The sequence below is a fragment of the Streptomyces coelicoflavus genome, assembly GCF_003112555.1.
Taxonomy (GTDB): domain Bacteria; phylum Actinomycetota; class Actinomycetes; order Streptomycetales; family Streptomycetaceae; genus Streptomyces; species Streptomyces coelicoflavus.
The window spans coordinates 282,455-337,162 of sequence record NZ_BEWB01000011.1; the positions used below are offsets into that span (position 1 = coordinate 282,455).

The following is a 54,708-nucleotide window of genomic DNA, read 5'->3' on the forward strand; positions in this document are numbered from 1 at the left end:
AGAAGGGCATTCGGGGATTTCTGGGACCGGGTGGACAGGGACCTGCAGGACATCAAGAAGAGAGTGCCGAGAACGGAGACACCGGTACGAGCAACGCCCGAGGACCTCTTCGGCGAACTGGTCGATCTCGTGCGCGACCAGAGCCGGAGGATCGGTGCGCTGGAGGAAAAGATGAGCGCCCTCGGTGCCGCAGCCGTACTCGTACCCGCTCCCAGGACGACTGCTGGAGACACTCCTCTGCAGGCCTCCGCCGAGGAGGACAGGACGACGGACCATACGACCGAGGAAGTCCGCGAGATCGTAGGCCGCACCCATGTGGTGCAGGAGGACGCCCACGAGGGTGGAATCGCCGTGATCTGCGACGGCGAGGGATACCGGCGGGCCAACGAGAAGGCCGAGAAACTGCGGCGGCTCGCGAGCTGGAGCAAGATCCCCATCACAATCTCCCATGACGAGGAATCTGTGACGTTCGCCCCGCAGTAGCCGCTCCGGCGCCAACTGGTACCCTCCCGCTCACGTCCAAGGAGTTCACCTGTCCACGCTGATCGCCACGATGATCACGGCCTTGGCCAGCGTTCTGATCGCCGTGCTCGCCTACGCCCTGAACCAGCGCGGAGAGATACAACGCTCCAAGCGCCAGGCTCACCTCGACCGGATCAACTCCCAGCTCAGGGACCTGTACGGCCCCCTCTTGGTCCTCGTTGAGGCAAACGAGCGGACATGGGACGCCTTTCGTGAACGGCACCTGACACCGCTCGAGGAACGTCGAGAGGCTGCTGGTCTCACCGAGGAACAGAGCCGGCTCTGGCGCCGGTGGGTCCTCACTGTGCTAATCCCGACAGCGCGACAGATGCGCGACGTCGTCCTGGCCCACGGCGACCTGTTCATCGAGGACGAGATTCCCCCGCTGGTTCTCGACTTCTGCGCCCACGTCTCGTCCTACGAGGTCACGATCGTCGAGTGGGAGGCCGGGGAGGACGGCGACGTTCTGGTCCGGCATCCAGGGGAGGGCCTCGCCAGGTACGTCCGCGACGCGTACCGGAACCTCAAGTCGGCCCAGGCCAAGGTCCTCAAGGCCCAGGCATAAGCGGCCCCCGTCCCAAACCCGCCGTCCCGGTGCTCTGTCCGTCCCCCTGGTGGGCTCGGGATCAGGACGGCTCAGTGTTGAGGGCCGCTGTCGCCCACACGGCGAGTACAGGTCTTCTCCGTGCAGGACAGTCGTCTCTGACCGCAGTCCTCATTGGCGTCGAGATCCAGGCAGGGCGACGCAAGTAGATGCTGAGCGCGCGGTCGTCATCGCGCAACCGCTGCACAAGCGGGGCCAGGAGCTCTCGCGCTTCATCCGGCTCCGCTGTTGTGAGGAGCTGGGACGCGATGTCCAGGACTGCGCCCATGGCCAGGGAGTCCTGCGGCGGCGCGGTGTAAGGCTTGGAGGTCTTCTTCTTGCCGGCGGTCTTGAGCATGGGCTGGGCCTGCGCGGTGCGGGAGGCGTGTTCCGCGTCGAGCGTGGCGGCCAGGGCGGAGTGCTGGAGTACGGGCGGGCCTCTGGCCAGGTCCGGAAGATCATGGCGACCACGGTTCGCAGGTCGGCGAAGTAATGCCAGACAGGGACGGGCGCCCCTGCGCTCATCGTGGTCTCGGGGCCTCCTACGGCGATCAAATTCGCAAGGTGCCGTTGGACGTGCAAGAGCACCTTCATGGTGGCCGGATCAGGCTCCTCGTGCAGGGGGCCCTGCTGGGTCAGATCGGCTCCGCAGGCAGCTGCAGGCTGCTCCGTCGATGCCGACCGAACCTGCGCGGAACGGCACTGCCGGGGGTTGAGTGCGTCGTCTGAAATCCGCGCAAGGGCGCTGGCCGTACGGGCGGACTGCGCACGCATGTCGCATCCGAGGCACTGGTGGGAAAGAAGTCGCCGATGCCGGACGCAGAGGAAGATCACGGGGAGGCGCCACAGCCGTTGCCAGGGTCCGCCGTGCCGGTCCTGGATGGGCGTGACGTTCCCGGCGAGGCAGGGCGGGCAGTAGCGCGTGGAGCGGGTCAGCACCCACGGATCGTCGTAGATCATCCGGGCCGGGGTGTTGCGTGGGGTGAAGACGGGGTCCAGTGGCCCATACCGCTGTCCGAGCGGGGCGAGGAGCATGTCGGTGACCTCGGTCGGCGTCAGGTAGGTGGCGCGGGCAAAGCCCGTGAGGTGGGCGTCGTCCAGGTGGTGCTGGAAACTCAGGGGGAAGCGGGTGGGCAGGCCGGGGCGCCCGCCGGGTGCCAGGCCTGTGCGGAGAGCGATCTCTGCGGGTGTCGTGCCCAGCCGGTGGGCCAGACGCAGCACGAATCCGGTGAGGGTCTCGTCGGGCAGCGGGGCAAGGCTGCAGGGCAGGGGGCGCACGGTCAGCCGTTTCGTGGACCACGGACGTAGAACTCGGGGCTCGGACTGTCCGCGGTCTCCTTCACGACGCCGAGCACCCGCTGCAACGCAACGGACGTGCCGGGGAGGCGCTCAAGATCCCGGAAGGTGTCCCGGTGCAGTACGAGCGCGGCGTCGTAGAGCGGGCGTAGGACCCTCTCTGTCCAATTCTTGTCGCGGGCTTCGAGTACGGATTCGGCGATGCCCAGTACCGCGCCCATGGTCAGGGGGACTCCATAGGGGCGAGCAGCGAGTTGATTGCGTACGGCCTCTTTGATCCTCCCCGCGTGCGGCGTCGGCTGTCACGCAGTCGCTGCTCGACCTCTCGTGCGATCGGCCGTGCCAAGGCGGATGTCGCGGTAAAGCGGCCGGCCTCCGGCCAGGAGGCGAGGAGGCGAGGTGGCCACAACTCTGAGGTCGATGAAGTACTGGGCGACCGGTACAAGTTGACCGCAGCTCATGGTGCCCTGCGACCCGTCTGTCGTCAGCAGCGCATCGAGGCGCTCTTGGAGTGCCAGCAGTGTCTTGAGCGAGTCGGCGACATCCGAAGTACGAGCAGGTCGGATGCGGGAGAGGTCGGCCCCGCAAACCACCGATCGGCCCCCACCCGGGCCCGAAGCGGATGACGATCGGCACTGGGCCGGATGTAGATCTCCCGTTCCCGGGCGAGCGATCAGACCTGCGCGGGCAAATTGACCGGGGGTGCGGCACGCGGGACAGACCCGGTGGAGGAGCTGCTGGTGCCTGACGCAGGCGAAGACCGCCGGCAACTGCCAAGACCGCCTCCAGGCGCCCCCGCTCAGGGCCTCCTGCGGGCCTCCATCGCCCGCGAGGCACGACGGGCAGTATTGAGATGTCCGTACGAAGACCCATCGGTTGGCGCGGTCCAACTGCCGTGGACTCGTCCACGGCCGGTATCGCCTGCCCACGAGGCCGTATCGACGCCCCATCGGGGCGAGCAGCAACTTGTCGGCCTCCGCCACAATCAGATGTGCCGCGCGTGCCACCCGGACAAGACGTGGTTTGTCCATGTCCACCAACAGCCAGGGCGAGACGACGCCAGGCGACTCACCCTGGGCGTCCATCAACCCCAAACGGGATGCGATGTGGTCCGGGGGCGTGCCGTTGTGGCGGGCGAGGCGGAGGATGAAGCCGACGAGGGTTTCGTCGTCGAGTGGGTCGAGGCTGCGGGGCAGGGGGCGCACTCCGTTCTCACCCCGCTTCCGCTGCTGGCATCTGTGGCGCGCTGCGGGTACTGGCCTTGCGCGGGCGCGGAGTGATGCCGAGAGTGCGGTACAGGGGCGGGGATGCGCCGAGCTCCGCCACGAGCCTCCGGCTGAGCGGCGCGCGCCCGGCTACTGCCGGTTGGTAGAGGTCGATGAGTGCGGCCCTTCCCTCCGAGTTGTCCGCGGCTTTGAGGAAGCGTTCCGCGATTCCCAGAACGGCACTGGTCGCGAGGGCCGTGTCAGGCGGCGCGAGAAAATAGTTGCCGGCCCAAGCGCCCTTGACCCGGCTGCGGAGGTCCCTGGCACTTCGCTGACGGCGCTCCCCGTCGCGCTCGGTGGCTCTGGCGAGTGCCTCCGTTGCGGCCAACGGGCGCGCCAGGGGCCAGGACGCGAAGATCAGCGCAGATCCTCGGGTTGAATCAGATTTCGGGGCCGCACGTCGATCAGCCAGGTGCCCGCCCGCGTGGGCGCGAAGAAGTCCAGCGTGTGGTTACGCCACTTCTCCGCTGTACGGAACCGGATACGCAACGGCTGCGACAGCACTTCCACCAGATCACCGGCAAAATCCAGAGCCACCAGCAACTGGTCCTCTTCAAGGCGCTCGAACCCATGAAGACGCACCGTCGACACCAGCGACCCCAGACCGGGCCTGTGCCGCTGCTCCCGCCGCCATGTGAACCCTCGCATCGGCCCGCGGCTCGCCGTCGGAACCCACCCCAGGTGCCGGACCGGCCCCGTGACCTCGTACCCCGCGTACTTCCACGTCGCCGTCCACCGGTCCAACCAACCGTCGGGACAGGTCCAGAACGTTCCGCCCACCGTCCAGCAAGACCGGGACCATCAGATCCGTCCACGTGCAGCGGTGGGACCACAAAGAGCCCCAGCTATCGCTCATGTCCCCAGGTAAGCCGCAGACTTCCCCCCGGAGGGGCGATCTTCCAAGTTGGCGACAACTTGCCTGCAAAGAGCACGGAACACGTCAAGAATAATGCGAATTCAACGACACGTGCCGTGCTCTGGACCTCAAGAAGAGCCAGGTCGAGAGGGGGTGATGACGACAACTGCCATGCTCAGTCTCAACGCTACTTGTCGAGCCCTCCCGGCACGGTACGGGTGGTTCGGGTGGGCGGGCCGGACGCACCGGGCGACTTCCGCTCCTCGCGACTGAGGGTCTGGAAGTTCCCGTGCTCAGGATCACCCACGCTGCGCCGCATCTTCGGATGCGCCTTCGAGCCGCCGAATTCCCACGGGTTGCCATCGCAGACGCTGATCGACAGCAGGTTCGCCGCCCTGTCGTCGGGATACAGGCCCCACTCGCCGGTGCCGCTGCACTCCGAAACCTTGTCGCCGTCGCGGTTGTACTCGGCGAGGTCGGTCACGACGACGGTGCCATCGGCCGCAAAGCGCAGGGTCCCGGCATCGCCCCCGGTCCAGGTGCCTGCGATGTCGGCCCGAGCCAGTTGCTGCTGCTGCCACGTACACCCCGTGGCCAGCATCAGCACCGCGACCGCCGGGACCGCCCCGCGCAGCCCCACCGCAACGACTCGCCCTCGTTCACGCATGACTCCCCCTGCGTACGTCACACCCTGGCCGACTCGCGCACCAGACCGGCAAGCGCTCACGGTGCCATGCAATTTGAACATGTTCAACTCTACTCGGTGTGCGCTGGCCGCCCTCGCTCCTCAGAACGGCAGTGCCCGTGCGTGGATCACGTCCAGGCGGGACACAGCGCGGGTGAGGACCACGTACAGGCGGTGCAGGCCGCGGCCCTCCGGGGCCTCCGCCGCTGCGATCGCCGCCGGTTCGACGGCGACGACGTGGTCGTACTCGAGGCCCTTGACCACGCTCGCCGGGACCACGGCGAGCCGGGCGCCCGGTGTCTCGGGGCCCGCCGCCGGGATGCCGGCCGCGTCGAGGGCCGCCCGCAGCCGGGGTACGTCCGGGTCGGCGGCGACGACGCCCACCGAGCCCTGACGGGCGAGCGCGTGCCGTACGGCGTCCACGACCGTCTCCGGCACGGCGCCCGGCGCGCACGCGCGCAGCGTCAGCTCGCCGTCGCCGCGCAGGGAACGGGCCGGCGGCACGTCCACGCCGAGCCGTGCCAGGAGCCGGTTGGTGAGGCCCACGACCTCCTTCGGCACCCGGAACCCCGTGGTCAGCGGCGTCACGGCCGCGTCCGGGCGGCCCAGGTGGGCCAGGGCGGTGCGCCAGGAGCGCGCGGCCCACGGCGTGGTCCCCTGGGCGAGGTCGCCGAGGACGGTGAGCGAACCGAAGGCGGAGCGGCGGGCGATGGCCCGGCACTCCATCGGGGAGAGGTCCTGGGCCTCGTCGACGACGACGTGGCCGTAGCCCTCGGGGTGTTCGAGGAGTCCGGCGACCTCGTCGAGGAGGACCAGGTCGGCGGCGGACCAGCGTGCCGACTTCCACGACCGCGGCGCCCTCCCGGTCCACAGCAGGGCCTTCTGCTCGTCGGCGTCCAGGACGCCGTCGGCCGCCCGCGCCAGCACGGACGGGTCGCCGAGGAGCGGGGCCAGCACCTCCTCCGGGCGCACCCGGGGCCATACGGCGTCCAGGGCCGCGCCGACGGGCCGGGAGCGTTCGACGCGGCGCAGCCAGGCGTGGGGGCGCGGCCCGGCGCGCCGTTCGGCGCGCTCCTGGACGTACCCCACGATCCGGGCCCGGACCCGGTCCCGCCCGACGGTGTACGGCGGCTGCTCGTCGCGCACGTCCGCGACGACGCGGGCCAGCGTCTCGGCCGGGACGCGCCAGCGGTAGGAACCGTCCGGGACGGTGAGGTCGCCCGCGGCGTCGGGGGCCACGCGCGCGTACAGGGCACGGCGCAGCACCTCGGCCGTACGGGCGTCGTGCTTGAGGGCGGCGGCGGGCGCGTCGTCGGTACGGGTGACCGGGTGCCGGGCGATCTCCTCGGCCAGGGTCGACTGCCGTACGCCGCTCTCGCCGAGGGCGGGGAGCACTTCCGCGATGTAGGAGAGGAAGGTCGGGTTGGGGCCGAGGACGAGCAGGCCGCCGCGCCGGATGCGCTGCGGGTGGGTGTAGAGCAGGTACGCGGCCCGGTGCAGGCCGACGGCGGTCTTGCCGGTGCCCGGGGCGCCCTGGACGCAGACGGTGTCGCCGAGGCCGGCGCGGACCAGGTCGTCCTGCTCGGGCTGGATGGTGGCGGCGATGTCCCGCATGGGTCCGACGCGGGGGCGTTCGATCTCCCGGGCGACGATGGCGCTGGCCCGGGACTCGCCCCGGCCGAGGTGCTCGTCCTCCATGCCGGTGAGGTCGGCGCTCTCGCCCCGGCTGCCGGGCGCCCATCCGAAGCGGCGGCGGACGGCGACGCCCCGGGGGTCACCGGCGGTGGCCTGGTAGAAGGCGCGGGAGACGGGGGCGCGCCAGTCGACGACGAGGGGCGGGGCGGCCGGGTGCTCGGTGATCCGCAGCCGCCCGATGTGCAGCGCCCGCCCGCCTTCCCCTTCCGCGTCCCTGTCCCCTTCCGTCTCCGCTTCCGCTTCCGTCTCCGTGAAGTCCAGCCGGCCGAAGAACAGCGGCCCCGGTGGCAGTTCGCGCATCTCCTTGGCCCGGCTGCGCAGGCGGTAGCCGAGGGCCTCGGCGTCGGCACCGGAGGCGGAGACGTCCTCGCCGGTGACGACGTGCTCCTGGGCACCCTCGACCATCTCGGCGAGGACGGAACGGCAGTGGTCGTGGTGGGCGCGTTCCCGGTCGAGGGCGCGCTGGAGGACGGGTTCGGTCGACGTCATTCCGGCAAGCATAGAGGAAAGACGTTACCGAGTTACATTATTTACTTCGTCATACGTTCGGGCAGCCCCGCCGCCAGCCCCGCGAACGCCCGCTCCGCCGCCGCCACCGCGTCCCCCCGCACGTCCTCCACCCGCTCCCCGCCGGCGATCCGCCGCCAGTTGTCGAGCGCGAGGACACGCTGGACGGCGATGATCTGACCGGCGGCCAGCCTGGCCTCCAGGTCGCCGCCGAGCACCCCGGCGAGCGCGGCCTCGGACCGCTCCAGCTGGGTGTGCATGCGGGCGACCAGGGCGGGGGTGCCGTAGAGCAGCCGGTGGAAGGCGAGTACGGCGGGGTGGTCGTTGAGCCCGGTCACCGGGTCGCACCTCTCCAGCCCCGCCAGGAAGTGGCGGCGCAGCGCGTCGAGCGGCGCCCGGCCCCGGCCCGCCACCCGGGCCGCCTCCTCCTCGTGGTCGGCGATCCGGTACAGGACGAGGTCCTCCTTCGCCGGGAAGTACCGGAAGAGCGTCGGCTTGGAGACCTCGGCCGCGGCGGCCACCTCCGCGACGGACACCGCGTCGAAGCCCCGCTCCAGGAAGAGTTCGACGGCGGTGTCCGACAGCGTCCGGAACATCCGCTGCTTCTTGCGCTCGCGCAGACCGGGGGCGGGGCTGGGGACGGGGGCGTTCATGGGGCCGAGCCTATGGCCTGCCCGGCGGGGGCCCCTCGTCCCGCGGTTGCGCGCGGCCCCAGCGCACCAGGGCGGTGCCGATCTCGGCGGGCCCCGGTACCGACTCGAGTCCGAGGGGCGGGGCCGCGGCGGACAGGACGCCGTGCAGGCGGGCTGCCGCGAGCGCGACCTCGGGGCCGGGGGACCGCGCGGCCCGGCCCAGGGAGACGGCCTCCCGGACGACGTCGGTGAAGACCGACTGGGCCCGCTTGTACCCGAGCAGCAGGTCCAGGTCCTGCCGCCAGCCGTACGTCCCGCCGGGACGGGCTGCCTCGACCGCGTGCCGCCAGCCCGCCACCACCTGGCGGAGTTGCCGGGACGGGTAGCGCATCAGGTGCAGATGGGTGGCCAGTTCGTACAGCGGGTCGCCGACCATCGCCAGTTCCCAGTCGATGGTCCACAGCCGCCGGTCCGCGTCGACGATGAGGTTCTCGCGGTGCAGGTCGGCGTGGAGCAGGCAGAACGGCCGCTCCCGGAGTCCCGCGACATGCTTGCGCAGCCTGGTGAACCCGTCGTCGTCCAGGCCTAGACCGGCGAAGAGGGACCCGAACCGCGGCAGGTTGTCCTCGTAGACGCGCCGCTCGGTGAAGCAGACGAGCCGTTCCATGAAGCCGTCGCTGTCGCCGTCCGCGGGCCGGTCGTCGGGGTGGCACAGCCGCTCCACGGGGAGCGTCTGCCACGTCACGGCCGCCGTCTCCCCGAAGAGCCGCACGAGCTGCCGCACCAGCTCAGGGGGCACCGCCCGGCCGGCGCCGTGCAGCGTGCCCAGGGTCCGGCCCTCGATGAAGCGCTGCAAGTGCAGCCCGTCGAACTCGAAGACGTCCGGTACGTGGGTGATCCGGCTGTGCAGGGCGGACAGCAGCCGCTCCTCCGACACGAAGCACCGGCGGTCGAACCACAGCAGGCCGCTCCGCGGCTCCCGGCACTTCCAGCGCGCCGAGCCCGCGGCGCCCGCCTCGCCCGCGGCGGCGGGCAGCGGTACCACGTACGTCTCGTGGTGGTAGCCGCGCAGCGGACCCTCGACCGTACGTGCGTCACCGCTCACCTCGACGGCACGGAGCCGGGCGGGGGAGGCCGTTTCAGGCGACATCTACCGTTTTTCTCTCGCCTTGGACCCATGCGCAGATGCAGGAGTGGGAGAACGGTACTCCCGTTGCCCCCGCGATGTGCGACGCCACGGGGCCGGGTCGGGCGCGTCAGGCGCCGTCCGCGACCGGTCCGGCGCGCTCCCACAGCAGCCGCAGTACCGGCTCCAGGGAGTTCACGACCGTCTCGGCGCCCGCCTCTTCGAGGATCTTCGCCTTCCGCCCGTTGTGGCCGTAGCCGAGGAAGGGCACGCCGGCCCGGCGGGCGGCGGTCAGGTCGGAGGTGGTGTCGCCGACCATCAGGGCCTCGGCCGGCGCGACCCCCATCGCGCTGAGCGCGCGGTTGAGGCAGTACGGGTCCGGCTTGAGCAGGTGCAGCGCCTCGGTGCGCCCGTAGATGTGCGGCGCGAAGCAGTCCAGCAGACCCCGCATCTCCAGGTACTCGCTCACCGCGCGGGGCGAGTTGTTGGTCGTGATCGCGAGGCCGACGCCGAGCGCGGACCAGGTGCGGATCAGGGGGTAGGCGTACTCGGTCGGCCAGGCGGTGGGCACGGCGCGCAGCTCCTCGCGGGTCAGCCGTTCCTCGAAGTCGGCGACCAGGTCGCTCCGGTGGCGCCTGCGGTTGACCGCGCCGAGCAGGACCTGCGGGTCCGGGTGGACCTGCTCCTCCTGGGTCAGCAGCTCCTTGAGCCCCAGCGTCTCCAGCCAGTCGACCAGTTCGCCCGCCACCCGGTCGGCCGCGTGGCCCGCGAACAGTCTGCAGACGGGGCCGTCGAAGTCCCACAGGACGACACGGGCGCCCTCGACCAGCTCGCGCAGTCCCCCGGGCTCTTCGAACGGCTCGCCGTGCCCGCCCGCCGGTTCCGTCTGATCCGTATCGGAAGTCACTAGGAGAGTGTCATGTCCGTGGTGATGGTTTCCCAGAGGGCGTCGAACCACTTCTGCGATTCCTCCACGAAGACCGCGTCCCGGTGACCGGTCCGCTTCAGGAACGAGAACAGCAGCGTCCGGGAGCCGAGCACGTCGTACATCTGAAGGGTCCGGCTCTCGTACTCCTCCTCGCGCCGGGTCACCGTGTAGTAGCCGACGAGGGCCTCCTCGCCGTTGAGCAGGTAGAGCTTCATCGGCGGGGTGAACGGCAGGGCACGGAAGGCGATGCGCACGTCGACGCGGTGGGTGGAGCGCACGGCCTGAAGGTTGTGCTGGAGGACGCGGGCCTGGGCGTTGCGCATCTGGAGCCAGCGCTGGTGGACCGGGTCGTCCTCCTCCTGCTCGATCAGGACGGGGAAGGCGAGCGCTATGTCGCGCGACGGCATCAGCACGCGGAAGTCGATCGCCTCGGGGCGGACCCGGCCCTCGTGGATCAGGCGGAGCGGCTCGCTCAGGGCCAGCATCAGCGTCTCCGAGGTGTGGCACACGACGTCGATCCGCACCCGCGGCGCTTCGAACGCCTCCGCCAGGCGCGGCCCGAGGGTGACCATCGTCGACTGCGGCTCGACCCGGGGCACGGCGGGCTCGGCGATGCGGGGCGGGCTGCCCTTGCTGACGTTGGTGAGCAGGCCGTCCTCCTGGAGCGCCCGCAGGGCCTGGCGGACGGTGCCGCGCTCCACGCCGAACTCGTCGGCCAGCTCCGCCTGGGTGGGCAGGCGGTCGCCCGCCCTGAGGTCTCCCCCGCGGATCCGCTCCCGCAGGACCTCGGCGATCTCCTGCGACGAGAGCCTTCTGCTGCCGTTCACGGACACGTTCTCCTGAGTCACGACCAAACGCTACAACTTCGACCTACCTACATGGAGTTGTTTGAAACTTGTTTATAGGTAGCAGCCAAGTGGGGACAACTACAGCAGAGTTGGCAGCCAACTTCGCCAGGTTGGCGAAAGTTGACCTTCCCAGCTTCCGGAACGTCCCGAAGGGGGGAACGACCCATGCCCGTCCTCGCCCTGGTCTCCGCGGTCTTCGTGGTCGCCTTCGAGCAGATCGTCCAGTGGAAGTACGGCGCCACCGGAATCGTCGGCCTGCTCCTGCTCACCGTCGGCGTCAAGGCCAAGAGTCCTTCCGTCAGCTCCGCCGGAGCGGTGCTGCTGGCCCTCCTGGTCGCGGGGCCCGCGCTCTGAACGGGGCGGTCAGTTCGTGAGCAGCAGCTCCGAGCTGATCGTCCCCCACAGCGCGTCGAACCACAGCCGGGACTGCTTCACGAACACGCCGTCACGCAGGCCGTCGCCCTGTTCGAAGGCGAACAGCGTCGAGCGGATGCCCTCCGCGTCGTACGTCTCCAGCTGCTCGTGGCCGATCTCCCGCTCCCGCCGGCCGAGGGTGTAGTAGGCGAAGAGGGCCTCGGCGCCGTTGAGCACGTACAGCTTCACCGGCGGCGTGAAGGGCAGCGCGCGGAAGGAGACGTGCACGTCGATGCCGTGCGTGGCGCGCAGACTCAGCAGGTTGTGCCGGAGCACCTGCCCCTGGGCGTTGCGCATCGCCAGCCACCGCTCGTGCACCGGGCCGCCCGCCGCGCCGCCCGTCACCGCCACCGGGAAGGCGAGGTCGATGTCGCTGCTCGGCAGCAGGACCCGGACGTCGACCTTGGCCGGTTTCAGTCGCCCGGCGTGGATCTGGCGCAGGGCTTCGCCGAGGGCGAGGGTGAGGGAGACGGAGGTCAGGCACAGCGCGTCGATCTCGACGTGCTCGGCGGCGAAGGCGGCCGCGATCCGGGGGGCGAGGGCCGCGGTGGTCGGCATCGGCCGCGCCTCCGGACCGTCCTGGACGCCGTACGGGCCGGGCGCGACGGTCGCCGGGCTTCCCTTGGACACGTTGGTGAGCAGACGTTCCGACTGGAGAATGCGCAGGGCCCGGCGGACGGCGCCCCGCTCCACGCCGAACTCGTCGGCCAACTGGGCCTGCGTGGGCATGCGCTCGCCCGGCCGCAGCCGCCCGGACCTGATCCGGGCGCGCAGCTCGTCGGCCACCTCTCCATGTGTTGTCCGTGGCCGCTGCGGTCTCTTCCGCCCGTCGACGGCGGCGTGTTCCGGCTCCACGACCAAACACTACAACTTCGCGCCATCTTTGGGCAGTTCGCGGAAAGGTGGTTATGAGCCGCTTCCAAGCGGAGATAAGTAAAGAGAAGTTGGCAGCCAACTTGAGCAACGTGGTCGAGCCTCACGGGGGTTGGCCACCACGGCGACAGTGAACCGCCGGCCGGGCCCCCTTCCGGAGGGGAGCCGGGAGCCCGGCAGGCGGCAGGCACCACGCACAACAACCACAACCACAACCGAAGAGCACGCGCTACGGATGCGCACGTCCACCGTCACCGGCGGAAGGGAGTCACCTCAGAACATGTCCGGGCACCAAGGCCGCCTGGACGTACGCAGCAGGGCGTCGACCACACGGGCGGCGCCCGCTCGTTCTTCCCGGACCCGCCCGAGCGCGGCCAGCCGCACGGCCGACGCGTCGCCGAGCCAGAGGGCCGCCAAGTCGCCCACGTCGAGCACGAGATGGGCGCTCTCGGCGGTCGGCACGCAGGACGCACCGTCCGGCCCCGCCTCCAGTCGCCATCGCCCGCCGGTGAGCCCTCCCCGGTCCACGACCTCGAGCACCACCGCCCCCCGCCCGTCGTACGTCCGCGCCTCCAGGGCCGCCGCGACGTCCAGGATCCGCACCCACAGCCAGTCGGCCTGTGTGGTGATGCGGGCCGCGCGCGGGTCCGGCAGGAGGTGCGGGAGCAGGTCGTCGGGGGAGCGCCAGCCGCTCTTCACCGTCTGGACCCAGTCGATCGAGCACAGGTAGTGCCACAGCGCCCGCTCGGCGGCCGGGGTCACGCCGATCAGCCATTCCACGGTCGCGGTGTTCAGCGGCTGCTTGGCGTCGCCCCAGTGGTCGTCGGTCCGGTACGAGGCCAGACCCTCGACCCCGCCGTCCGCCGAGCGGTACATGACGTAGTAGGGCTCGGTCCACGGCGTGCCGTTCATGTTCACGAGGCCGGTCCGGGACTGCCACCACAGCTCGGTCCGGCTGACCGCGCCCGGCTGCTCCCGGCGCAGCCACCCGTGCAGCCCGGGTCCGAGCCCCCGCACGTCCTCGCCGTCCACGAGGTCGATCCGGCCGCCGTCCTCCGGGGCCGCCCAGCGCCGGTCGAGGCCGGCGCGGGGCACGTCGACCGCCCACTCGGTCATGGTGGTGGCGGGGCCGAAGCCGTACCGGCCGTAGATCGGGTACTCCGCCGCGATCAGCGTCGCGACGACGTCCCCGCGCTCCTTCGCCGCGGCCAGGTCCTGCGCCATCATCCGGGTGAGCAGGCCGCGGCGGCGGTGGGTCGCGGTGACGGTGACGTTGGATATCGCGTCGGCCCGGACCGTGCCGCCCCCGACGGCGGTCAGCTCCTGGTCGAAGGACCGGAAGGTCGCCACGCACCGGTCGCCGTCGAAGGCGCCGAGCGACCGGCCGGGCACGAACTGCCGGCGCCGCGCCTCCAGCTGCTCCTCGGCCACGGCGGGCGGCTGCAGGAAGCCCGTGTTCAGGGCCCGGTTCCAGTCGGGGAACTCGGCCTCGGTGATGGGACGTACGTCTGTCTCGGTGCGGCGGCTCATACGCTCACGGTAGGTCGACGCCCCCGCCCGCGTCGCGGGATTAATCCCGGTGGTCAGGGGCCCGCCGACGTCAGAAGGCCGCCCGGATCTCCCCCACCTCCCGGCCGGCGCCCAGCAGCGGCGCGCGGCCGATGCGGTCGACGACCGGGCCGTCCACGCCCAGCAGGGCCAGGGCGCGGGCCAGGACCGGGCCGAGCGCCCGGGTGGCGCCGTCCTCGACCTTGAAGGCGAGGGCGCGGCCGTCCGGCAGGGCCACCGCCTGGACGGCTTCCGCGCCCATCTTGGAGAGCGTGCCCGGCACCTCGCGCATCAGCCAGGTGTCGGCGCGGCGGCTGCCGGCCACGTACTCGGGGTGGGCGCGCATCGCGTCGGCGACCCGGCGCTCGGCCGAACCGGGCTCGGCGGCGACGAAGGAGCGGAAGGCGCGGGCCAGGCCGACCAGGCTGATCGCCATCAGCGGCGCCCCGCACCCGTCGGTACCGACGGCGGCGACCGGCTCGCCCGCGGCGTCCTCCACAACCCTGTGGATGATCCGCTGGAGCGGGTGCTCCGGGTCGAGGTACGTCTCCAGCGGCCAGCCCTGCTGCGCGCAGACCGCCAGCATCGCGGTGTGCTTGCCGGAGCAGTTCATCGTGACGCGGTCGGGCGCGGCGCCCGACGCCAGGTACGTGTCCCGCTCCTCCGCGTCCAGCGGCAGGTCGGGCGGGCACTGGAGCAGCGCCGGGTCCAGGCCGTACTCGTCCAGCATCTTGCGGACCAGGTCCCGGTGAAACGGTTCTCCGGAGTGGCTCGCGGCGGCCAGCGCCAGCCGCTCCCCCGCGAGGTCGAGACCGGCCCGCAGGACGCCGGCCGCCTGCATCGGCTTGTTGGAGGAGCGCGGGAAGACCGGCGCCGTCACCTCGCCCAGCGCCAGCTCCACCGCCCCGTCGGCGCCCAGCACCACCAGGCTGCCCCGGTGCCGCCCCTCGACGAAGCCGGACCGGACGACCTCGGCGAGGACGGGCGGCACGACGGGCGAGAGGGCGGACGTGGGCGCGGGCGCGGCCTGGTCCGCATGCGACGACTGCGGCGTCTGTGACGGCTGCGGCGTTTGTGACGGCTGCGACGGCTGGGGCGCGGGCATCGGCGGTGGCCTTCCGGAACGGGCGACCCCCCGCGGCGACGGCCCGGGATCACCGGGCCCCGGAAGGCGGCGCGGATGGCCGCCCCCCGTGTCACACGAGCAGGTCGTCGACTTGTGCTTCCCCTTCACGGTACCGGCGTGCGATCTCCGCGCTGCAGCCGTCCGCCGTGCGCTGGAGCCGCTGCCGGCTCCGGGAGACCTGCTGCTCGTAGCGCACGAGCCGCCCCATGCCGGCGGTCAGCTCGACGTCGGTGCGGGCCGTCAGGTCGGACAGCTCCACCTCGCCCATCATCTCCGCGGCCAGCCGCCTGCACTCCTCGCTGCGCGGGGTGGCCAGCGTCACGTGCCGGGCGGAGGAACGCTGCCGGGCGGGCGCGTCGGCGAGGATCTCCGACAGCCGCTCCACCACCGACCCGGTCGTCGCGGTGGTCACCACGGACGACGACGCCGGCCCGCGCCCCGCCAGCTCCGCGCGCAGGATGTCGATACGGCCCTGCAACAGCCGCCGTACGTAGCTGAGGTCGGCCTCCTCGCGCTGGGCGTCCCGGCGCAGCGTGCGCAGCTCCGGCAGGCTCAGGACGGTCAGATCCCGCTCCGGTGGGTTCGCCGGTGGGTTCGCCGGCAGCTCGGGGCTGTCCGTGCGCTGGAGGGGCGCCCGGGGCGTCTCCAGACCAACCGGGCCACCCGGACCGGTCGAACCGCCCCGTCCACTCGGACATGTCAACGCGGCAGTCCCGAACGACCGCCCCGTACTCGGTGTGCTCATGCGCCTCAACCGTCCCCTCGCCCGGCGTCTGGAAGCATCGTGCCACCCCAAGTGGCCGCTATGTGACCGAGTGCCCCTGATCGGCCCCGATCGGCCCCAGATGGGGGGTTCGCAGCGATAAAAACCCCGTACGGCCCCGCCCCTCCACACCCTAGGGGCGCACGGCATCATTGCGGGATGCGTGCAGTAGTGCAGAGGGTCGACGGCGCGAGCGTCGTCGTGGACGGCGAGACGGTGGGCGCGATCGACGGCGAGGGCCTGTGCGTCCTGGTGGGCGTCACCCACGACGACACCAAGGAGAAGGCGGCGCAGCTGGCCCGCAAGCTCTGGTCGGTGCGGATCCTGCACGACGAGAAGTCGTGCAGCGACCTCGACGCCCCGCTGCTGGTGATCAGCCAGTTCACTCTTTATGGCGACGCCCGCAAGGGCCGCCGCCCCACCTGGAACGCCGCCGCCCCCGGCGACGTCGCCGAACCGCTGGTCGACGAGGTCGTCGCGCACCTGCGCGCGCTGGGCGCGACCGTGGCGACGGGCCGCTTCGGCGCGCAGATGCGGGTGTCCCTGACGAACGACGGCCCGTTCACGGTCCTCGTGGAGGTCTGAGCCCAGCCCCTCAGGGCTCGACGACGGTCTCCTGGGCGGCCGCGGTCTCCTCGGCCAGCAGCCGGGCGTCCACCGGCACGTTGCGCTTCACCAGGGCGAGGGCGACCGGGCCCAGCTCGTGGTGGCGCACGGACGTGGTGACGAAGCCGATCTTCCGGCCGTCGGGCCCGTCGTCCGCGAGGCGGATCTCGGCCCCGTTCGGCGGCAGGTGGACCTCGCTGCCGTCCAGGTGCAGGAAGACCAGCCGGCGCGGCGGCTTGCCGAGGTTCTGCACCCGGGCGACGGTCTCCTGCCCCCGGTAGCAGCCCTTCTGGAGGTGCACGGCGGTGCCGATCCAGCCCAGCTCGTGCGGGATGGTGCGGTGGTCGGTCTCGAAACCGAGCCGGGGACGGTGCTGCTCGACCCGCAGCGCCTCGTGGGCGAGGATCCCGGCCGCGGGCCCGGACTCGGCGGCGAACGCCTCCAGCTCCTCCCGCGGCAGGAAGAGGTCACGCCCGTACGGCGTCTCGCGGACGACGGCCGAGGCGGGGGCCTGGGCGATCGAACCGGCCGGCAGGTGCACGACCGCGGTGTCGGCGGTGCGGTCGGCGACCTCGACCCGGTAGAAGAACTTCATCGACTCCAGGTAGGCGATCAGCGCCTCCTGGCTGCCGGGCTCGACGTGGGCCCAGACGGTCGTGCCGTCGTCGACGAGGTACAGGGCGTGTTCGATGTGGCCGTTCGCGGACAGGACCAGCGCCTCGGTGGCCTGGCCGACGGGCAGGTCGCTGACGTGCTGGGTGAGCAGCAGGTGCAGCCAGCTCAGCCGGTCGTCGCCCGTGACGGTGAGGACACCGCGGTGGGAGAGGTCGACGAAGCCGGTGCCGTCGGCGAGGGCACGCTGCTCGCGGAACAGGTCGCCGTAGTGGGCGGCGACGCCTTCGTCCACACCCTCGGCGGGAACGGCGCCGGGCAGGGACAGCAGGGGGCTCTTCATACGCCCAGCCTACGACTCGCTTACGAGTCGGTAGTTGAACCCTTCAGGGAGCAGCTCTCGCACCGGCCGAAGATCGCGAAGTGCTTCATGTCCGTGTCGAAGCCGAACTGCTCGCGCAGCTTGGCCGTGAAGTCGGCGGCCACCGACAGATCGGCCTCGATCACGTTGGTGCAGTCCCGGCAGACCAGGTGGATGTGGTGGTGCCGGTCGGCCAGGTGGTAGGTGGGCGCACCGTGCCCGAGGTGGGCGTGGCTGACCAGCCCCAGCTCCTCCAGCAGCTCCAGCGTGCGGTACACGGTGGAGATGTTGATCCCGGAGGCCGTCTTGCGCACCTGGCCCAGAATGTCGTCCGGGGTCGCATGCTCCAGGGTGTCGACGGCTTCGAGCACCAGCTGCCGCTGGGGCGTCAGCCGGTAGCCACGCTGCCTGAGGTCGCTCTTCCAGTCGGTGCTCACCACACCACGAGTCTAGGACTACTTGAAGAAAGCGATCCCGTCGTCCGGCATGTCGTCCGGCAGGGCCTTGGCCCAGCGCTCGACGTCCTCCGGAGTGACGACCTTCTTCAGGTGCGCCGACATGTACGGGCGCAGCTCGACCTCGGGGGTCTGCTTCTCGCCGACCCACATCAGGTCGCTCTTGACGTAGCCGTACAGCCGCTTGCCGCCGGTGTAGGGCTGAGCAGCCGCCGTCCGGGCGACCGCGTCCGTCACCAGGTCGATCTGCGGCTTCTGGTTCGCCATCTCGCCGTACCAGATCTCGATGACGCCGTCGTCGCGCGTCATCGTCACCTCGACCTTGCGGTTGGCGTCGATGCGCCAGAAGCCGTGCTCCGACTCCAGCGGGCGGACCTTGTTGCCGTCGTTGTCCAGCACCCAGGTGTGGGACTCGTACTCCAGGAAGTCCCGGCCGTCGTGGGTGAAGGACACCTCCTGGCCGAAATTGCACTTCTCGGCGCCGGGGAAGTCGTGCACGCCCGCGCCCGCCCAGTTTCCGAGGAGGAAGGCGAGGGGGACGAGGTCCTTGTGCAGGTCGGACGGGATCTCGATCATGAGCGGACTTACTTCCTGGCGTCGGTGATCAGCGCTGGCCCTGGTACAGCTTCTTCACGGTCAGACCGGCGAAGGCGAGAACGCCGACGCAGACCAGGACCAGCAGGGCTTCGAAGAAGATCTCCACGGGGTGCTCCTTGAGCGGGGGGCATAAACAGGGCCGGCCCCAGCTTACGCGGCCCGCCCCGCCTCTTCTCGCCGGACTCCGTCCAGGAAGGCGGCCCACACGGGGGCGGCGAAGAGGAGGGCTCCGCGAGCGGGGTCCTTGCTGTCCCGGACGGGGACGAGAGAGGGGAGGTTGGGGGCGACCTCGACGCAGTTGCCGCCGTCCGGGTTGCTGTAACTGCTCTTGCGCCAGTCGGCGGCGCCGAGGAGATCGTCGGAGACCTCGACGCAGTTGCCACCGCTTGAGTTGCTGTAGCTGCTCCTGCGCCAAGACACGGCGCTCAGATCGATGGCTCGCATGGCGCTTCCTCCAACGTTCGCAGGATGAAATCGCGCGACTGGGCCGGTGACAGCGCCAAGTCACGCGTCGAATCGTACCTGCGCTGAAGCAGCTCAACCGAGGCGTTTTCTTCGACCAGTTCGCCGCGCAAATCGTTCTCGATGTATGCCACTACCCGGCCGTTCGGCAGCCGCAGAAACATCACGTCGGTGTTGGTCAGCCCGTGCCGCCCGGCACTGAACGGCAGCACGTGGAGGGTGATGTTCGCCCGCTCGGACATCTCCACCAAGTGGGTCAACTGCTCACGCCATGCACCCATGTCACGCAGCAACGTACGCAGCACCGCCTCGGACAGAATGACGCGAAACGGCGGTGGGGTGTCGCCCTCCAACAACTGCCGGCGACCAAGACGTGCCTCCACCTGCTGCTCAAGCTCGGGGACAGTCAGCCAGCCTGCGGCAAGAGCCTCGCGCGCGTACCCGGCGGTCTGAAGGAGCCCCGGTGGAGCGCTCACCGCGTAGTACCACAAGCTGATCGCCTCGGCCTCCAGGATCCTGTACCGCCGATACTGCTCGCGGAACTGCGTCGGATCGGCCACCGCCAGCTCCCACAGCGTGAGCAGCATGCCGCCCGTGCCGTAGTACTGGTCCAGCGCCTCCACGATCTCCGGGCCGCCCAGCGTGTGGCCGTGCTCCATCTTTCCGAACTGGGACGCGTCCCAGCCCACCACCTCCGCGACGCCCCGCAGGGACACGCCCCGCCCGTTGCGCAGCAGCCGCAGCTCCTCCGCGAACCGTGCCCTCGGTTCCTGACTGCGACCCGTGATCGCCCTCCGCTGCGGCACCGCACCCCTCCCGGCTGTGGAATTTGTGGAATTTGGAGCGCCCGGTGTGGCACTAGCGGCCGTTCCGGGCTTGGCGACCCCCGCCGTGGGTCATGCTCGTAACTGCCCACCACTACGCAGAGTAGTGCAACTGTCGCATTCCGTACAGACGTTGACGTAAGGGAGCGAACCCGTGAGAACAGAACCGGCCACCTACGAGCCCGGCACCGTGCTCTACGACACCGCCGCCGCGAAGGTCGGTGAGTACCGGGGCCGCAGCGGGGCGCGGGCGATACTCCGTCCGCTCGGCGGCGGGCGGGAGTGGGAGGCGGAGCCGGCCGTGCTGCGCCCGGCGACCGACCGGGAGCGCCTCGGGGCGAGCCTGCGCGCCGCGAACGACCGCACCCTGGCCACGCCCCCGGCCACCCCCGGTGGCCAGGACCGGCCGCCCCTGCCGGTCCCCGGCTGCGAGGCCTGCACCTGGCTGGCCGACCGGCGGGAGACCGCACGCGCGGCGTTCGACCACAGCGCGGTGTCGGACGCGAACGTCCTGCTGCGCCAGCACCAGCGCAAGGAGCACGAGGGATGACGTACGACGGCGGACTGCCCTACGAGGAGTGCCGGCGGGCCCAGCGGCTCGCGCCCCGACGGGACCGGGCGCCCCTCTCTCCCGGCTTCGCGATGCCCCCGTTCCATCCGGACCACCCGCCGAGGCCCGTGCCGAAGCACAAGGCCCGGTCCCGGCGGCGGGCCAGGCCGGCCGGTGCCACGGTCAGCGGCCTGCTCACCGTCCTGTGCGTGGCCACGCTGCTGGTGACGATCACCTTCGCGGTCTGACACCGCCCGCGAGGGCTACGCTTCCGGCATGGCGAAGAAGCTCGTGATCAAGGTGACGGCGGGGGCCGATGCCCCTGAGCGGTGCTCGCAGGCGTTCACCGTGGCGGCGGTGGCCGTGGCCAGTGGGGTCGACGTGTCGCTGTGGCTGACCGGGGAGTCCGCGTGGTTCGCGGTGCCGGGGCGCGCGGCCGAGTTCGAGCTGCCGCACGCCGCGCCGCTGCCCGACCTGCTGGACTCGCTCCTGGCGGGCGGCCGGGTGACGCTGTGCACGCAGTGCGCGGCCCGGCGGGACCTCACCGAGAAGGACGTCATCGAGGGCGTACGCATCGCGGGGGCGCAGGTCTTCGTGCAGGAGGCGTTGGCCGACGACACCCAGTCCCTCGTCTACTGAGGGAGCCCGCGCGCCCCCGCCGTCTGCCCCCGGGCTTGCCCCCGAGTCCCTTCCCCGCGGGCCGACGGGGATGGATGATTCTTCCTCTCTGCCCCGGCGGACACGAAGGAGAAGTGGCGTGCGCGCGCAGACACGGACCGGCGCGGTCGAGGAGACCGGGACGGCCGGGCGGCAGCGGTCCGCTACGGCGGTCGCCCGGCTGCCCGTGCGGGACCTGAGCCCTGCGGGCGTCCGGAACCTCCAAGGGACCGCGGGCAACGACGCGGTGGCCCGCACGGTCCAGCGGCACCGGGACTCGGCCGCGACGGTGCAGCGGGCCCCCACGGCCGACCCGGAGATCCAGCCGATCGTCGACGCGGTGCGGGAGATGCTCGGGACCGCCCGGTCCCTGATCGCCACGGCCCGGGGGATCGCGTTCCGGATGCGGAGCAGGGAGAACCAGCAGAAGCACTGCGACCATCTCGGCACGTCTCTGGACACCGCCGAGCACATGATCTACGGGCAGTTCCGCGCCGACGGCCCGGCCGGCCGGACGACCAACCCGCGCACCACCGCGCTGAAGGCCCTGCTCGACGAGATCCAGGAGCGGCACGTCGAGTACGTGGGCATCCTGCGCCGGTTCGGGCTGCGTCCCGTCGGCGCCGACATCGGCCCCGAGGACACCCAGGGCCTGGCGCAGCTGTCGGGCACCTGGTCACAGGTGGTCGGCGGGCGGGGCATCAAAACCTCGTCGACTCCGCGGGCCTTCGGCGAGGACCGTACGCCCGGGGCGCTGCCGGGCTTCGAGGACCAGATGCTGTCCCACCACGCCCGGCTGCTCTCCCGGGAGCGGGGCCGGAACCTGGTCGGCAGTCTCACCGCCGGGAACGCGGGCACTGGCGAGGCCATGGTGGGCGTGCAGCCCTACCACCCCGAGCAGGTCGAGGCGATGGGCGGCAACAGCGCGGTCGGCGCGGAAGCGGGCGTCAACAGGCCCGAAGAAGGGCTCGCGTCCGCCCCCGACGCCCCCGGCAGGGGCAGTACCAGCTTCGTCGCCGTGCCGCACAACATGCGGGACAGCGAGGGGGCGCAGGAGAACGAGGCCGTCTCGCCCGCCTTCCTGGTCTACGGGCACGAGCTGATCCACGCGCAGCACACCATGCACGGCATCAACGTCCGGAACATCGGCGACGAGGAGGAGGCGACGGTCACCGGCAACGACGAGGCCTCCGCCGCCCTGCACAGGCAGCGGCAGGTGCCGGTCACCACGGAGGAGATGCTGCGCGACGAACACGGCCTGCCGCGCCGCGGCGGCTACACATAGCCCACGGCCCCCGCACGCAGGGACCTAGGGGGTGTCGTTTGGATCTTGCCGGGGTCGCGGGGCCTGGCACGCACATCTGCGGCGTTGTCGTCGGTTGTCAACGCTCCGCGTTGCCGCCCTCCTCCGCCTTGCAGCTGCACGCACCAGACCCCGCTCGGGCCGGCCACAAGACACCGTCGCCCGGAGCCGACCTGATCCAAACGACACCCCCTAGTGGTGCTTCTTGCCGTCCAGCTCGTCCCACCACTCGTCGGACTCGGGGTCGCCGGAGGGGTCGTCCCACCAGCGGTCGTCCGGGCCGCGCCGGTTGGCGACCATCGCGGCGACCGGCGGGATCAGCATGGCGAACACGCACATACCGACGGCCGCGGGGACCGACCACAACCGGATGACGCCCCAGGCCAGTACGAAGAGCGCGATGCAGATGCCCATCATCACGAAGTACTGATGCCGCCGCCGCGCGTACATACCTCCAGGGTAGGTCCGCACACCCCGTCCGGACATGCCGGAGGGGCCGCACCCCAGGTGTCCAACCCGGTGGGTGCGGCCCCTCGGCCGTCACGCGCCGTGCGCGCTGCGCTGCCCTGTCGCCGCGTGCCGTCAGACGGCGATCGCGACCTCCGCCAGACCGCCCTGCTGGGCGACGACCGTGCGGTCGGCGCTGCCGCCCGGGATCAGCGCGCGTACGGTCCAGGTGCCCTCGGCCGCGTAGAAGCGGAACTGGCCCGTCGCGGAGGTCGGGACCTCCGCCGTGAACTCGCCGGTGGCGTCCAGCAGACGGACGTAGCCCGTCACCGGCTCGCCGTCACGGGTCACCTGACCCTGGATGGTGGTCTCACCGGGCTTGATCGTCGAGGCGTCGGGGCCGCCGGCCTTCGCTCCGCACATGTCGTAACTCCTGAGGTGTGTTGGGAAAGGTCGGCGGGTGCCGTACCCGTGTCGCTTACTTCGCGGCGCCGAGCTCGATCGGCACGCCGACCAGGGAGCCGTACTCGGTCCAGGAGCCGTCGTAGTTCTTGACGTTCTCCACACCCAGCAGCTCGTGCAGGACGAACCAGGTCAGGGCCGAGCGCTCGCCGATGCGGCAGTAGGCGATGGTGTCCTTCGCCAGGTCGACCTGCTCGTCGGTGTAGAGCTGCTTGAGCTCGTCGTCCGACTTGAAGGTGCCGTCGTCGTTGGCGTTCTTCGACCACGGGATGTTGCGGGCGGACGGGACGTGGCCCGGACGCTGCGACTGCTCCTGCGGGAGGTGGGCCGGGGCGAGCAGCTTGCCGGAGAACTCGTCGGGCGAGCGGACGTCGACCAGGTTCTGCGCGCCGATCGCCTTGACGACGTCGTCGCGGAACGCGCGGATCGCGGTGTTCTGCGGCTTGGCCTTGTAGTCGGTGGCGGCGCGCTGGGGCACCTCGTCGCCGGGGACCAGCTCGCGGGCGTCCAGCTCCCACTTCTTGCGGCCGCCGTCGAGGAGCTTGACCGCGTCGTGGCCGTACAGCTTGAAGTACCAGTAGGCGTAGGACGCGAACCAGTTGTTGTTGCCGCCGTAGAGGACCACGGTCTGGTCGTTGGAGATGCCCTTCTTCGACAGGAGCTTCTCGAAGCCCTCCTGGTCGACGAAGTCGCGGCGGACCGGGTCCTGGAGGTCCTGGGTCCAGTCGATCCGGATCGCGTTCTTGATGTGGTTCTTCTCGTAGGCGGACGTGTCCTCGTCCACCTCGACGATCGCGATGGTCGGGTCGTCCAGGTGGTCCTGCAACCAGTCGGCGTCGACCAGGACGTCGCTGCGGCTCATGTTTTCTCCTCCGGGGCAGTTGGCGGCGGGGCGTGCGGTGCGAGGGTGTGCGCACTCGGGCCGGGCGGCGGCGCGGCGCGCGGGTGCCCGGGGCAGGCCGGGCGGGCGGGGGATGAGGGGATACGGACGGCGTCGTCGCCGTCCGCCTCAGAAAGTGCGACAGAGCATGGCGGCGACGCGGCACAGGTCCACTGCCCGCCGCTTCGTGAGGTCCGCCTGTTGCTTCATAGGACCCGATCGTAAGGATTGAGGGCGGGCCGTGTCACCGACGTGTCGCATGATGAGACGAGAACGTCCGGGATGTGGGATCGAGAGCCCCGCCGCCCCGGTTCGACGGGCCGCCGGACGCGGCGCGGGTCGGGTCGCTTCTGCGGTACGGACAGCGCCGTCTCGCCTGTCGGACGACATGGCCTGCGCGCGGTGGGCCGCCGTTGCGCCGAGCGGCGCCGACCCTCGTCCTACCCGGCCAGCTTGACGTTCGAACCCTTCACCGTGATCTCGACGCCGTCCTTCGCCGCCTCGACCTTGTCCAGCTCGATGCCGCCGGGCAGCTCGTCGATGGTCTGCTGGAAGTCGGTGATGGCCCGGATCCGGGACTCGGCGAGCTGCCTGCCGCCGATCTCCGGCAGGCCGTCGGCGACCACCTCGACGTCGTTGTCCTTGACCTTGACCGAGCTGAGCACCTCGACCGGCTCGGGCACCTCGACGCCGAGGACCGTGGCCTGCAACGACACCTTGATCTTGCCGTTGCCGCCGTCGGAGAGGCCGATGACCTTGGCGTCGATGCCGGGCGCGATCTCCGTGGGCTCGGACTTGGTGGCCTTCATCAGCTCGTCGTAGCCGACGGTCGCGGTGCCGGTGGCGGTGGCCGCGGTGGCGGAGCTGTAGTCGCCGGAGAACTCGACGCCCTTCATGTGCGCCCGCAGCTCGGCGATGCGGATCTTCTCGCCGCCGTTGCCGGTGGACGCCTCGTAGTCGTCGATGCCGACCTCCACGTCGTCCAGCGAACCGCCGGCGACCTGGGTGAGGAAGGGGAAGCCGTTGATGGAGACGTCCGGCGTCGAGGCCAGGTTCTCGGTGCTGCGCAGCTTGTCCGCCGCCTCGTCCTCGGCGAAGTTGACGGCGACACGGTCGGCGATCACGAAGAGGCCGCCCAGGATCACGACGACGATCAACAGTATTCGCAGTGCGCGCATGCGGTGCTTCCCCAACCCTGGACGCTCGACGACGGCGGACCCGACGACCGACGACCGGCGGCCGTCCAGCGCGAGCGTAACGCGGGCTCCGGGCGCCCCCCGGGTTTTGTCGAACACCTGTGACAGTGGGCGCCGGCACCCGTGACGGGGCGCCGCCGGGGCTCAGGCCAGGGCCCGGCCCAGGACGTACACGGCCGGGGCCGCCGCCGCGAGGGGCAGGGCCACGCCCGCCGTGAAGTGGACGAAGCGGGACGGGTAGTCGTACGCCGCGACCCGCAGGCCGATCAGCGCGCACACCGCCGCGCCCGCGCCCAGCAGCGCCCCCGACGCCCCGAAGTCCGTCATCGAGCCGACCGCGATCCCCGCTCCGGCCGCCGCGAGCAGCGCGACGACCACGGACGCCGGGGTCGGCAGCGGCAGCGCGCGGGCCACGGCGGCCACGGCGACCGCGATCCCGCCGACGGCCACCGCGTCCGCGTCGGCGGCGAGGTACCCGCCCGCGACGACCGCCAGGGCCGCCGCCGCGATGGTCGCCATCAGGCCGTACATCCGCTCGTCCGGGTCGGCGTGCGAGCGCAGTTGCAGGACGAGGGACAGCAGCACCCACACCCCGAGCGTGCCGAGGATCGCCGCCGGGGAGCGGTCCGACACCAGCAGCGCCGCGTCGGCGGCGAGCGCGCCCAGGAAGCCCAGCGCGATGCCCTGCCGGGCGGGCCACATGCCGTTCAGCCGGAACCAGCCCGCCGCGGTGACCGCCTGGAGGGCGACGAGCGGGACGAGCAGGGCGTACGTGCCGAGCGCCGCCGCGCCGGACAGCAGCAGCCCGAGCAGCGCGGTGAGCCCGGCCGGCTGCATCCCCGGGTCGATGATCGGCGAACGCCCCTCGGCCCGCGCCCGCTGCGCGTCGGTGATCCGTGTGTTCCCGGCGACGGTGGCCGGTCCGTAGCCCGGATCGGCGGCGGTCGAGGGCGCGGGGGTGGAGGCGGGGGTGGGGTCGGGCGCGGGCGGCGCGTACGCCTCGGGCGAGGGCTGGGCCTGCGGCTGCGGCTGCGGCTGCGCGACGGGCTGCGGCTGCGGCTGCGCGTACGGCTGTGCCTGGGGCTGGTACTGCTGCGGCTGCGGGTGTCCGTACGGCTGTCCGTAGCCCTGCGGCGGGTACGGCTCAGGCTGCGGCTGGGCGTGCGGCGGCAGGTACGCCGTCTCCTCCGCGGAGACCGGCGGCTGCACCTGCGTCTCCCAGGTCTGCCCCTGCCACTGCTGCGTGTACTGGTCGGCGTTCGGGTCCGGCTGCTGCTCCCCGTACCCCTGGTACCCCTGGTACTGCTGGTGCGGCTGCTGCCCGGGCCACGCCTGCGCGTCGTGTCCCTCGTACGGTTGCTGCCCGTACGGCTGATGCGGCTGGTCGGTCATCGCTCACCCTCCTGCGAACGGCGGGAGCACCTCGACCGTGCCGCCCTCGGCCAGCCGTACCGTCTCATGTGCACGCTTGCCCACGGGGTCGCCGTCGACGAGGAACGAGCAGCGCAGCAGCACGCGCGTGAGTTCGCCGGGGTGCCGCTCGCGCACCGCGCCGAGCGCGTCGGCGAGCGTCGCCGCGTCGTACGGCTCCTCGGCCACCCCCGCCGCGGCCTTCGCGGCGGCCCAGTAGCGCACCGTGACCTTTGCCATCTCGTTCCTTCGTCGTCGGCGATGAACAAGCTCAGGCTAGCCCGCCCGCGCCACCGCCCAGTCGCCGATGCGGTGCAGCAGCGCCTCGTCCGAGGCGTTCTCGGCGTGGCCCATGCCGGGCTCCAGCCAGAGTTCGCCGTGGTCACCGGCCGCCTCGGCCAGCATCCGGGGGTGGTCGAGGGGGAAGTAGCCGTCCCGGTCGCCGTGCACGATCAGCAGCGGCGTCGGCGCGATCCGCCCGGCCGCCGCCACCGGCGACAGCGGCACCGGGTCCCAGTCCCGGTGGTGGATACGGGTGCGCAGGCCGTAGCGGCCCACCAGACGCCCGGCGGGGCGCATCACCAGCCAGTGCAGGCGGCGCATGGGTGCCGTGCCCCGGTAGTACCAGCGGGCGGGGGAGCTGACCGAGACGACGGCGTCCGTGCCCGCCGCGGCGTCGTCGGCGTACAGCGCGGCGTGCCGCAGGACCACCGAGCCGCCCATGGAGAACCCGACGGTCACCACGCGCGCGTGCCCGAAGCCGCGCGCCCAAGCGACCGCCGCCGCCAGGTCGAGCACCTCGCGGTCCCCGACGGTGGACCGCCCGCCGGACGCGCCGTGCCCCCGGAAGGAGAACGTGACCACGGCACCGTGCCGCGCGAACGCCGCCGCGATCCGCCGCACGTGCGGCCGGTCCGCGTCGCCCGTGAAGCCGTGCGCGACGACGAAGACCAGGTCAGAGGGGTCGCGGTCGACCGGACCCGGCTCGTACACGGCGTCGACGGGGACACCGTCGGCCGTACGGAGGAAGGTGCGCGCGGGTGTGCGGCGCGGCGCTCCCCGGGGTGTCTCGGGATGCGGACGATGTCCTGGACGACGGGTGGAACGCGCCACATGACCCGCCGGTCGGTTGCTCATGTCGGCTATTCTGCTGGGCAGAGGACTCGGGCAACGTAGCCCCCGGGTCCTTTTGTGCTTTCGGGAGCGATGCCGGGCGGTCGTCGGGCGGTCGTCGGGCATTCACCTCCCGGACGCCACACGTACGAAGCAGTGCCGCCAACTCCCCCGCTGCCTTGAGGGCGCGGGAGGTACCCCCATCGCCGGGACCCAGGAGGAACCAGACGTTATGGGCGAGCGAACCGGGCACGACCACGAACCGTCCCAGGCAGGTGGGGCGCGATGAGTTCTCTGCTGCTCCTGACCAACGCCCTCCAGCCGTCGACGGAGGTGCTCCCCGCCCTCGGCCTGCTGCTGCACAACGTACGCGTCGCCCCCGCCGAGGGTCCCGCCCTCGTCGACACCCCGGGCGCCGACGTCATCCTCGTCGACGGCCGCCGCGACCTCCCCCAGATCCGCAGCCTGTGCCAGCTGCTGCGCTCCACGGGCCTCAGCTGCCCCCTGGTGCTCATCGTCACCGAGGGCGGGCTGGCCGCCGTCACCGCCGACTGGGGCATCGACGACGTGCTGCTCGACACCGCCGGTCCGGCGGAGGTCGAGGCGCGGCTGCGGCTGGCCACGGGCCGCCAGCAGCTCGGCGGCGACGACTCCCCCATGGAGATCCGCAACGGCGACCTGTCGGTGGACGAGGCGACGTACTCCGCGAAGCTCAAGGGCCGGGTCCTGGACCTGACCTTCAAGGAGTTCGAGCTGCTGAAGTACCTCGCCCAGCACCCGGGCCGCGTGTTCACCCGCGCCCAGCTGCTCCAGGAGGTGTGGGGGTACGACTACTTCGGCGGCACCCGCACGGTCGACGTGCACGTACGGCGGCTTCGCGCCAAGCTCGGCCCCGAGCACGAGTCGCTGATCGGCACCGTCCGCAACGTCGGCTACCGCTTCGTGACACCGGAGAAGCCCGAGAAGGGCGAGAAGAACGACAAGAGCGGGAAGGCCGGAAAGGCCGGGGAGCCCGAGAAGGCGGCGGCCGAGAAGGACGGGGCGTCGGGCGCGAGGTCATCCAAGGTGTGATACGCCCTGCCCGGAGCGGGTCCATCCGCGTAGACTCCGCGCGTGGCCAAGGTGACTCGGGATGATGTGGCGCGGCTGGCGGGGACTTCCACCGCCGTCGTCAGCTACGTCATCAACAACGGACCCCGGCCGGTCGCCCCGGCCACGCGCGAGCGTGTCCTCGCCGCGATCAAGGAACTGGGGTACCGCCCGGACCGGGTCGCCCAGGCGATGGCGTCGCGGCGCACGGACCTCATAGGCCTGATCGTGCCGGACGCGCGCCAGCCGTTCTTCGCGGAGATGGCGCACGCGGTCGAGTGGGCCGCCTCCGAGCGCGGGAAAATGGTGCTCGTCGGCAACAGCGACTACGTCGGCGAGCGCGAGGTCCACTACCTGCGCGCGTTCCTCGGCATGCGGGTGTCCGGCCTGATCCTGGTCAGCCACGCGCTGAACGACAACGCCGCCGCCGAGATCGACGCCTGGGACGCCCGGGTGGTCCTGCTGCACGAGCGTCCCGAGGCCATCGACGACGTCGCCGTCGTCACCGACGACCTGGGCGGCGCCCAGCTCGCCGTACGCCACCTGCTGGAGCACGGGTACGAGTACGTCGCCTGCATGGGCGGCACCGCCGAGACCCCGTCCGTGGGCGACCCGGTCTCCGACCACGTCGAGGGCTGGAAGCGCGCGATGAAGGAGGCCGGGCTCCCCACCGAGGGCCGGCTCTTCGAGGCGCCGTACAACCGCTACGACGCGTACCGCGTGGGTCTGGAGCTGCTCTCCGGGCCGCAGCGCCCGCCCGCGATCTTCTGCTCCACCGACGACCAGGCGATCGGCCTGCTGCGCGCGGCCCGCGAGCTGCGCATCGACGTCCCCGGCGAGCTGGCGGTCGCGGGCTTCGACGACATCAAGGAGGCGGACCTCGCCGACCCGCCGCTGACGACGGTCGCCTCGGACCGGTCGGCGATGGCGCGGGCCGCGGTGGACCTGGTCCTCGACGACGGCCTGCGGGTGGCGGGCTCCCGCCGCGAGCGGCTGAAGGTGTTCCCCTCGCAGCTGGTCGTACGGCAGTCCTGCGGCTGCCTGTAGCCACCGCCTGGGCCGACGCCGCACGGTCGGGCCGCCGGGCCGCCTTTATATCGGGCATACGAGGTTCTGCCGGGCTTCTCAGGCAGCACTCAGGCCGCTCTCATCCGTGGGCGGGAAGCTCATGGACATGACCGAGAGCCTCCGCCAGAACGGCGAGTACGAGCACGCGAACCCGTACCAGGGACCCCACCAGCACGCCTCCTCTCCCGTCAACCCGGAGTGGCCGCCCCCGCCGGCGCAGCCGCCCGGGAGCCACCCCACGGAGCCCCTGCCCGAGCCGCCGCACGGCGGGCGACCGGCCCGGCGGCGCGGCCCCGCCGCCCTCCTCGTGGCCGTGGCGATCGTCGCGGCGGCCGTCGGCGGCGGCACGGCGTACGGCATCCAGGAGCTGACCGGCAGCGACACCGTCGCCGCCGGCTCCACCAGCACCAACGTGGTGGCCTCCAGCCAGAAGGGCACGGTCTCCGGCGTCGCGAAGGCGGTCAGCCCGAGCATCGTCGAGATCAACGCCACCTCGAACGCCGGCTCCTCCACCGGTTCCGGCGTGATCATCACCGACGACGGCGAGATCATCACCAACAACCACGTCGTCGCCGGTGCCTCCTCCGTCAAGGTGACGACGCACGACGGCAAGCAGTACACCGCCGAGGTCGTCGGCACCGACAGCAAGAAGGACCTCGCGCTGATCAAGCTGGAGAACGCCTCCGGCCTGAAGGCCGCCACCCTCGGCGACTCCGACGGCATCGGGGTCGGCGACCAGGTCGTCGCCATCGGCTCCCCCGAAGGCCTGACCGGCACCGTGACCAGCGGCATCGTCTCCGCCCTCGACCGCGACGTGACCGTCTCCACGGACGAGGGACAGCAGCAACAGCAGCAGCGCGGCGGTCAGTGGCCCTTCGAGTTCGGCGGGCAGCAGTTCAACGGCGACACCGGGTCGTCCACGACGACGTACAAGGCGATCCAGACCGACGCCTCCCTCAACCCGGGCAACTCCGGCGGCGCGCTGATCGACATGAACGGCAACATCATCGGCATCAACTCCGCGATGTACTCGGCGACCGAGTCCTCCGCGAGCGCGGGCAGCGTGGGCCTGGGCTTCGCCATCCCGATCAACACGGTCAAGGCCGACCTGCCCGAGCTGCGGGCGGGCGCGAGCAACTGAGCGGGCGCGAAGACGTGCGACGCTGAAAGCGTTGACACCCCGTACCCGTACCCGACCGCATCCGAGGACCCGAGCCCATGAGCCCCGCAGACGGCGACCGTGACCGCGACCGTGAGACCCAGCGCATCCTGATCGTCGACGACGAGCCGGCGGTCCGCGAGGCCCTCCAGCGCAGCCTCGCCTTCGAGGGGTACGACACCGAGGTCGCGGCCGACGGCGCCGACGCGCTGGAGAAGGCGGCTGCGTACCGCCCCGACCTCGTCGTCCTGGACATCCAGATGCCCCGCATGGACGGCCTGACCGCCGCCCGCCGCATCCGCGGCGCGGGCGACCTGACCCCGATCCTGATGCTGACGGCCCGCGACACCGTCGGCGACCGGGTGACCGGCCTGGACGCCGGTGCGGACGACTACCTGGTCAAGCCCTTCGAGCTGGACGAACTCTTCGCCCGCATCCGCGCGCTGCTGCGCCGCAGCTCCTACGCGGCCGCCGTGGAGGCCACCGCCGCCGACGACGACACCCTCGCCTTCGCCGACCTCACCATGGACCTGGCGACCCGGGAGGTCACGCGCGCCGGACGCCCGGTGGAGCTGACCCGCACGGAGTTCACCCTGCTGGAGATGTTCATGGCGCACCCGCGCCAGGTCCTCACCCGGGAGCAGATCCTGAAGGCCGTCTGGGGCTTCGACTTCGAACCGTCGTCGAACTCCCTCGACGTGTACGTCATGTACCTGCGCCGCAAGACCGAGGCGGGCGGCGAGCCGCGCCTGGTGCACACCGTCCGCGGCGTCGGCTACGTCCTGCGGCAGGGCGGCGCCGAGTGACAGGCCTGGCCCGCCGGGTCCGCGCGCTGCCCATCCGGGCGCGGCTGTCCCTGCTGGTGGCGGCGGCGGTGGCGTTCGCGGTGGCGGCGGCGGCGGTCGCGTGCTGGTTCGTGGTCAAGAGCGTGCTGGTCAGCTCACTGGACGAGGCGCTCAAGGCGAACCGCATGAGCAAGGCGCAGGTGAGCCAGTACGTCAACCTGCGCTCGGGTGCGTGCGCCCACGATCCCGTCACCCACGAGCAGAACCCCTTCGGCTCGTCCGTCCAGCTCGTGGACGGCACGGGCGGCAGCTGTCTCATCATCGGCACGCAGGAGATCCCGCTCAGCGACGCCGACCACGCCGTGGCCGAGGGCCGGTCCACCGACGCACTGCACGACGCCACGGGACCCGACGGCGCCCAGTACCGGGTCTACACCTACCAGGGGCTGCCCGAGCTGGGCGTGGCCGTCTCCGCGGCGCGACCGCTGGGCGAGGTGAACCGCTCCCTCAACGACCTCGCCCTGGTGCTGGCGATCGTCGCCGGCGTGGGGGTCGTCGGCGCCGGCGCCGCCGGGCTGTGGGTGGCGCGGACCGGCCTGCGCCCCGTCGACGAACTCACCGAGGCCGTCGAACACGTCGCCCGCACCGAGGACCTCACCGTCCGCATCCCCGTCGAGGACGACAGCGACGACGAGATCGCCCGCCTCTCCCGGTCCTTCAACAGCATGACCTCGTCCCTGGCCAGCTCCCGCGACCTGCAACAGCAACTGATCGCCGACGCCGGCCACGAACTGCGCACCCCCCTCACCTCCCTGCGCACCAACATCGAGCTGCTCACCCGCAGCGAGGAGACGGGCCGCCCGCTCCCGGAGGCCGACCGCAAGGCACTGCTCGCCTCGGTGAAGGCGCAGATGACGGAACTGGCGGCGCTCATCGGCGACCTCCAGGAACTCTCCCGCCCCGACACCGGCCAGCACGGGGGCCGCACCCGCATCCTCGCCTGGCACGACGTCGTCGAGTCGGCCCTGCGCCGGGCCCGGCTGCGCGGCCCGGAGCTGACCATCGAGGCGGACGTGCACCCCTGGTACGTACGGGCGGAACCGGCCGCGCTGGAACGCGCGGTGGTGAACATCCTGGACAACGCGGTGAAGTTCAGCCCGGACGGCGGCACGGTCGACGTCCGCCTCGCCGACGGCGTCCTCACCGTCCGCGACCACGGCCCCGGCATCCCCGCCGAGGAACTCCCCCACGTCTTCGACCGCTTCTGGCGCTCCCCGGGCGCCCGCGCCCTGCCCGGCTCGGGCCTGGGCCTGTCCATCGTGGCGCGGACGGTGCAGCAGGCGGGCGGCGAGGTGACACTGGAACCGGCCGCCGGCGCCGGCACGGTCGCCACGGTCCGTCTGCCGGGGGCGCCGGTACCGCCGCCGGAGACGGACGTCAGGCAGGCAGCCTCGAATCGATGACGAAGGCGATCTCGACGACTTGGCCGGGCAGGGTCAGCTCGGTCACGCCGAGGACCGTACTGGCCGGGCGGTGCTCGCCGAAGTAGGCCAGGTTGGCCCGCGCCACCGCGGCGGCGTGGTGCCGCAGGTCCACCACGTACAGGGTCTGCGACACGATCTGGATGCGGGTGGCTCCGTAGTGGTCCAGGACCCGGTCCATGTTGGCGTGGGTGCGCCGGAGCTGGGCGTCGAAGTCGTACCCGTCGGGGAACTCGCCCGCCGCGTCGAACGCGAGCTGCCCCGAGACATGGACCAGGTCGCCCGACCTGATCGCCTGGGAGTAGCCGAAGTCGTCCTCGGCCGGGATGTCGTAGCGGAAGACATCGTGGGTGGTCATGGTGCTCGCCCTTCCAGTCCACTCTCTTGTGGTTACTCGGGAACTGTAGGAGAGTGAAGGCTGACCTGGAAGAACGCACTTTTCGGTGACTGGGGAACCTGATGGTGACCAAGCAACTGCTCAAGGACCTGCCCGAGGACGCGGACCTGCGGCGCGCGGACTCCCTGGCGCGGGAGATCTTCTCGGACGTCGCCAACAAATGGGCGCTCCTGATCATCGAGGCGCTGGGCGAGCGCACCCTGCGCTTCAGCGAGGTGCGCGGCGAGGTCGAGGGCATCAGCCACAAGATGCTCACCCAGAACCTGCGCATGCTGGAGCGCAACGGCCTGGTCGACCGCAAGGTCCACCCGACCGTGCCGCCGAAGGTCGAGTACACGCTCACCGAACCGGGCCGCGCCCTGCGCGCCACGGTCGACGCGATCTGCGAGTGGACCCAGCACCACCTCGGTCACATCGAGGGGGCGCGGGAGCGTTTCGACGCCTGACCGGCGTCAGACGGAAAGCGCCGTGCGTACGCCCGCGCCGGCATTCCCGGTGTCCCCGTCCCGAGGACACCGGGCCCCGTCTCGGCCGGCGAACAGGCGTCTACCGCACGACCGTGATCCGGTCCGCCGCCGGGGGCGTGATCGGGGCGGTCGCCGAGGAGTTGGCCGTCAGGTACTGCGCGAAGGCCGCCAGGTCGTCCGCGCCGACCAGTTCGTTCGTGCCCTCGCCCAGCGTGGTGAAGCCGTCGCCGCCGCCCGCGAGGAAGCTGTTGGACGCGACGCGGTAGGTGGCGGCCGGGTCGACCGGGGCGCCGTTCAGACGGACGGAGTCCGTGACGACGCGGTCCGCGCCCGACTTGGTGAGGTCCAGGGTGTAGGTGAGGCCGGAGGAGACCTGGAGGATCTTCGGGGCCGCCTCGTTGGGGCCGCTCACCTGCTCCTTGAGGACCTGGATCAGCTGCGCGCCCGTGTAGTCCTTGAGGTTCACCGTGTTGGCGAAGGGCTGGACCGTGAAGCCCTCGGCGTAGGTGACCACGCCGTCGCCCTCGGCGCCGGAGGCCGTGTAGGTCAGCGGGGCGCGGATGCCGCCCGGGTTCATCAGGGCCAGGTCGGTCTCCGGGTCCTGCGCCCTGCCGTACGCGAACTGCGCGTCGGCGATCAGGTCGCCCAGCGGGGACTCGGTGCCGTCGCGGTCGATGTCGGCGGAGACGTAGCCGATGGGGCGGTTGCCGATCGGGGCGGCGAGGGTGCTCCACCGGTCGAGCAGCCGGGTCATGTCCGGCGCCTTCGGCACGTCACGGGTGACGACGTGGTTCGCCGACTTCACCGACGTACGGGCGATGTCACCCGTGGCACGGTCGTACGTCAGCGTCGTGTCCGTGTACAGGCGGCCGAAGGACGAGGCCGAGGTGACCGTGCGGGGGTTGCCCGCCGGGTCGGGGATCGTGCAGACGTACGCGTTGTGGGTGTGGCCGGTGACCAGCGCGTCGACCTGCGGCGTGATGTTCTTGGCGATGTCGACGATCGGGCCCGAGACGCCGTCGCCCGCGCCCGGGGAGTCGCAGTCGTAGTTGTAGGAGGACGAGGCCGGGAAGCCGCCCTCGTGGATGAGTGCGACGATCGATTTCACGCCCTGGCGTTGCAGCTCCTTGGCGTACTTGTTGATCGTCTCGACCTCGTCCTTGAACTCCAGGCCCTTCACGCCCTCCGCCGAGACGATGTCCGGGGTGCCCTCCAGGGTCACGCCGATGAAGCCGACCTTGACGCCCCGCTGCTTCCACACCCAGTAGGGCTTGAGGATGGGCTTCCCCGTCTTCTCGTCCAGGACGTTGGCCGCGAGGTACGGGTAGTCGGCGCCCTTGAACTCCTTGTCCGAGTAGCAGCCCTCGGTGGGGTGGCAGCCGCCGTTCTGGAGACGGGCCAGCTCCCTGGCACCCTCGTCGAACTCGTGGTTGCCGACGCTGGTCACGTCCAGGTCGAGCCGGTTCAGCGCTTCGACGGTCGGCTCGTCGTGGAAGAGGCCGGACAGGAGGGGGGAGGCGCCGACCATGTCGCCGCCGGCCGCGGTGATGGAGTAGCGGTTGCCCTTGCGGGCCTCGCGCAGGTGGGTGGCCAGGTACTCGATACCGCCCGCGTCGACCGTCTTGGTCGTGCCGTCCGGCTGGACCTCGGTGACGCGGCCGGAGGAACCGGCGGGCGGCTCCAGGTTGCCGTGCAGGTCGTTGAAGGAGAGGAGCTGGACGTCCTGGTAGCGGCCGTGGCCATGACCGTGGCCCTTGCCGTGGTCGCCGTGGCCCCGGGTGTCTCCGCCCGGGCTCGCCGACGCCGGGAGCGCCGCCGCGGCGAGCGCTCCGGCGGTGACGACGGTGGCGGCCGCGACGAGGAGGCGGCTGGTACGGCGTCTGCGACGCGGCTGGTGCGAGTGTGCTGTGGCTGGCATGCGCCCCCCTGTGGGTGTGCGTGGCGCGAGCCGCTGAGGAGACGGCTCGTCGGCGCAGCAGCCTAGAGTCAACGCGCGTAGCGCGACAGGGCTTCCGGGTTACGACCTGGTTTAACTTCATCCCCTTCTCCATCCCTTATGCATCTCCTTCTGCATCCTCTTCTCCACCCCTTCTCCCCTCTCTTCTTCCTCCTCGTCCGCTGCCGCCGCTTTGCCCCGCCCGCCCTTTACCCTCGTACGCATGACCAGCGACGACACCGTGCGGCCCGGCCGCCCCCGCTCGATCGAGACCCTCGCCGAACTCGCGCCGGAGCAGACCGACGCCGTCCTCGCCCTGCTCACCGAGGCGGCCCGGAACGACGGACAGCACGCCGTGTCCGAGCAGGGCCGGCTGCAACTGCGCGGCCCCGCGCGGGACGGCGTCGCGCACCTCCTGCTCACCCTCGACGGCGGTGAACTCGTCGGCTACGCCCAGCTGGAGGGCACCGACCCGGTCGAGCCGCCGGCCGCCGAGCTGGTCGTCCACCCCTCGTACCGGGGCCATGGGCACGGGCGGGCTCTGGGCTCCGCGCTGCTCGCCGCGTCCGGCAAGCGGCTGCGGATCTGGGCGCACGGCGGGCACTCCGCCGCCCGGCATCTCGCGCAGGTGCTCGGACTGTCGCTGTTCCGGGAACTGCGGCAGATGCGCCGCCCGTTGGCCGGTCTGGACCTGCCGGAGCCGGTGCTGCCGGAGGGCGTGAGCGTGCGCACCTTCGTGCCCGGCCGGGACGACGCGGCCTGGCTCGCCGTGAACGCGGCCGCCTTCTCCCACCACCCCGAACAGGGCTCGCTCACCCAGCGCGACCTCGACGACCGCAAGGCCGAGCCGTGGTTCGACCCGGAGGGATTCTTCCTCGCCGAGCGGGACGGCCAGCTGATCGGTTTCCACTGGACCAAGGAGCACACCGAGGAAGGGCTCGGCGAGGTGTACGTCCTCGGCATCCGCCCCGACACCCAGGGCGGCGGCCTGGGCAAGGCCCTCACCACCATCGGCCTGCGGCACCTGGAGGGGCGGGGCCTGCCCACGGCGATGCTGTACGTCGACGCCGACAACAAGGCCGCGGTCTCCGTCTACGAGCGCCTCGGCTTCACCACCCACGAGACGGACCTGATGTACCGCACGGAGACGTGAGCCGCCGGGCCGTACGGGGCGGATCACCGACCGCGTCTTCGCCCCGACGGCTCCGGTCCGCACCCCGCTCCCAGCACGGCCACCGCCGCCGCCAGCACCGCCCACCGGTCGTGCCCGACGGACCAGCGGGGGTCGTCGGCCTGCACGAACAGCGCCCAGTCCTCCGGCGCCAGCAGGGGCGCGAGAACGGCCGTGAACAGCAGGAACGCCGCGACGAACGGCCCCGGTCGTGCCTCGTCCGTCAGCCGTACCGCGAGGGCGGCGGCCGCCAGGGCGAGGGCGCCCACGGCCAGCGCCTCCAGGGTGACTCCGCCGGCCGGGGGCCGGGACGCCACGGGGGTCAGGAGCAGTACGGCCGTCCACCACAGCGCGGCGAGCGGCGCGACCAGGGCCACGCGCAGCGCCTGCCGGAGGAGCCTCGGGGTCGGCACGGGTGCGGTGAGGTGGCGGGCCGGGTCGTCCAGCAGGAAGGCCAGGCCCAGCGCCCCGACGAGGGCGGCGCCCCGCAGCAGCATGAGCGTCTGCCAGGGCGCCGGCTCGGCCCCGGTGACGAGGGGGAAGCCGGCGACCAGCAGCCCGAGGGCTCCCGCCGCGGCCAGGGCACGCCAGGGCAGGGTGCGCCACAGCGGGACGGCCAGGTCCACCGTCAGCGTCCCCCGGACCGCCGTCAGTCCTCGCACGAGTCCGCCTTCTTCGGCCCGGGCACACCGAGCAGTTCGGCGACGCGGGCGGTGGTGACACCCGGGGCGGTCAGTTCGGCCCAGTGCTCCGTGACCCGTGCTCCGGTCCCGGCGGGCGGATTCTCCAGCAGGCGGCGTACGACGTCCGTCTGGCCCTCCGTCATGGACAGCGGGTCGGTGGGTGACAGGACGATCGCGGAGCCCGTCACGCTGTCGTCGAGGCGGACCCGGCGCAGGGCGCCCATCGGGTCGTCCTGCCAGCTCAGGGAGAGCCACATGACGGTGACCATCCGCCCGTCGCACAGCTCGCTGCCGGCCGCCTCCGAGCCCGCGACGAGGACGGCGGCGACGGCACTGGAGAACTCGGGGACCCGGTTGCCGCCCCAGGCGGTGCCCACGGTCACTTGGCCGGCGCCGGTCAGCGCGGGGATCGCGGCGTCGGTCCCCGGCCCGTAGCGGGCGTCGATCCGCTGCCGCACGACGAGCGGCCGGTCGTGCGCGGAGCCGCCGGCCACGGCCTGGACGCGGTCCACGACCCCGGCCCAGGTGCCGGTGCGCGGCGCCCACTCGGGGAAGGCGCAGTACCGCGAGCCGCCGTGCTCGGCGCAGGTCAGCTCGGGGTGCACCGAGGCGCGTTCGCGGGCTGCGGTCAGCTCCTTCGACGGCGTCGCGCCCCCGGCCTGGAGGATGCCGCCGGTCACCGTCGCCGCGAGGCTCAGGACGAGTCCCGCCCGGACGGCCGCGGTGCGCCCGCCGGCGACGGCCACCGCCAGGAGGGCGAGGCTCAGGGCCGCGCCCGCCAGGTACAGGGCGTGCCAGGCGGCGGGGCGCCCCAGCAGGTCGGAGGGCAGGGGGTCGGGGCCGGTGGTGGCGACGACCGGTGCCAGCCAGGACAGGCCGCTCGCCCCGCTCGGCCCGGTGCCGAGGACGAACACGAACAGCAGCACGACCACCAGCAGCGGCGCGGCGAAGGCCGCCATCGTCAGACGGCCGACCAGCACCCCGAGCGCCCCGAACGCCAGCACCGTCAGTGGCCCCACCGCCAGCTCGGCCGGCGAACCGTGCCCGACCGCGCCCGCCTTGAGCGCCTCCCAGCCGAACTGACCGGCCACGCACACGGCGGTGAGCAGGGCGGCCGGTACGACGGACAGCGCGTGGCCCGCCATGCGGTGCCAGGGCCGCAGGACCAGGACCGAGAAGTGGTGCTCGGTGCCGTGGCGTTCGGAGCGGACGACCGCGCGTGCGGCGCCCAGCAGGACGGCGAGGCCGACGAGCATCGGCATGGACTGGGTGGCACGGTCGGCGTCCTGGAGTACGGGGTGGCCGTCCCAGGAATCCCGCGTACGCCAGACGATCCACGCGACGTACGCCACGAAGGCGATGACGACGGGGACGCTCAGCAGCAGCCTGCGTGCCTCGAACCGGGCGAGGGCGAGCACGGCCCGGGCCCGGCGGTCGTGGAGCGGTGCCCGCACGGGTGCGGACTCTTCCACCAGTACGGCGCTCACGCCGCCACCTCCGTGCCGGCGTCGTCGAGGGCGAGCAGGTAGCCGTCCTCCAGGGTGGGTTCGGCCGGTTCGGCGCCCGGGGGCGGATCGCCGACGTTCCGGAAGGAGCCGGTCCCGGTGCGCCATCCGGCCTTCGCGCCGGGGTCCTTCTCCGTGCTGCTCCACACCCGCCCGGCGGCTCGCGCGGTCAGCTCGGCCGGGGTGCCGTCGAAGCACACCGTCCCGGCCGCCATGACGATCACCCGGTGGCAGAGCATCGCCACGTCCTCGGTCTGGTGGGTGGACAACAGCACGGTCCGCCCCTCCCCCGCCCCGGCGATCAGCTCCCTGAACCGCATCCGCTGCTCGGGGTCGAGACCGACGGTGGGCTCGTCGAGGACCAGGAACCCCGGGTCGCCCACCAGCGCGGCGGCCAGCGCGACCCGCTGCCGCATACCGCCGGACAGCTTCTTGATCCGGCGCCCGCGCACGTCCCCGAGGTCGACCTCCGCCAGGACCCGCCGCACCTCGCGGTGGCGTTCCCGGCGGTCCGCCAGCTCCTTCAGGATCGCCACGTAGTCGACGAACTCGAAGGCGGTGAAGTCCGGGTGGAAGCCGGGCGTCTGCGGCAGGTAACCGAGCCGCCGCCGCACCTCCTGCCGGCCCCGCGAGGTCCCGGGGTCGTGCCCGAGCACGGTGAAGGCACCCCGGTCGGCGGGCACGGCGGTGGCGAGCACCCGCAACAGCGTGGTCTTCCCGGCGCCGTTGGGCCCGAGCAGCCCGGTGACGCCCGGGGTCAGCCGCAGCGACACGTCGTCGAGGGCACGGGTGCGCCCGTAGCTCAGGCCCAGCCCGGAGGCGGAAACGGTGGGGGTCATACGGCACTCCCGTACGTGAAGGGGATCAGGAAGTAAGAAGGGTGGGGCGGGGGTGGGTGCGGTGGGGGTGGGTGCGGTGGGGGTCGGCGTGGGGTGGGGCTCACGCGGTACGGCGCGGCTCACTCGACGCCTCGTGGGTCACACGACGCCGCGCCCCGAGACGTCGAACCGGTCGCGGAGCAGGAACAGCAGCCCCGCGCCCAGCACCGCCACCAGCCCGGACACGCCCTGCCCGGCCGCGGTGAACGGCGCCAGCGGGCCGTCCGTGGACGCGCGTGCCGCGTCGGCGGCCAGCAGCACGGCGGCCCAGGCGCCCACGAGCACGGAGGGCGCGGCCACCGGCCCCAGCCGGGGCGTCAGCGCCAGCCCGGTCGTGGTGAGGGCGAGCCCGGGCAGCAGCCAGGCCAGGGCGGCCGGCCCGAACCCGGGCAGGGCGAGACTGGCCAGGCCGCCCACCCCGAGTGCCACGACGAGCACGGCGACGGTACGGATCATCAGCAGCCGGAAGCCGTGCATCGGCGAGACGACGGCCATCTCGTGCGTGGGGTCGAGCACGGGCCCGTAGGCCAGCGCCACCGAGACCAGCGGCAGCAGCGGGGCGCAGGCCAGGAACAGCGTGGGCCGGTCGGCGGCACCGGCCGCGACGGCCACGAGGAAGGTCACGAGCAGCACGGCGGTGAGCGCACCGAACCAGGACCGGCGCAGCACCGGAGTGGCCGCGAGCAGCCGGGCCGTGCCGTCGCCGGCGCCGCACCACGTCAGGAGCCGCTCGAACCGGCCCGGCCGGGGCGCGTCCAGCTCGGCGTCGAGCCGTTCCCAGCCCGCGTCCAGCGCGGCGGTGTCGCTCACCCCGGCGAGTGTGCCCCGGCACGCGGCGCAGGCGGTCAGGTGGGCGTCGGCGGACCAGAGCGCGGGCGCCGCCAACTCGCCCCGGGCGTAGGCCCGCAGGTCGTCCTCGTCCACGTGCCAGGTGGGCCCGTCCCGGCGGTCGCTGTTCTCGATCCTCATGCCAGCGCCTCCCGCAGCTGCCGGCGGGCCCGCATCGCCCGCGTCTTGACCGTGCCCGGCGGGATGCCGAGCAGGACGGCCGCCTCACGGGTGGTCAGCCCGTCGACGACGGTGGCCTGGAGCACCGCGCGCAGCTCCGGCGAGAGCCGGACGAGGGCGCCCGCGAGGTCGCCGTGCTCGACCCCGGCGAGGACGCGCTCCTCCGCCGAGATCTCGTCCCGGTGCCGCAGACGGGCCAGCGCCTGCCGCAGCCGCCCGCGCGCGCCGTCGCCGCGCAGCGCGTCGATCAGCCGCCGCGACCCGATCCGCCACAGCCACCCGGCCACGTCCCCTTCCTCCCGATAGCGGGCGCTGCCGCGCCACACGGCGAGGAAGGTCTCCTGCACGACGTCGTCGACCACGGCGTGGTCGGCGCAGCGGCCGCGCATGCGGGCGGTCAGCCAGGGCGCGTACCGGCGGTACAGCTCCTCGAAGGCGCGCCGGTCGGCATCCGCCGCGACGGCCCGCAGCAGCTCCCCGTCGCTTCTCGTTTCGCTCACATCTCCTCATCGCACGAGCCCGGCCGATCGGTTCACACGATCTCAGGGGGGTGCGCCGGGACGTTCCGGAGGCCCGCAGCTATCCCACACGTCATGTCCCCGTAACCATCGATTCAGACAGCCTTGCGAGGCTCACCGAATGAAGCCGACCGAGCCAGAGCCTTCCGGGCCGTCGGAGTTCTCGGGGTCCTCGGGTTTCTCGGGGCCCTCCGGGTTCTCCGGGTCCTCCGACGCGCCTGACTCGCGTGCGGCGCGGAAGAATGGGTTCATGAGGCAGCCGAACACCCAGGCAGAGGTCCAGCAGACGCAGCACTCCCAGCAGCCGCAGCCCTCCGTGGGCTCCCTCGCGGCGCACCGCCCGGACACCGTGGCCGCCACGGTCTCCGGCCTGGAACCGGACATCGACGCCGACCTCGACGCGTACGAGGAGTCGGAGGAGTCCCAGGACGGCGGCGACCGCCTCCCGCAGGGCCGCTTCCTGGACCGCGAGCGCAGTTGGCTCGCGTTCAACGAACGTGTGCTCGAACTCGCCGAGGATCCGAGCACGCCGCTGCTGGAGCGGGCCAACTTCCTCGCGATCTTCGCCAGCAACCTGGACGAGTTCTTCATGGTCCGCGTCGCCGGCCTCAAGCGCCGTATCGCGACCGGGGTCGCCACCCGCTCCGCCTCCGGCCTCCAGCCCCGCGAGGTGCTGGACATGATCTGGGCCCGCTCCCGCGAGCTGATGGCCCGGCACGCCGCCTGCTTCCACGAGGACGTCGCCCCGGCGCTCGCCGAGGAGGGCATCCACCTGGTCCGCTGGAACGAGCTGGCCGAGAAGGAGCAGGCCCGCCTCTTCACCCTGTTCCGGCACCGGATCTTCCCCGTCCTCACCCCCCTCGCGGTCGACCCGGCCCACCCCTTCCCGTACATCTCGGGCCTCTCCCTCAACCTCGCGGTCGTCGTCCGCAACCCCGTCACGGGCCACCGCCACTTCGCCCGCGTCAAGGTCCCGCCGCTGCTCTCCCGCTTCCTGGAGGCCTCCCCGGGCCGGTACGTCCCCATCGAGGACGTCATCGCCGCCCACCTGGAGGAGCTGTTCCCGGGCATGGAGGTCCTGGAGCACCACACCTTCCGCCTCACCCGCAACGAGGACCTGGAGGTGGAGGAGGACGACGCGGAGAACCTGCTCCAGGCCCTGGAGAAGGAGCTGATGCGGCGGCGCCTGGGCCCGCCCGTCCGCCTGGAGGTCGAGGAGTCGGTCGACCGGGAGGTCCTGGACCTCCTCGTGCGCGAGCTGAAGATCGGCGAGGCGGAGGTCTACCCGCTGCCCGGCCCCCTGGACCTCACCGGCCTCTTCCGCATCCACAGCATCGACCGGCCCGAGCTGAAGTACCCGAAGTTCGTCGCCGGCACCCACCGCGACCTGGCCGAGGTCGAGTCGGCGTCCGCGCCGGACATCTTCGCCGCCCTGCGCAGCAAGGACGTCCTGCTGCACCACCCGTACGACTCCTTCTCCACCTCCGTGCAGGCGTTCCTGGAGCAGGCCGCCACCGACCCGGACGTCCTCGCGATCAAGCAGACGCTGTACCGGACGTCCGGCGACTCCCCCATAGTCGACGCCCTCATCGAGGCGGCCGAGTCCGGCAAGCAGGTCCTGGTTCTGGTGGAGATCAAGGCCCGCTTCGACGAGTCCGCCAACATCAAGTGGGCCCGCAAGCTGGAGGAGTCCGGCTGCCACGTCGTCTACGGCCTGGTGGGCCTGAAGACCCACTGCAAGCTCTCCCTGGTCGTACGCCAGGAGGGCGAGACGCTGCGCCGCTACAGCCACGTCGGCACCGGCAACTACCACCCGAAGACGGCCCGCCTCTACGAGGACCTGGGCCTGCTCACCTCGGACCCGCAGGTCGGCGCGGACCTCTCCGACCTGTTCAACCGCCTGTCCGGCTACTCCCGGCGCGAGACCTACCGCCGCCTGCTCGTCGCACCCAAGTCACTGCGCGACGGCCTGGTCTCCCGCATCCACAAGGAGATCCAGCACCACCGCGCCGGGCGCCCCGCCCACGTCCGCATCAAGGTCAACTCGATGGTCGACGAGGCCGTGGTCGACGCCTGCTACCGCGCCTCCCAGGCCGGTGTGCCGGTCGACGTGTGGGTGCGCGGCATCTGCGCGCTGCGCCCCGGGGTGCCGGGCCTCTCGGAGAACATCCGGGTCCGCTCCGTCCTCGGCCGCTTCCTCGAGCACTCGCGGGTCTTCGCCTTCGGCAACGGCGGCGAGCCCGAGGTGTGGCTCGGCAGCGCCGACATGATGCACCGCAACCTCGACCGCCGGATAGAGGCCCTGGTCCGGGTCACCGACCCGGCCCACCGGGCGGCTCTGAACCGGCTCCTCGAGAACGGCATGTCCGACGGCACCGCCTCCTGGCACCTCGGCCCGGACGGCGAGTGGACCCGGCACGCGACCGACGCGGACGGACAGCCCCTGCGCAACATCCAGGAGATGCTCATAGACGCCCGGAGGCGCCGGCGTGGCACAGCGACACCTTGACCCGACGGACCCCACGACGACCACCGGACCGTCGGAACCCGCGAACGCGGGGACGGCGACCGGGACGGGAGCGGGCGCGGAGGCGAGAGCGAGCGCGGGCGCGAGCGCGGGCGCGGGCGCGAACGCGAGCGCGGGCGCGAACGCGGGCGCGGGCGCGAACGCAGGGCCGGACGCGAACGCGGGGCCGGGCACGCGCACGAGCGCGAACGGGAGCCCCGGCACCGATCCGGGCACCGGCGCCGCCCCGGCGGTCGTCGCCGGCGACCCGCCCCGCGACGCGGACGCCGGCGCCCTCGCCGGTTACCTGCGCGCCCAGGCCACGGAGTTCCTGCGCGCGCTGCGCCGGCACCGCGAATCCGGGGCATCCGGGGCATCCGGGGCGGGAGCGCCGGGCGGGGGAACGGGACCGGGCACGTCCGCCCCGGGCCGGGCGGCCCCGCCCGCCGACGACGTGGACGCGGTCCGCGCCCTGCGCCGTGCGGCCCGCCGCATCAGCGGCACCCTGCACACCTTCCAGCCGCTGCTGGACGCGGGCTGGGCCGACGAGATGCGCCCCGAGCTGGCCTGGCTGTCCGGCACGCTGGCCCTGGAGCACGCGTACGCGTCCCGCCTGGAACGGCTGCTCCAGGCCCTGCACCGGCTGTCCGGCTCGGCGGCGTTCCCGGCCCCGCGCCCGGTGGGCCGGGCCGCCGCCACCGTGCCCGCCGGTGTGCCCGCCCCCGCCCGCCCGGCGTCCCCGGACCGCGGCAGCCTCACCGTGGGCGCCGCCAAGGCGGGCGCGCTGCTCGACCGGCAGCTGACCCTGGCCCGTACCCGGGCACACTCCACCGCCCTCCAGGCACTGGGCAGCAGCCGCTTCCACGCCGTGGCGGACAAGGTCGCCTTACTGGCCAGCGAGGTCCCGCTGCGCGCCACCGGCCGCCCCGACCGTGGCCCCGCCCCCGCCACCTCCGCCTCCGGCCCCGGGACCGCGCCCGTCGACCTGCGCCCGCTGGCCGCCGCCGCCGAGGAGCGCCTGACCGACGCCGTGACCGCTCTGCCCCTGGTCGCCGCGGGCAGTCCGTACAACGCCCAGGCACTGGTCCACGGACTCTCGCCGGACCCGGCCCCGCACCCCCAGGACGCGCCGTGGCACCAGGTCCGCCTGCTGCTGCGGCTGCACCGCTACGCCCTCGAGGCGCTGGCCGGTGCGGACGCCGGGGACACCGGGGACGCCGGGGGCACCGAGGCCGCGGTGGACGTACGGCTCCTCGCGGCCGGTGAGGCCCTGGACCGCCACCGCGACGCCTCGGAGGCCGCCGCGGCCGCCGCCCAGGCCGCCCGTACCCCGCGCATCGCCCCCGCGACGGCGTACGCCCTCGGTGTGCTCCACGCCGACCAGCGGCATGAGGTGGAGGCGGCGAGGTACGCGTTCCAGCACAGCTGGCGCAAGGAGCCGATCAGGCTGCCGTAGCCACAGCCCGCAGGAACCCCCGTAGCAACAACCACAGCGACAACCGGCAGGAACCACCCCCGAAACCACCCCCGAAACCACCGCAGGACGACGGGAGGCGTGAGCGCGCCGTGAGCCCCGCAGACGACGGCACCACCGTCCGTGCGGCCGGCTGCGTCCTGTGGCGTCCCGCTCCGCCGGACGCGGCCCCCGGCCTGGAGCTGTGCCTCGTGCACCGCCCGAAGTACGACGACTGGTCGCACCCGAAGGGCAAGCTCGAACCGGGCGAGGACCCGCTCGCGGGCGCCCTGCGCGAGGTCGCGGAGGAGACGGGGTACGCCGCCGAGCCGGGCGTCGAGCTGCCCACCGTGCGCTATCCCGTCGACGGCCGCCCCAAGGAGGTCCGCTACTGGGCCGCGGCGGCCGGCACCGGCGTCTTCGTCCCGTCCGACGAGGTCGACCGCATCCTGTGGCTGGCCCCGGAGGCGGCCCGCGCCCGCCTCACCCGGCCCCGGGACCGGGCCCTCGTCGACGCGCTGCTCGCCGTGCGCCCACCCGGCGGGCCCGGGGCCCGCTGAGCGCGCGGTGCGCCCGGAACCGGTCCGTGTCCTTGACGTAAGCGTTCCGTGACCTCACCGCACCGTCCTCAGGGGTTCACCCCGCGTTCATTTACGCCCTTCGGCGCCTTCATCTCATCTGCCTAATTTCGGCCTTACCACTCCTCGCACGCCGCCGAATTCAGGACGGCGGCTCCTGGAAGGAACTCCCTCAAGTGAAGCTTCAGCGCATGAACCGGCGGGCCCTCGCTCTCGGTGCTCTCGCCGTCTCCGGCGCCCTGGCCCTCACGGCGTGCGGCTCCGACGACACCGGCGGCAACAGCAGCGGCGGCGACGCCAGCGCGGCCGCCAACAGCAACATCAAGTGCGAGGACGCCAAGGGCCAGCTTCAGGCCTCCGGCTCCTCCGCACAGAAGAACGCGATCGACGCCTGGGTCAAGCAGTACGTCGCGGCCTGCAAGGACGTGCAGATCAACTACAACCCGACCGGTTCGGGCGCCGGCATCACCGCCTTCACGCAGGGCCAGACCGCGTTCGCCGGTTCGGACTCCGCGCTGAAGCCGGAGGAGATCGAGGCGTCGAAGAAGGTCTGCAAGGACGGCCAGGCCATCGACCTGCCGATGGTCGGCGGTCCGATCGCGGTCGGCTTCAACGTCCCCGGCGTCGACACCCTCGTTCTGGACGCGTCGACGATGGCCAAGATCTTCGACAGCAAGATCACCAACTGGAACGACGAGGCGATCAAGAAGCTCAACCCCGACGCCAAGCTTCCGGACCTGAAGATCCAGCCCTTCCACCGCTCGGACGAGTCCGGCACCACGGACAACTTCACCAAGTACCTGAAGGCCGCCGCGCCCGACGACTGGAAGTACGAGGGCGGCAAGTCCTGGGAGGCCAAGGGCGGCCAGTCCGCGCAGGGCTCCTCCGGTCTGGCCGGCCAGGTGAAGGGGACTCCCGGCTCCATCTCGTACTTCGAGCTGTCCTACGCCAAGGACGGCATCAAGACCGTCGACGTCAAGACCGCGGCCGCCGAGCCGGTCAAGGCCACCGTCGAGAACGCCACCGCCGCCATCGGCGCGGCCAAGATCGTCGGCACCGGCAAGGACCTCGCCCTCGAGCTGGACTACACCCCGGACGCCGACGGCGCCTACCCGCTCGTCCTGGTGACGTACGAGATCGCCTGCGACAAGGGCAACAAGGCCGACACCCTGCCGGCCACCAAGTCCTTCCTGAACTACATGGCCTCGGAGGACGGCCAGGGCCTGCTGGCGGACGCCGGCTACGCCCCGATGCCCACCGAGATCATCACCAAGGTCCGCGAGACCATCTCGGGCCTGAGCTGACCCGAGTGCGGTCCGGTCCCCGCCCGGGACCGACAGCGTCCCCCGGCCGGGACCGACAGCGTCCCCCGGCCGGGACCGACGGAGTCCCCACCGGGACCGACAGCGTCCCCGTCCGGGGACCGGACCGCACCGTCCGGTGCACCGCCGCCAGGAGCCCCCGACCGGGGCTCCGCCCGAGCCGCCGACCACGGCGGCTCCGCAGACCGGAGAACCCGATGGACATAACAACGGACACCCAGAAGCCAGCCCCCTCCCCCGCGCCCCAGCCGACCGCCCCCAGGGACAAGCGCACCGCGCGCGGCGCCTCCCGCCCCGGCGACCGGATCTTCGTCGGGCTCTCCCGCGGGTCCGGCATCCTCGTGCTGGTCATCATGGCCGCCATCGCGGCCTTCCTCACCTACCGCGCCTGGCTCGCCATCAGCGAGGACGAGGCGAACTTCTTCACCAGCTTCGAATGGAACCCGACCGGCTCCCCGCCGGAGTTCGGCATCGCGGTCCTGGCCTACGGCACCATCGTGTCGTCGGTCATCGCCATGGCGATCGCCGTCCCGGTCTCGGTCGGCATCGCGCTCTTCATCACGCACTACGCACCGCGCAAGCTGGGCGGTCTGATCGGCTACGTGATCGACCTGCTCGCCGCCGTGCCCTCGATCGTCTACGGCCTGTGGGGCGCCCTCGTCCTCGTGCCGCACCTCAACGGACTCTACGGCTGGCTCGACACGTACCTCGGCTGGACCGGGATCTTCGAGTGGAACGGCGGCGCGGGACGCTCGCTGCTCACCGTGGGAATCCTGCTGGCGATCATGATCCTGCCGATCATCACCAACGTCAGCCGTGAGGTCTTCCGGCAGGTCCCGCGCATGCACGAGGAGGCCGCGCTGGCCCTCGGCGCCACGCGCTGGGAGGTCATCCGGATGTCGGTGATCCCCTTCGGCCGCTCCGGCGTCATCTCCGCCTCGATGCTCGGCCTCGGGCGCGCGCTCGGCGAGACGATGGCCGTGGCCATGGTGCTCTCCCCGACCTTCGACATCTCCGCCAGCCTGCTCGACCCGGGCGGCGGCACCTTCGCCCAGAACATCGCCAGCAAGTTCAACGAGGCCACCCAGATGGGCCGCGACGCCCTGATCGCCTCCGGTCTGGTCCTGTTCGTCATCACCCTGCTGGTCAACGGCGGCGCCCGCATGATCATCGCCCGCCGCAAGGAGTACTCGGGGGCCAACGCATGAGCAACGCAACCCTGACCCCCGCCCCCAAGAACCGCAGCTCCCTGCGCGCCGCCACCCTGCCCAAGTGGTTCCCCTGGGCGGTAGCGGCCGGCTCGGTCGTCGCCGGCCTCGGCATCAGCACGGCCGCCGGACTGAACAGCAGCATCCAGTGGGCCCTGATCGCCGCGGTCCTCTTCGTCGCCGGCTCGTACGGCATCTCCGCCCGCGTCGAGGGCGGCCGCCAGGCCAAGGACCGGATCGCGACCAGCATGGTCTGGGTCGCCTTCCTGCTGGCCCTGATCCCGCTGATCTCCCTGATCTGGGAGACCGTGAAGCAGGGCGTGAAGGTCCTCGACGGCTACTTCCTGACCCACTCGATGGGCGTGGTCGGCGACAGCGAGCCCGGCGGCGGCATCTACCACGCCATTCTCGGCACCCTGGAGCAGGTCGGCCTCGCCACCCTGTTCTCCGTGCCGATCGGCGTGCTCACCGCGATCTACCTGGTCGAGTACGGGCGCGGCAGGCTCGCCAAGTCCGTCACCTTCTTCGTGGACGTCATGACGGGCATCCCGTCGATCGTCGCGGGCCTGTTCGTGCTCAGCCTGTGGGTCCTGATCCTGGACATGGGCCCGTCCGGCGTGGCCGGCTCCTTCGCCCTGTGCATCCTGATGATCCCGGTGGTCGTCCGCTCCACCGAGGAGATGCTCAAGCTCGTCCCGAACGAGCTGCGCGAGGCGTCCCTCGCCCTGGGTGTGCCCAAGTGGCGCACGATCCTCAAGGTGGTCCTGCCGACCTCGGTGGGCGGCATCGTCACCGGCGTCATGCTGGCCGTCGCCCGCATCACCGGCGAGACGGCCCCCGTACTGCTGCTGGTCTGGGGCACCGACTTCATCAACGCGAACCCCTTCCAGGATCCGCAGGAGTCGCTGCCGATGTACATCTACCTGCAGTACGGCGCGGGCTCCGACGCGGCCTACGACCGTGCCTGGGCGGCGGCCCTGACGCTGATCGCCTTCATCATGATCCTCAACCTCGCGGCCCGCGGCATCGCCCGCTGGAAGGCCCCGAAGACGGGTCGCTGACGCGACCGACGCAGAACAGTCAGCGACTCGGACCGAAAGAAGCAGTGATACCCATGGCCAAGCGCATCGATGTCAGCGGCCTCAACGCCTACTACGGCTCCTTCCTGGCCATCGAGGACATCTCGATGACCGTCGAGCCCCGCTCCGTGACGGCCTTCATCGGCCCCTCCGGCTGCGGCAAGTCCACCTTCCTGCGCACGCTCAACCGCATGCACGAGGTCACCCCCGGCGGCCGCGTCGACGGCAAGGTGATGCTGGACGACGAGAACCTCTACGGCGCCGGCATCGACCCGGTGGCCGTGCGCCGCGAGGTCGGCATGGTCTTCCAGCGCCCGAACCCGTTCCCGACGATGTCGGTCTACGACAACGTGGCGGCGGGCCTGCGCCTGAACGGCAAGTACAAGAAGTCCGAGATGGACGGCATCGTCGAGAAGTCCCTGCGCGGTGCCAACCTCTGGAACGAGGTCAAGGACCGCCTGAACAAGCCGGGCTCCGGCCTCTCCGGCGGCCAGCAGCAGCGCCTGTGCATCGCGCGGGCCATCGCGGTCGAGCCGAACGTCCTGCTGATGGACGAGCCCTGCTCCGCCCTGGACCCGATCTCCACCCTGGCGATCGAGGACCTGATCGGCGAGCTGAAGGAGCGCTTCACGATCGTCATCGTGACGCACAACATGCAGCAGGCGGCGCGCGTCTCGGACCGTACGGCGTTCTTCAACCTGGCGGCGGTCGGCCAGCCCGGCAAGCTGATCGAGATCGACGAGACGGAGCGCATCTTCTCCAACCCGTCGGTCCAGGCCACGGAGGACTACATCTCCGGCCGCTTCGGCTAGAGACCTCTCGGTTCAAGACTCCTCGGTCCAAGACCCCTCGGTCCAAGACCTCCCGATCCCCTCGCGGTGCTGCATGGCGGTGCCACCGCGAGGAGCACAAGGGCCCGCCCCCGGAATCCGGGGGCGGGCCCATCGCCGTGAGGGGGCGCTCGCTGCCGGAACGCGCTACAGGAACGCCAGGTTCACGATCCAGAACGACACCGCGGCCACCACCGCGGCCGCGGGCATCGTGATGAACCACCCCATGATGATGTTCTTCGCGACCCCCCACCGCACGGCGTTGACCCGCTTCGTGGCCCCGACGCCCATGATCGCGGAGGTGATCACGTGCGTCGTCGAGATCGGCGCGTGGAAGATGAACGCCGACCCGAACATGATCGACGCCCCCGTCGTCTCCGCGGCGAACCCCTGCGGCGGATCCAGTTCGATGATCTTCCGTCCCAGCGTCCGCATGATCCGCCAGCCACCGGCGTACGTCCCCGCGGACAGCATCAGCGCGCAGGCGAGCTTCACCCACACCGGGATCGGGTCGCCGTAGTCCTCGACGTCGGCGATGACCAGGGCCATCACCACGATGCCCATCGTCTTCTGCGCGTCCTGGAGACCGTGCCCGAGCGCCATGCCCGCCGCCGACACCGTCTGCGCGATACGGAAGCCGCGCTTGGCCTTGTGCGGATTGGTCCGCCGGAAGATCCACATGATCGCGGTCATCACCAGGTAACCGGCGAGCAGACCGACGACCGGCGACACGAACATCGGGATGACGATCTTGTCGACGACCCCGTGCCAGTACACGGTCGTGCTCCCGGCCAGCGCCGCGCCGACCATGCCGCCGAACAGGGCGTGCGAGGACGAGGAGGGCAGCCCGAAGTACCAGGTGATCAGGTTCCACACGATGGCGCCCACGAGCGCCGCGAAGAGGATTCCCATTCCCTTCGAACCCTCGGGGGTCTCGATCACCCCCTCACTGACGGTCTTGGCGACCCCGGATCCCATGAACGCGCCGGCCAGGTTCATGACCGCGGCCATGGCAAGCGCCGCGCGGGGCGTCAGCGCGCGCGTCGACACCGAGGTGGCGATCGCGTTGGCCGAATCGTGGAAGCCGTTGGTGTAGGTGAAGAAGAGCGCGACCCCGATGGTCACGACCAGAGCGAAGGTGTCCATGAAGAGGTCAGGACTCCTTGACCGCGATGGTCTCCACCGTGTTGGCCACGTGCTCGAACGCGTCGGCCGCTTCCTCCAGCACGTCCACGATCTGCTTCAGCTTCAGCACCTCGATGGCCTCGTACGAGCCGTTGAAGAGGTGCGCGAGCAGCTTGCGGTGGACCTGGTCGGCCTGGTTCTCCAGCCGGTTGACCTCGATCCAGTACTCGGTGAGGTTGTCCATGGTCCGCAGGTTCGGCATGGCCTCGGCGGTCAGCTCGGCGGCCCGCGCCAGCACCTCGATCTGCTGGTCGACGCCCTTGGGCAGTTCCTCGACGTTGTAGAGGACGACCAGGTCGACGGCCTCCTCCATGAAGTCCATGATGTCGTCGAGGGACGAGGCGAGGTTGTAGATGTCCTCGCGGTCGAAGGGCGTGATGAACGAGGAGTTCAGCTGGTGGAAGATCGCGTGCGTGGCGTCGTCACCCGCGTGTTCGGCGGCCCGCATACGCTCTGCGATCTCGGCCCGGGCGGATGCGTCCGCCCCGAGCAGTTCCATCAGGAGCTTGGAGCCCGTGACGATGTTGTCCGCGGAGGCGGCGAACATGTCGTAGAAGCTCGTCTCCCTGGGGGTCAGACGAAAGCGCACGTGGGGTCCTCGGGGTGCATCGGTTTCGGTCAGGCTGATGCTAGGCGCATCATCCGGCCACTGCTATCGGCCGTCCACCAGTGTCGCCCATCAGGCAGAGTGATGAGCAGGGGGGCGACGTCGGCCGCTCCGGCAAGGGCCCCATACCCGGGAAAGTTCGTTACCATATACCCACCAGGGGTATATGTCCGTTATTGGAGGACGCGATGACGACCACCGAGGCCGGCGCGGGTGCGCCCTCCGCCGCCGTGGACCAGACGGTGGACCAGGTGGAGACGGACGGCACGGACATCGTGACCGACCACGACCGCGGGGTGCACGGGTACCACAAGCAGAAGGGCGAGCACCTCAAACGCCTGCGCCGTATCGAGGGCCAGATCCGCGGCCTTCAGCGGATGGTCGACGAGGACGTCTACTGCATCGACATACTGACCCAGGTCTCCGCGTCCACCAAGGCGCTCCAGTCCTTCGCGCTGCAACTGCTCGAGGAGCACCTGCGCCACTGCGTCGCCGACGCGGCCCTCAAGGGCGGCACCGAGATCGACGCCAAGGTGGAAGAGGCGACGAAGGCGATCGGCCGGCTACTGCGCACGTGAGCGCTCCTCGGCCACGCGCAGCACCTCGTCGATGCTCTCCAGGCTGAGCCGCTCCCGGGCGGCCGACGCCGCGATGATCAGCTCGCCGCACAGCTCGATCTCGGCGAGGGCCACGTGGTCCTGAACCGCCGTACCGCCGACCGGAGCCACACGCGTCACCTCGTCTCTGCCGTCACCGACTTCCTAGAGTAGGGAGCGGCCTACGCACCGCGCATGGCACGGAAGGGCTAGTTCTTGCCGTCCGCCGCCGTGCCGTCCGTGGCGCCGCCGGCCCCCGCGGCGCCCGGCTCGGCGGCGATCCTGCCGGCGTAGATGTCCGCGTCCTCGGGCAGCCGTACCTGGACGGCGGCGCCGAAATCGTAGAGCAGCGTCGTCGAGGCGACGTCCACGATGCCGGTGCCGTCCTCCTGCCCGTTGGAGAAGCTGAAGCGGTGCCGGACCTTGCGGATACGGCCCTCGTCGTCGAGGTAGGCGTCGAACGGCACCTCGGCGGTGGCGAACCCCTCGGCGGCCGCCGCCAGCGCCTTCCTGTTGCCCTCCGAGGCACCGCGCGCCGCCCGCGCCAGATCGGCGGTCCCCCGGTAGTGCCGCACCGCCGTGCCGGCGACCTCCGTGCGCCCCACGAACGTGGCCGTACGCGTCCCCCGCAGCACCTCGGCGGCGGCGAACGGGTCCGTCGCCCCGCCGGTCACCAGGTTCCCGTCGGACAGCGACTCGGTCTCCACCCGCACCCACTTGTCGTCGGGGACACCGGCGCCGCGGTTCTTCATGAACAGGGCCCCCGGGGCGAGCAGCTCCGTGATCGGCCGGTGCTCACTCGTCCCCGCCGGATCCTGGGGCAGGCGCACCTTGAGCTGCCCGAGCCGCTCCGCGAAGTCGTACACGCCCTCGCCCCGGATGGTCACCCGCGTCCCGCCACTGGCCATCTGCATCGCGGTACGCGCCTTGGCGCTCCCGGCGGCCACCAGCCGGTCGGCGGCCCGGTGCAGCACGGCGACGGGATCACCACCGCCGGCGCCCTCGACGGAGGCCCCCTGCCCGGCACCGGAACACCCGGCGCCCGCCAGACAGACACAGACCACCCCGCCGGCGAGGGCGACACGGCCGCCCGTCCGCCCACTCCGCAGCTCCCGCTCTCGCTCCTGCTCCCGCCCGACCATCGCCACCTGCTGTCCCAGCCGTCACGCCCGTTCCGGACCCCCTGCCGTCCCGCTTAACGAGGGGCAGGCGACCCCGGTAACGTTGTGGGCGTGGCGCAGCAGGACGGTCTCGAAGCCCCCGGGGACACCCCGGAACACCTCACGACAACGGTCGAACAAGGCCCCTTCTGCCTGGCCCGCTGCACCTGCGGCTGGCGAGGCCCAGCAAGAAGAGCCAGAAGCCAGGCCCGCACAGACGCCCAGTCCCACACCCCCGCGTAGCCGCCGCAGCTGCAGCAACTGCCGGAGTCGTGCCGCCCCAGCCGCGGGCAGTCCTGCCGCCGTAGCCGCGGGCAGTCGTGCCGTCCGAGCTGCGGGCAGTCGTGCCGCTGGGGCGGCACGGGTGGGCGGTGGGGGCACCTCCCGCTCGAGCGAAGCCGAGAGTGGGGGAGGCACCCCGCACCGCCGGGCAGCGC

Annotated in this window: 60 protein-coding genes (1 of these 60 running past the window's edge); 23 read left to right on the forward strand and 37 right to left on the reverse strand. The window is 71.8% G+C overall.

The features are described 5' to 3' along the window. Positions 1-483, forward strand: partial view of a toll/interleukin-1 receptor domain-containing protein gene (locus Sco07f_RS27160; RefSeq protein WP_159106991.1) — the 3' portion only. 423 nt of this gene lie to the left of the window's left edge; the window shows 483 of its 906 coding nt (coding positions 424-906); its start codon lies off the left edge, out of view; the stop codon is at positions 481-483. An 82-nt stretch (positions 484-565) separates the two neighbouring features. After that, positions 566-1,087 carry a hypothetical protein gene (locus Sco07f_RS27165; RefSeq protein ID WP_159106992.1) on the forward strand — a complete coding sequence of 174 codons (522 nt, stop codon included), beginning with the start codon at positions 566-568 and terminating at the stop codon, positions 1,085-1,087. A 150-nt stretch (positions 1,088-1,237) separates the two neighbouring features. On the opposite strand, the gene Sco07f_RS40815 is transcribed toward Sco07f_RS27165, so the two are convergent. From Sco07f_RS40815 to Sco07f_RS27210, 10 genes are all read right to left on the reverse strand, one after another. Then, positions 1,238-2,383: a TniQ family protein gene (locus Sco07f_RS40815; RefSeq protein WP_369695781.1), complete on the reverse strand. Its 1,146-nt coding sequence runs from the start codon at positions 2,381-2,383 to the stop codon at positions 1,238-1,240. 2 nt (positions 2,384-2,385) lie between these two features. After that, positions 2,386-2,622, reverse strand: a complete 237-nt coding sequence (locus Sco07f_RS40820; protein WP_244942154.1) for a hypothetical protein — start codon at positions 2,620-2,622, stop codon at positions 2,386-2,388. 81 nt (positions 2,623-2,703) lie between these two features. Further along, positions 2,704-3,606 carry a TniQ family protein gene (locus tag Sco07f_RS41260; RefSeq protein ID WP_369695782.1) on the reverse strand — a complete coding sequence of 301 codons (903 nt, stop codon included), beginning with the start codon at positions 3,604-3,606 and terminating at the stop codon, positions 2,704-2,706. 417 nt (positions 3,607-4,023) lie between these two features. Next, on the reverse strand, positions 4,024-4,257 hold the full coding sequence (locus Sco07f_RS40825) for a hypothetical protein (RefSeq protein ID WP_244942155.1): 234 nt from the start codon (positions 4,255-4,257) through the stop codon (positions 4,024-4,026). 452 nt (positions 4,258-4,709) lie between these two features. Further along, a complete protein-coding gene (locus Sco07f_RS27185) occupies positions 4,710-5,189 on the reverse strand; it encodes a hypothetical protein (RefSeq protein ID WP_159106993.1) in 480 nt (159 codons plus the stop codon). Between the two features lie 120 nt (positions 5,190-5,309). Further along, a complete protein-coding gene (locus Sco07f_RS27190) occupies positions 5,310-7,391 on the reverse strand; it encodes a HelD family protein (RefSeq protein WP_108989460.1) in 2,082 nt (693 codons plus the stop codon). 41 nt (positions 7,392-7,432) lie between these two features. Next, complete coding sequence (locus Sco07f_RS27195; RefSeq protein ID WP_054101668.1) at positions 7,433-8,062, reverse strand: TetR/AcrR family transcriptional regulator; 630 nt, start codon at positions 8,060-8,062, stop codon at positions 7,433-7,435. 10 nt (positions 8,063-8,072) lie between these two features. Then, positions 8,073-9,191, reverse strand: coding sequence for a phosphotransferase (locus Sco07f_RS27200; protein ID WP_108989461.1), 1,119 nt, complete (start codon positions 9,189-9,191; stop codon positions 8,073-8,075). Positions 9,192-9,297: 106 nt separating this feature from the next. Then, positions 9,298-10,074, reverse strand: coding sequence for an HAD family hydrolase (locus Sco07f_RS27205; RefSeq protein ID WP_007388811.1), 777 nt, complete (start codon positions 10,072-10,074; stop codon positions 9,298-9,300). Beyond that, the gene (locus tag Sco07f_RS27210; protein WP_078581463.1) at positions 10,074-10,949 is read right to left on the reverse strand and encodes a GntR family transcriptional regulator; all 876 of its coding nucleotides are present in this window, start codon (positions 10,947-10,949) and stop codon (positions 10,074-10,076) included. The genes Sco07f_RS27205 and Sco07f_RS27210 overlap by 1 nt, the downstream gene beginning before the upstream one ends. Before the next feature lie 159 nt (positions 10,950-11,108). On the opposite strand from Sco07f_RS27210, the gene Sco07f_RS27215 reads away from it, so the two are divergent. Next, the gene (locus Sco07f_RS27215) at positions 11,109-11,297 is read left to right on the forward strand and encodes a hypothetical protein (RefSeq protein ID WP_007388826.1); all 189 of its coding nucleotides are present in this window, start codon (positions 11,109-11,111) and stop codon (positions 11,295-11,297) included. Between the two features lie 9 nt (positions 11,298-11,306). On the opposite strand, the gene Sco07f_RS27220 is transcribed toward Sco07f_RS27215, so the two are convergent. The 4 genes from Sco07f_RS27220 to Sco07f_RS27235 all read right to left on the reverse strand — a co-directional run bounded on the left by Sco07f_RS27220 (position 11,307) and on the right by Sco07f_RS27235 (position 15,649). Beyond that, complete coding sequence (locus Sco07f_RS27220) at positions 11,307-12,218, reverse strand: FadR/GntR family transcriptional regulator (RefSeq protein WP_063739925.1); 912 nt, start codon at positions 12,216-12,218, stop codon at positions 11,307-11,309. 285 nt (positions 12,219-12,503) lie between these two features. Continuing rightward, positions 12,504-13,760, reverse strand: coding sequence for a GNAT family N-acetyltransferase (locus Sco07f_RS27225; protein WP_007388814.1), 1,257 nt, complete (start codon positions 13,758-13,760; stop codon positions 12,504-12,506). 70 nt (positions 13,761-13,830) lie between these two features. Beyond that, positions 13,831-14,883, reverse strand: a complete 1,053-nt coding sequence (locus Sco07f_RS27230) for an asparaginase (RefSeq protein WP_203602779.1) — start codon at positions 14,881-14,883, stop codon at positions 13,831-13,833. Between the two features lie 91 nt (positions 14,884-14,974). After that, a complete protein-coding gene (locus tag Sco07f_RS27235) occupies positions 14,975-15,649 on the reverse strand; it encodes an RsiG family protein (RefSeq protein ID WP_007388816.1) in 675 nt (224 codons plus the stop codon). A gap of 177 nt (positions 15,650-15,826) precedes the next feature. Between Sco07f_RS27235 and dtd the strand changes: the two genes are divergently transcribed. Next, positions 15,827-16,252 (forward strand): D-aminoacyl-tRNA deacylase, encoded by a 426-nt coding sequence (gene dtd / locus Sco07f_RS27240; protein WP_007388827.1) that lies wholly within the window; start codon positions 15,827-15,829, stop codon positions 16,250-16,252. Positions 16,253-16,262: 10 nt separating this feature from the next. On the opposite strand, the gene ygfZ is transcribed toward dtd, so the two are convergent. From ygfZ to Sco07f_RS27270, 5 genes are all read right to left on the reverse strand, one after another. Then, positions 16,263-17,228: a CAF17-like 4Fe-4S cluster assembly/insertion protein YgfZ gene (gene ygfZ / locus Sco07f_RS27245; protein WP_007388817.1), complete on the reverse strand. Its 966-nt coding sequence runs from the start codon at positions 17,226-17,228 to the stop codon at positions 16,263-16,265. A 20-nt stretch (positions 17,229-17,248) separates the two neighbouring features. Beyond that, positions 17,249-17,686 (reverse strand): Fur family transcriptional regulator, encoded by a 438-nt coding sequence (locus tag Sco07f_RS27250; RefSeq protein ID WP_007388818.1) that lies wholly within the window; start codon positions 17,684-17,686, stop codon positions 17,249-17,251. A gap of 15 nt (positions 17,687-17,701) precedes the next feature. Then, on the reverse strand, positions 17,702-18,277 hold the full coding sequence (locus tag Sco07f_RS27255) for a heme-binding beta-barrel domain-containing protein (protein ID WP_007388819.1): 576 nt from the start codon (positions 18,275-18,277) through the stop codon (positions 17,702-17,704). A gap of 171 nt (positions 18,278-18,448) precedes the next feature. Further along, positions 18,449-18,742 carry a DUF397 domain-containing protein gene (locus Sco07f_RS27265; RefSeq protein WP_167468236.1) on the reverse strand — a complete coding sequence of 98 codons (294 nt, stop codon included), beginning with the start codon at positions 18,740-18,742 and terminating at the stop codon, positions 18,449-18,451. Next, complete coding sequence (locus tag Sco07f_RS27270; protein WP_108989462.1) at positions 18,724-19,566, reverse strand: helix-turn-helix domain-containing protein; 843 nt, start codon at positions 19,564-19,566, stop codon at positions 18,724-18,726. The genes Sco07f_RS27265 and Sco07f_RS27270 overlap by 19 nt, the downstream gene beginning before the upstream one ends. 172 nt (positions 19,567-19,738) lie before the next feature. Between Sco07f_RS27270 and Sco07f_RS27275 the strand changes: the two genes are divergently transcribed. The 4 genes from Sco07f_RS27275 to Sco07f_RS27290 all read left to right on the forward strand — a co-directional run bounded on the left by Sco07f_RS27275 (position 19,739) and on the right by Sco07f_RS27290 (position 22,076). Beyond that, positions 19,739-20,134, forward strand: coding sequence for a hypothetical protein (locus Sco07f_RS27275; RefSeq protein ID WP_108989463.1), 396 nt, complete (start codon positions 19,739-19,741; stop codon positions 20,132-20,134). Then, positions 20,131-20,382, forward strand: coding sequence for a hypothetical protein (locus Sco07f_RS27280; RefSeq protein WP_054101676.1), 252 nt, complete (start codon positions 20,131-20,133; stop codon positions 20,380-20,382). Before Sco07f_RS27275 ends, Sco07f_RS27280 begins: the two co-directional genes overlap by 4 nt. A gap of 28 nt (positions 20,383-20,410) precedes the next feature. Next, positions 20,411-20,773 carry a DsrE family protein gene (locus Sco07f_RS27285; RefSeq protein WP_108989464.1) on the forward strand — a complete coding sequence of 121 codons (363 nt, stop codon included), beginning with the start codon at positions 20,411-20,413 and terminating at the stop codon, positions 20,771-20,773. A gap of 118 nt (positions 20,774-20,891) precedes the next feature. Further along, positions 20,892-22,076 carry a M91 family zinc metallopeptidase gene (locus Sco07f_RS27290; RefSeq protein ID WP_159106994.1) on the forward strand — a complete coding sequence of 395 codons (1,185 nt, stop codon included), beginning with the start codon at positions 20,892-20,894 and terminating at the stop codon, positions 22,074-22,076. Positions 22,077-22,286: 210 nt separating this feature from the next. Here the strand turns inward: Sco07f_RS27290 and Sco07f_RS27300 are convergent, their stop codons facing one another. From Sco07f_RS27300 to Sco07f_RS27335, 7 genes are all read right to left on the reverse strand, one after another. Then, positions 22,287-22,544, reverse strand: a complete 258-nt coding sequence (locus Sco07f_RS27300; RefSeq protein WP_007388822.1) for a DUF3099 domain-containing protein — start codon at positions 22,542-22,544, stop codon at positions 22,287-22,289. Positions 22,545-22,676: 132 nt separating this feature from the next. Continuing rightward, a complete protein-coding gene (locus tag Sco07f_RS27305) occupies positions 22,677-22,964 on the reverse strand; it encodes a DUF1416 domain-containing protein (RefSeq protein WP_007388823.1) in 288 nt (95 codons plus the stop codon). A 55-nt stretch (positions 22,965-23,019) separates the two neighbouring features. Continuing rightward, positions 23,020-23,865, reverse strand: a complete 846-nt coding sequence (locus tag Sco07f_RS27310; RefSeq protein ID WP_007388824.1) for a sulfurtransferase — start codon at positions 23,863-23,865, stop codon at positions 23,020-23,022. A gap of 458 nt (positions 23,866-24,323) precedes the next feature. Then, a complete protein-coding gene (locus tag Sco07f_RS27320) occupies positions 24,324-25,061 on the reverse strand; it encodes an LmeA family phospholipid-binding protein (RefSeq protein ID WP_054101678.1) in 738 nt (245 codons plus the stop codon). A gap of 162 nt (positions 25,062-25,223) precedes the next feature. Continuing rightward, positions 25,224-26,471 carry a hypothetical protein gene (locus tag Sco07f_RS27325; protein ID WP_108989467.1) on the reverse strand — a complete coding sequence of 416 codons (1,248 nt, stop codon included), beginning with the start codon at positions 26,469-26,471 and terminating at the stop codon, positions 25,224-25,226. Positions 26,472-26,474: 3 nt separating this feature from the next. Then, positions 26,475-26,729 (reverse strand): MoaD/ThiS family protein, encoded by a 255-nt coding sequence (locus tag Sco07f_RS27330; RefSeq protein ID WP_007450968.1) that lies wholly within the window; start codon positions 26,727-26,729, stop codon positions 26,475-26,477. A gap of 36 nt (positions 26,730-26,765) precedes the next feature. After that, on the reverse strand, positions 26,766-27,626 hold the full coding sequence (locus tag Sco07f_RS27335; RefSeq protein ID WP_174855416.1) for an alpha/beta hydrolase: 861 nt from the start codon (positions 27,624-27,626) through the stop codon (positions 26,766-26,768). Between the two features lie 261 nt (positions 27,627-27,887). On the opposite strand from Sco07f_RS27335, the gene Sco07f_RS27340 reads away from it, so the two are divergent. The 5 genes from Sco07f_RS27340 to Sco07f_RS27360 all read left to right on the forward strand — a co-directional run bounded on the left by Sco07f_RS27340 (position 27,888) and on the right by Sco07f_RS27360 (position 33,166). Beyond that, positions 27,888-28,673: a response regulator transcription factor gene (locus Sco07f_RS27340; RefSeq protein ID WP_108989468.1), complete on the forward strand. Its 786-nt coding sequence runs from the start codon at positions 27,888-27,890 to the stop codon at positions 28,671-28,673. Positions 28,674-28,715: 42 nt separating this feature from the next. Then, positions 28,716-29,738 (forward strand): LacI family DNA-binding transcriptional regulator, encoded by a 1,023-nt coding sequence (locus tag Sco07f_RS27345; protein ID WP_007450971.1) that lies wholly within the window; start codon positions 28,716-28,718, stop codon positions 29,736-29,738. A gap of 127 nt (positions 29,739-29,865) precedes the next feature. Then, positions 29,866-30,900, forward strand: a complete 1,035-nt coding sequence (locus Sco07f_RS27350) for a S1C family serine protease (RefSeq protein ID WP_174855417.1) — start codon at positions 29,866-29,868, stop codon at positions 30,898-30,900. A 77-nt stretch (positions 30,901-30,977) separates the two neighbouring features. Further along, positions 30,978-31,724 carry a response regulator transcription factor gene (locus Sco07f_RS27355; protein ID WP_007451088.1) on the forward strand — a complete coding sequence of 249 codons (747 nt, stop codon included), beginning with the start codon at positions 30,978-30,980 and terminating at the stop codon, positions 31,722-31,724. Further along, positions 31,721-33,166, forward strand: a complete 1,446-nt coding sequence (locus Sco07f_RS27360) for a sensor histidine kinase (RefSeq protein WP_054101681.1) — start codon at positions 31,721-31,723, stop codon at positions 33,164-33,166. The genes Sco07f_RS27355 and Sco07f_RS27360 overlap by 4 nt, the downstream gene beginning before the upstream one ends. On the opposite strand, the gene Sco07f_RS27365 is transcribed toward Sco07f_RS27360, so the two are convergent. Further along, positions 33,141-33,542, reverse strand: coding sequence for a RidA family protein (locus tag Sco07f_RS27365; protein ID WP_108989469.1), 402 nt, complete (start codon positions 33,540-33,542; stop codon positions 33,141-33,143). The two genes, Sco07f_RS27360 and Sco07f_RS27365, sit on opposite strands and share 26 nt — an antisense overlap. Before the next feature lie 101 nt (positions 33,543-33,643). Here Sco07f_RS27365 and Sco07f_RS27370 point away from each other — a divergent pair, with 101 nt between their 5' ends. Beyond that, positions 33,644-34,027 carry a winged helix-turn-helix transcriptional regulator gene (locus tag Sco07f_RS27370; protein WP_054101682.1) on the forward strand — a complete coding sequence of 128 codons (384 nt, stop codon included), beginning with the start codon at positions 33,644-33,646 and terminating at the stop codon, positions 34,025-34,027. 100 nt (positions 34,028-34,127) lie between these two features. On the opposite strand, the gene Sco07f_RS27375 is transcribed toward Sco07f_RS27370, so the two are convergent. Further along, positions 34,128-35,966: a bifunctional metallophosphatase/5'-nucleotidase gene (locus Sco07f_RS27375; protein ID WP_108989470.1), complete on the reverse strand. Its 1,839-nt coding sequence runs from the start codon at positions 35,964-35,966 to the stop codon at positions 34,128-34,130. 241 nt (positions 35,967-36,207) lie between these two features. Between Sco07f_RS27375 and mshD the strand changes: the two genes are divergently transcribed. Then, on the forward strand, positions 36,208-37,137 hold the full coding sequence (gene mshD, locus Sco07f_RS27380) for a mycothiol synthase (RefSeq protein ID WP_108989471.1): 930 nt from the start codon (positions 36,208-36,210) through the stop codon (positions 37,135-37,137). Between the two features lie 23 nt (positions 37,138-37,160). On the opposite strand, the gene Sco07f_RS27385 is transcribed toward mshD, so the two are convergent. The 5 genes from Sco07f_RS27385 to Sco07f_RS27405 all read right to left on the reverse strand — a co-directional run bounded on the left by Sco07f_RS27385 (position 37,161) and on the right by Sco07f_RS27405 (position 41,729). Next, positions 37,161-37,817 (reverse strand): hypothetical protein, encoded by a 657-nt coding sequence (locus Sco07f_RS27385; RefSeq protein WP_007451077.1) that lies wholly within the window; start codon positions 37,815-37,817, stop codon positions 37,161-37,163. After that, complete coding sequence (locus tag Sco07f_RS27390) at positions 37,805-39,325, reverse strand: ABC transporter permease (RefSeq protein ID WP_108989472.1); 1,521 nt, start codon at positions 39,323-39,325, stop codon at positions 37,805-37,807. Before Sco07f_RS27390 ends, Sco07f_RS27385 begins: the two co-directional genes overlap by 13 nt. After that, positions 39,322-40,182, reverse strand: a complete 861-nt coding sequence (locus tag Sco07f_RS27395; protein WP_007451081.1) for an ABC transporter ATP-binding protein — start codon at positions 40,180-40,182, stop codon at positions 39,322-39,324. Before Sco07f_RS27395 ends, Sco07f_RS27390 begins: the two co-directional genes overlap by 4 nt. A gap of 138 nt (positions 40,183-40,320) precedes the next feature. Next, entirely contained in the window at positions 40,321-41,190 is an 870-nt protein-coding gene (locus Sco07f_RS27400; RefSeq protein ID WP_007451082.1) for a hypothetical protein, read from the reverse strand. Next, positions 41,187-41,729 (reverse strand): RNA polymerase sigma factor, encoded by a 543-nt coding sequence (locus tag Sco07f_RS27405; protein WP_007451085.1) that lies wholly within the window; start codon positions 41,727-41,729, stop codon positions 41,187-41,189. The genes Sco07f_RS27400 and Sco07f_RS27405 overlap by 4 nt, the downstream gene beginning before the upstream one ends. A 139-nt stretch (positions 41,730-41,868) precedes the next feature. Here Sco07f_RS27405 and Sco07f_RS27410 point away from each other — a divergent pair, with 139 nt between their 5' ends. The 7 genes from Sco07f_RS27410 (at position 41,869) to pstB (ending at position 50,705) form a co-directional block, all read left to right on the forward strand. Next, entirely contained in the window at positions 41,869-44,256 is a 2,388-nt protein-coding gene (locus Sco07f_RS27410) for an RNA degradosome polyphosphate kinase (RefSeq protein ID WP_007451098.1), read from the forward strand. Between the two features lie 304 nt (positions 44,257-44,560). Further along, positions 44,561-45,709 (forward strand): CHAD domain-containing protein, encoded by a 1,149-nt coding sequence (locus Sco07f_RS27415; RefSeq protein WP_108989497.1) that lies wholly within the window; start codon positions 44,561-44,563, stop codon positions 45,707-45,709. A 110-nt stretch (positions 45,710-45,819) separates the two neighbouring features. Continuing rightward, complete coding sequence (locus Sco07f_RS27420) at positions 45,820-46,266, forward strand: NUDIX hydrolase (RefSeq protein ID WP_108989473.1); 447 nt, start codon at positions 45,820-45,822, stop codon at positions 46,264-46,266. Positions 46,267-46,460: 194 nt separating this feature from the next. After that, positions 46,461-47,588 (forward strand): phosphate ABC transporter substrate-binding protein PstS, encoded by a 1,128-nt coding sequence (gene pstS / locus Sco07f_RS27425; RefSeq protein ID WP_007451057.1) that lies wholly within the window; start codon positions 46,461-46,463, stop codon positions 47,586-47,588. Positions 47,589-47,803: 215 nt separating this feature from the next. Beyond that, on the forward strand, positions 47,804-48,814 hold the full coding sequence (gene pstC / locus Sco07f_RS27430; RefSeq protein ID WP_007451059.1) for a phosphate ABC transporter permease subunit PstC: 1,011 nt from the start codon (positions 47,804-47,806) through the stop codon (positions 48,812-48,814). After that, positions 48,811-49,875, forward strand: a complete 1,065-nt coding sequence (gene pstA / locus Sco07f_RS27435) for a phosphate ABC transporter permease PstA (RefSeq protein WP_007451060.1) — start codon at positions 48,811-48,813, stop codon at positions 49,873-49,875. The genes pstC and pstA overlap by 4 nt, the downstream gene beginning before the upstream one ends. Before the next feature lie 53 nt (positions 49,876-49,928). Next, positions 49,929-50,705 carry a phosphate ABC transporter ATP-binding protein PstB gene (gene pstB, locus Sco07f_RS27440; protein ID WP_007451062.1) on the forward strand — a complete coding sequence of 259 codons (777 nt, stop codon included), beginning with the start codon at positions 49,929-49,931 and terminating at the stop codon, positions 50,703-50,705. A gap of 165 nt (positions 50,706-50,870) precedes the next feature. Here the strand turns inward: pstB and pitH are convergent, their stop codons facing one another. Together pitH and Sco07f_RS27450 are read right to left on the reverse strand one after the other, a co-directional pair. Further along, the gene (gene pitH / locus Sco07f_RS27445) at positions 50,871-51,869 is read right to left on the reverse strand and encodes a low-affinity phosphate transporter PitH (RefSeq protein WP_007451046.1); all 999 of its coding nucleotides are present in this window, start codon (positions 51,867-51,869) and stop codon (positions 50,871-50,873) included. A gap of 7 nt (positions 51,870-51,876) precedes the next feature. Continuing rightward, the gene (locus Sco07f_RS27450) at positions 51,877-52,497 is read right to left on the reverse strand and encodes a DUF47 domain-containing protein (protein ID WP_007451048.1); all 621 of its coding nucleotides are present in this window, start codon (positions 52,495-52,497) and stop codon (positions 51,877-51,879) included. A 206-nt stretch (positions 52,498-52,703) separates the two neighbouring features. On the opposite strand from Sco07f_RS27450, the gene Sco07f_RS27455 reads away from it, so the two are divergent. Next, entirely contained in the window at positions 52,704-53,093 is a 390-nt protein-coding gene (locus Sco07f_RS27455; protein WP_007451064.1) for a metal-sensitive transcriptional regulator, read from the forward strand. On the opposite strand, the gene Sco07f_RS40225 is transcribed toward Sco07f_RS27455, so the two are convergent. Both Sco07f_RS40225 and Sco07f_RS27460 read right to left on the reverse strand, forming a co-directional pair. Beyond that, positions 53,079-53,243, reverse strand: coding sequence for a hypothetical protein (locus tag Sco07f_RS40225; RefSeq protein ID WP_007451049.1), 165 nt, complete (start codon positions 53,241-53,243; stop codon positions 53,079-53,081). The genes Sco07f_RS27455 and Sco07f_RS40225 overlap by 15 nt on opposite strands. 77 nt (positions 53,244-53,320) lie before the next feature. Further along, positions 53,321-54,253 (reverse strand): SCO4651 family lipoprotein, encoded by a 933-nt coding sequence (locus Sco07f_RS27460; protein WP_108989474.1) that lies wholly within the window; start codon positions 54,251-54,253, stop codon positions 53,321-53,323. Positions 54,254-54,708 lie beyond the last annotated feature (455 nt).

Coding starts and splice junctions, on each gene's coding strand:
- Sco07f_RS40820 (WP_244942154.1), bottom strand. CDS start 2,622: ATGGGCGCGGTACTGGGCATCGCCGAATCCGTACTCGAAGCCCGCGAC.
- Sco07f_RS27185 (WP_159106993.1), bottom strand. CDS start 5,189: ATGCGTGAACGAGGGCGAGTCGTTGCGGTGGGGCTGCGCGGGGCGGTC.
- Sco07f_RS27190 (WP_108989460.1), bottom strand. CDS start 7,391: ATGACGTCGACCGAACCCGTCCTCCAGCGCGCCCTCGACCGGGAACGC.
- Sco07f_RS27195 (WP_054101668.1), bottom strand. CDS start 8,062: ATGAACGCCCCCGTCCCCAGCCCCGCCCCCGGTCTGCGCGAGCGCAAG.
- Sco07f_RS27200 (WP_108989461.1), bottom strand. CDS start 9,191: ATGTCGCCTGAAACGGCCTCCCCCGCCCGGCTCCGTGCCGTCGAGGTG.
- Sco07f_RS27215 (WP_007388826.1), top strand. CDS start 11,109: ATGCCCGTCCTCGCCCTGGTCTCCGCGGTCTTCGTGGTCGCCTTCGAG.
- Sco07f_RS27225 (WP_007388814.1), bottom strand. CDS start 13,760: ATGAGCCGCCGCACCGAGACAGACGTACGTCCCATCACCGAGGCCGAG.
- Sco07f_RS27230 (WP_203602779.1), bottom strand. CDS start 14,883: ATGCCCGCGCCCCAGCCGTCGCAGCCGTCACAAACGCCGCAGCCGTCA.
- Sco07f_RS27235 (WP_007388816.1), bottom strand. CDS start 15,649: ATGAGCACACCGAGTACGGGGCGGTCGTTCGGGACTGCCGCGTTGACA.
- dtd (WP_007388827.1), top strand. CDS start 15,827: ATGCGTGCAGTAGTGCAGAGGGTCGACGGCGCGAGCGTCGTCGTGGAC.
- ygfZ (WP_007388817.1), bottom strand. CDS start 17,228: ATGAAGAGCCCCCTGCTGTCCCTGCCCGGCGCCGTTCCCGCCGAGGGT.
- Sco07f_RS27255 (WP_007388819.1), bottom strand. CDS start 18,277: ATGATCGAGATCCCGTCCGACCTGCACAAGGACCTCGTCCCCCTCGCC.
- Sco07f_RS27265 (WP_167468236.1), bottom strand. CDS start 18,742: ATGCGAGCCATCGATCTGAGCGCCGTGTCTTGGCGCAGGAGCAGCTAC.
- Sco07f_RS27280 (WP_054101676.1), top strand. CDS start 20,131: ATGACGTACGACGGCGGACTGCCCTACGAGGAGTGCCGGCGGGCCCAG.
- Sco07f_RS27285 (WP_108989464.1), top strand. CDS start 20,411: ATGGCGAAGAAGCTCGTGATCAAGGTGACGGCGGGGGCCGATGCCCCT.
- Sco07f_RS27300 (WP_007388822.1), bottom strand. CDS start 22,544: ATGTACGCGCGGCGGCGGCATCAGTACTTCGTGATGATGGGCATCTGC.
- Sco07f_RS27305 (WP_007388823.1), bottom strand. CDS start 22,964: ATGTGCGGAGCGAAGGCCGGCGGCCCCGACGCCTCGACGATCAAGCCC.
- Sco07f_RS27310 (WP_007388824.1), bottom strand. CDS start 23,865: ATGAGCCGCAGCGACGTCCTGGTCGACGCCGACTGGTTGCAGGACCAC.
- Sco07f_RS27320 (WP_054101678.1), bottom strand. CDS start 25,061: ATGCGCGCACTGCGAATACTGTTGATCGTCGTCGTGATCCTGGGCGGC.
- Sco07f_RS27325 (WP_108989467.1), bottom strand. CDS start 26,471: ATGACCGACCAGCCGCATCAGCCGTACGGGCAGCAACCGTACGAGGGA.
- Sco07f_RS27330 (WP_007450968.1), bottom strand. CDS start 26,729: ATGGCAAAGGTCACGGTGCGCTACTGGGCCGCCGCGAAGGCCGCGGCG.
- Sco07f_RS27335 (WP_174855416.1), bottom strand. CDS start 27,626: ATGAGCAACCGACCGGCGGGTCATGTGGCGCGTTCCACCCGTCGTCCA.
- Sco07f_RS27340 (WP_108989468.1), top strand. CDS start 27,888: ATGAGTTCTCTGCTGCTCCTGACCAACGCCCTCCAGCCGTCGACGGAG.
- Sco07f_RS27350 (WP_174855417.1), top strand. CDS start 29,866: ATGACCGAGAGCCTCCGCCAGAACGGCGAGTACGAGCACGCGAACCCG.
- Sco07f_RS27355 (WP_007451088.1), top strand. CDS start 30,978: ATGAGCCCCGCAGACGGCGACCGTGACCGCGACCGTGAGACCCAGCGC.
- Sco07f_RS27365 (WP_108989469.1), bottom strand. CDS start 33,542: ATGACCACCCACGATGTCTTCCGCTACGACATCCCGGCCGAGGACGAC.
- Sco07f_RS27370 (WP_054101682.1), top strand. CDS start 33,644: ATGGTGACCAAGCAACTGCTCAAGGACCTGCCCGAGGACGCGGACCTG.
- Sco07f_RS27375 (WP_108989470.1), bottom strand. CDS start 35,966: ATGCCAGCCACAGCACACTCGCACCAGCCGCGTCGCAGACGCCGTACC.
- mshD (WP_108989471.1), top strand. CDS start 36,208: ATGACCAGCGACGACACCGTGCGGCCCGGCCGCCCCCGCTCGATCGAG.
- Sco07f_RS27395 (WP_007451081.1), bottom strand. CDS start 40,182: ATGACCCCCACCGTTTCCGCCTCCGGGCTGGGCCTGAGCTACGGGCGC.
- Sco07f_RS27400 (WP_007451082.1), bottom strand. CDS start 41,190: ATGAGGATCGAGAACAGCGACCGCCGGGACGGGCCCACCTGGCACGTG.
- Sco07f_RS27410 (WP_007451098.1), top strand. CDS start 41,869: ATGAAGCCGACCGAGCCAGAGCCTTCCGGGCCGTCGGAGTTCTCGGGG.
- pstC (WP_007451059.1), top strand. CDS start 47,804: ATGGACATAACAACGGACACCCAGAAGCCAGCCCCCTCCCCCGCGCCC.
- pstA (WP_007451060.1), top strand. CDS start 48,811: ATGAGCAACGCAACCCTGACCCCCGCCCCCAAGAACCGCAGCTCCCTG.
- pstB (WP_007451062.1), top strand. CDS start 49,929: ATGGCCAAGCGCATCGATGTCAGCGGCCTCAACGCCTACTACGGCTCC.
- pitH (WP_007451046.1), bottom strand. CDS start 51,869: ATGGACACCTTCGCTCTGGTCGTGACCATCGGGGTCGCGCTCTTCTTC.
- Sco07f_RS27455 (WP_007451064.1), top strand. CDS start 52,704: ATGACGACCACCGAGGCCGGCGCGGGTGCGCCCTCCGCCGCCGTGGAC.
- Sco07f_RS27460 (WP_108989474.1), bottom strand. CDS start 54,253: ATGGTCGGGCGGGAGCAGGAGCGAGAGCGGGAGCTGCGGAGTGGGCGG.